We start from the raw sequence: 56,186 nt of genomic DNA on the forward strand, positions 1-56,186 counted from the left end.
CCCTGACGCCCCACCCAAGCCGCCGCTGCCCGCCCGGCGCGCAGCCCGCTGGCGAAGCAGGCAGTCAGCAGGTAACCGCCTGTTGGCGCTTCCCAGTCCAGCATTTCGCCTGCACAGAACACCCCTGGCATGTGCTTTATCATCAGCCCCTCATCCAGGCTTTCGAAGCGGACCCCGCCGGCACTGCTGATCGCTTCGTCCAGGGGGCGAGTGCGCACCAGCGTGATCGGCAGGGCCTTGATCGCCCGAGCAAGGGAGGGCGGGTCGGCGAAGGTTGCCGGGTCGGTCAGCTCACGCAGCAGCGCTGCCTTGACTCCGTCCAGGCCCAATTGCCCTTGCAAGTGCTTGGCCATGGACCGCGAGCCCCTCGGCCGTGCCAGCGCCTGGGCAATTTTGTCCACAGGCTTGTCCGGTAGCAGGTCCAGTACCAGCACACCGCTACCATGCTGCTCGATGGCCGCGCGCACCTGCGCCGACCAGGCGTAGACCAGGCTGCCTTCCACACCCTGGGCGGTCAGGATGAATTCGCCTTTGCGCGGTGTGCTGCCGGGTACGCTCAACGCAATGTTCTTGACCGGCGCCCCTGCGAACTTGTCGATGAGCACTGCGCTCCAGCCCGCCACCTCGAACCCGCAATTGCTCGGTCGTAGGGGTGAGATATCCACAGCCCGGTCAGCCAGGGTTGCTTGCCAGCGCCCATCAGACCCTAATCGCGCCCAACTGCCGCCACCCAGCGCCATTACTACCACCGCAGGCCGCACCAGCCGCTCGCCCTGTGGATAAGCAATCCGCAACGCGCCGTCCTCGTTCCAGCCCAGCCAGCGATGACGGGTGTGGATAACCACGCCGGCTTCACGCAGGCGTTTGAGCCAGGCGCGTAAAAGCGGGGCGGCTTTCATGTCGGTGGGGAACACGCGGCCCGAGCTGCCTATGAACGTGGCAATGCCCAGCGCGTGAATCCACTGGCGCAAGGCGTTGGCATCAAAATCGCGCAGCAGCCCATCAACTTCGCCTTGGCGCTCGGCATACCGCGCCGCAAAGGCAGGGTAGGGCTCGGAATGGGTGATGTTCATGCCACCCACGCCCGCCAGCAGAAACTTGCGACCCACTGAAGGCATGGCGTCGAACACTTCCACCGCAAGCCCGGCCTGTGCCAGGGCTTCGGCCGCCATCAGGCCGGCAGGGCCGCCCCCGATGACAGCGGCGACAGGAAGGGCGGGGTGACTTACTTCGGACATGATCGGCTGCAGGCTGTGGAAAAGACGCGCATTCTAACGCAGCACGCCTCCCACAAGCACTGATCAAAAAATGATCAATAGCGCGCAAGCAGCGCCATCAAAGGGCTACAGCCTGTTTCGCTCAGGTTATCCACAAGCGGTTCCACAGTCATTGTGCACAACGCAAGACTTTGGCTGCCGTGTGATGAAGCACGCCGTGGCGCTTGGCCAGTGCTTTGCGGTCCTTGCTATAGCCGCCCCCGATCACACCCATGACCGGAATATCGCGCCCCAGGCACTGGCCGAGCACGCGCTCGTCACGTGCGGCCAGCCCTGCATCGGTGATTTGCAGATAACCCAGGGCATCGTCCTTGTGAACATCGACTCCGGCGTCGTACAGCACCAGGTCAGGCTGATAGAGCGGCAGCAGGTAATTGAGCGCCTCATCCACCACTTGCAGGTAAGCGTCGTCCCCCATGCCGCGTGGCAGGGGAATGTCCCAATCGCTTTGTGCCTTGCGGGCCGGGAAGTTCTGCTCGCAATGCAGGGAGACGGTAATGGCGTCGGGTGTGTCCTCAAGCATGCGCGCAGTCCCGTCCCCTTGATGGACATCGCAATCGAAGATCAGCACCCGGTGCACGCGACCGGCTTCGAGCAGGTACCGGCTGATCACGGCCAGGTCATTGAAGATGCAGAAGCCGGCCGGGTGGTCGTAGTGGGCATGATGAGTGCCCCCGGCAAGGTGGCAGGCCACCCCGTGTTGCAGGGCCATCTCGGCCGTCAACAGCGACCCCCCGACCGCGCGCACGGTGCGCCGCGCCAGCGCTTCGCTCCACGGCAGGCCCAGGCGCCGCTGGTCCTCGCGCGACAGCTCGCCGTGCATGTAGCGCTCGATGTAATGGCGATCGTGGGCCAGCGCGAGAATGTCATTGGGGCAGATGTCGGGCCGCAGCAACGCCTGGTCAGTGGTCAACCCGCTGTCGATCAGGTGATCGTGCAGCAGACGAAACTTGTCCATCGGAAAACGATGGTCCGGCGGAAACTCTGGGCTGTAGTCTTCGTGGTAGATCAGCGGCAGCGACATGGGTTATCCACAGCAGGGAACAGCCTCGATCTTGCCATGAGTGGCCTACGGCTGTGGAAAACTTTGCTGGCGCCAACTGCAAGCCGGTGGCGGCCCATGCAGTGGGCACTTTCACCGTGCGGCACTGGCCAGCACGCGCTGCCATGCAGGCTCGTTCAAGCGCCCCAGAATGCGTGCCTTGCCGCTGTCGTCCACGGAAACGAACAGGGCGCTGGCATAACCGCTGTCCCGTTCGCCGCCGGCAACGTTCTGCTGACGAGCGAATTGATCGACGCAGCCGCTATGGGTTACCAGCACCAGGTTGTGTTCGGGGCGTTTGGCGGCCAGCGCCTGGGCCGGGAAGCTGCCGTCGCACTGGCCGATCCATTCCCGCGTGGCGACCGGCTGCCCCAGAATGAAATGCGCCGTCTGCTGGGTGCGCACCTTCGGGCTGCTTAACAGGTCGGCATCGGCCAGCCCCAGGTGCTTGAGACCTTCGCCCACGCGCCCGGCAGCCTGGCTGCCGGCCACCGTGATGCCCGCTGGGTCGTCCAGGCAAGGCCCTGGTGCGCTGTCGCAGCGCTCGGCATGGCGGATCATGACGATCACCGCACCGTTGGCCCAGGCCTGGAGCAGGCCGCTTTTGCTGAGTTGTTGCTCGCTACCAAGGTCCACGATGGAGGTTCTCGTCATAAACCAGGAGGTCGATGCCGCCACGGCCAGGCTCAGGCTCAAGGCGACGGTCACGGCGCGGCGCGGCAGCCATCGCTTGCGCGGTGAATGCAAGGCGTAGGGCGGCAGGGTGTTGCTCGACAGCATGGGTGGCTCCGACAAGGAAACCGCGCGCTGGGCGCGGCAGGGATGACGGCATTTTGCTAACCCACGTGTTGCCAGCCGGTGAAGCGCATGTGAAAAATGCATTCGGCTACCCGTCACCCGGTGCCCCGCCGTGCCTGCGCCTACGCTGTACACTGCATCACGCCAAAACGGAGCGAACCCCATGACCCCCATTCTGGAACTGGAAAGCGCGCGGCTGATCCTGCGCCAATGGCAGGACGAGGATCTGCGCGAGTTCGCTGCCCTGTGCGCCGACCCCCAGGTCATGCGGTATTTCCCCGCGCCGCTCACACGTCTGGAAGCGGCTGCCTTGATCGGCCGCATCCGCGGGCATTTTCATGAATACGGGTTTGGCCTGTGGGCGCTGGAGCGCAAGGACAGTGGCGCGTTCATCGGCATGACGGGCCTGCTCAACGTCAATTTCGACGCGCCCTTCGCCCCGGCGGTCGAGATCGGCTGGCGCCTGGCACGCCGGCACTGGGGCCTTGGGTTTGCCAGTGAGGCGGCCTGGACGTGCTTGCGCTGTGCGTTCGCCCAGTTGCAGGTCGAGCAGGTGGTGTCCTTCACCAGTACCCTCAACCTGCCCTCGCAGAAGGTCATGCAAGCCATCGGCATGGAGCAGGACCTGGCAGGCAGCTTCGACCACCCGCGTGTCGCCCTCGGCCATCCGCTGCGCCCGCATGTGCTGTACCGGATCGATCGCTCGCGGTGGGAGCAGACCTTGCGGGCCGAGTGAACCGCCAGGGGGGCCGGCGGTGTCAAACCCTGTATCATTTGCGCTATTGGACGGTGCGGCTCATGCGTGGGCTGCGCCGGTTGAATCGAGCGCCGGCCCACGGCGCCTTGTGAGCACGCCTTGCGTCTACGGAGAACCCCGATGAGTCATGTGTTGGACGACCTGGTCGACCTGTTGAGCCTCGAAGCCATTGAAGAAAACCTGTTCCGCGGCCGCAGCCAGGACCTGGGTTTTCGCCAGCTGTATGGCGGCCAGGTGCTGGGCCAGTCCTTGTCGGCCGCCAGCCAGACGGTAGAGGATGCCCGCCATGTGCACTCGCTGCACGGCTACTTCCTGCGCCCGGGCGATGCCAGCCTGCCGGTGGTGTATTCGGTGGACCGCGTGCGCGACGGTGGCAGTTTCAGTACCCGCCGCGTCACGGCGATTCAGAAGGGCAAGACGATCTTCACCTGCAGCGCGTCGTTCCAGTACGACGAAGAAGGGTTCACCCACCAGGCGCAGATGCCCGATGTAGTCGGCCCTGAAAACCTGCCCACCGAAGTGGAACTGGCCAGCGCCATGGCCGATCAGCTGCCTGAGCGCATCCGCGACAAGGTGCTGTGTGCCAAGCCCATCGAGATTCGCCCGGTGACCGAACGTGACCCGTTCAACCCCAAGCCCGGCGACCCGGTGAAATACGCCTGGTTCCGCGCCGATGGCAACCTGCCAGCCGTCCCTGCGCTGCACAAGTACATCCTGGCCTACGCCTCTGATTTCGGGCTGTTGACCACCTCGATGCTGCCCCATGGCAAGTCGGTCTGGCAGCGCGACATGCAGATCGCAAGCCTGGACCACTCCTTGTGGTTCCACGGCAATCTGCGCGCCGATCAATGGCTGCTGTATGCCACCGACAGCCCTTGGGCAGGCAATGCCCGTGGCTTCTGCCGGGGCAGTATCTTCAACCAGGCCGGCCAGCTGGTTGCCTCGTCCAGCCAGGAAGGCCTGATTCGTCATCGCAAGGACTGGGCATGAACCTCGGCCAGGTGCGCCACTGGGTGTTCGACATGGACGGCACCCTGACCGTGGCCGCGCATGATTTTGCCGCTATCCGTGTGAAGCTGGGCATCCCGCCCAAGGATGACATCCTGGCGCACCTGGCGGCCTTGCCCACCGACGAAGCCGCCGCCAAGCATGCCTGGCTGCTGGAGCACGAGCGTCATCTGGCGTTTGCCTCCAGAGCCGCCCAAGGGGCGGTGGAGTTGGTTCGTGAGCTGGCCAGCCGTGGTTGCCAGCTGGGCATCCTCACCCGCAATGCCCGCGAACTGGCGCACATCACGCTCGAGGCCATTGGCCTTGCCGACTGTTTTCCGGTGGCGCACATTCTTGGGCGTGATGAAGCGCAGCCCAAGCCCAGCCCCGATGGGCTGCTCAAGATCGCCGGTGCCTGGGGCGTCGCGCCGCAGGCGATGGTGATGGTGGGCGACCACCGCTTCGACCTCGACTGCGGGCGAGCCGCCGGTGCAGGCACGGTGCTGGTGAACCAGCCGCACGACGCCTGGCCAGGCCTTGCCGACCGACATGCGCCCGACTGTGATGCCTTGAAGCGTATGCTGGGCTGAACCGACGCTCGCCGGCCACTTTCCTTTTTACAGATGGAGCACCCGACCATGAGCAGCAAGGCGATCTACGTTCAACCCGGCGGCGGCTACGACAAGGTCGAGGTCGGTACCTGTGAAGCCACTGCCCCAGGCGTGGGTGAAATCACCGTGCGCTTGCATGCCAGCTCCCTCAATTACCATGACTTTGCCGTGGTCAGCGGCATGTGGGGCCCGGCCGAACGGCGCATCCCGATGGCCGACGGTGCTGGCGAGGTCGTAGCCGTGGGCAGCGGTGTCAGCGACTTCAAGGTCGGTGACAGCGTGGTCAGCACCTTCTTCCCTGACTGGCTGGATGGGCAGGCCAATGTCGAGGGCTTTGCCCGGGTGCCGGGCGATGGCCTGGACGGTTATGCCCGTGGCCATGTGACCGCGCTGGCCACGGCGTTCACCCGCGCGCCCAAGGGCTTCAGCCACGCCGAGGCGGCGACCTTGACCACTGCCGGGCTGACGGCCTGGCGCGCGCTGATGAGCGACGATCACCTCAAGCCCGGTGACACGGTGCTGGTGCAGGGCACCGGCGGGGTTTCGATCTTCGCCCTGCAGTTCGCCAAGCTGGCCGGCGCGTCGGTGATCGCCACTTCTTCCAGCGATGCCAAGCTCGAGCGGCTCAAAGCCTTGGGCGCCGACCACGTGATCAACTACACGCGCACGCCGGCCTGGGGCGAAAAGGTGCGTGAGCTGACCGACAACCGTGGGGTGGACCATGTGATCGAAGTGGGCGGGCCGGCCACTTTGGAGCAGTCGATGATTGCGGCGCGCATCGGGGGCCATGTGTCGCTGATCGGTATTCTGACCGGTGTAGCGGGGCAACTGCCGCTGGTGCAGGCACTGGTGCGGCAGATCCGCTTGCAGGGTGTCCTGGTGGGCAGCCGTGCCCAGCAACAGGCCATGGTCCGGGCCATCGAGGCCAACGGCCTGCGCCCGGTGGTGGACAAGCACTTCGAACTCGAACAGATCGTCGAGGCGTTTCGCTATCAGGAAAGCAACCGCCATTTCGGCAAGATCTGCCTGACCTGGTAACGCCTTGGGGTAACGGGATGTAATGGCTGGCGAGCAGGCCAATACATTCGCGCACATCGGGCGCACAGGTGGCTGGCTAGAATGCCCGGCTCCGTTGCGACTGATTCTCTCTTCAAGAGGACGCCCCGATGTGCCTGTTCCCCCGTTTGCGGCAGCGCCTGCTGCCGGCCTTGTTGCTGTTGGCGTCCTGCCTCGGCTTTACCCATACCGCCCACGCCCTGCAAGTCACCGATGTGCTGGGGCGTACCGTCGAGCTTGACCACGCCCCGCAGAGGGTCGTGCTGGGCGAGGGGCGTTTGTTCTTCGCCCTGGCGCTGCTCGACCGGGACAACCCGTTCCAGCGCGTGGTGGGCTGGCAGAACGACATGCGCTTGCTGGACCCGCACACCTACGAGGTCTACGCCCAGCACTACCCGCAGATCGCCAAGCTGCCCTTGATCGGGCAGGCATCCGAGCAGAGCGTGAGCGCCGAGCAGATCCTGTCGCTCAAGCCGGACCTGGCTATTTTCAGCATCGCCGGCGAAGGCCCGACCCAGCACAGCCCGGTGGCCGACTTGCTGGCCAAGGCCGGCGTGCCAGTATTGTTCATCGATTTTCGCGTGCACCCCATGCGCAACACCCACGTCAGCATGCAAGCGCTGGGTACGCTGCTGGGCCGTGAACAGCAGGCGCAGCAGTATCTTGACCTGTACGACCGTCACCTGGAGCGGGTGCAAGCGGGCGTGGCCGGCATCAAGGACAGCGAGCGGCCCAAGGTGTTTCTCGAATTGCTGGCCGGGGTGTGGCAAGCGCCCGGCCATACCACTGGCAAAAGCGGTTTGGGCAGTGTGGTCCAGGCGGTGGGTGGCCATAACATTGGCGCCGACGTGGTGCCCGGTGCGCTGGGCGATGTCAGCGTCGAGTACGTGCTGCAAGCCGACCCGGACGTCTACATCGCCACCGGCAACCGCGCCCCCGGCGTGCTGCTGGGTGCCGGGGTGTCCGAAAAAACGGCCCGGGACAGCCTGGCGAAGATCACGGCCCGCCCGGAATTCGCCCCCTTGCGACCCATCCAGGCCGGCCAGGCCCATGGCTTGTGGCATGACTTCTACAACTCGCCGTTCAACATCCTGGCAATTGAAGCGATGGCGCGCTGGGTGCATCCGGAGCGGTTCAAGGCCATTGACCCGCAAGCGACCATGGCCGAGATCAACCGCATGCTCAAGGTAGGGCTGGACGGTCAATACTGGGTCGACGCCCAGTGACCGCACAAGCGCTGCCAGGCGTGCAGCAGGCCGTCTGGCATTACCGTCGGCTGCTGTGGCGGCGTACCGGGCTGGTGGCCGGGCTGGCCGTGCTGTTGCTGGTTTCGGTCTTGAGCGACCTGGCCAGCGGTGCGTCGGGCATGAGCTTGGGGCGACTGGTGCAAGGCCTGTTCGACCCGACCACCCTCAGCGCCACGGAGCGGGTGATTGTCTGGAACGTTCGCCTGCCGTACGCGCTGATGGCCGTGCTGGTGGGCACGGCACTGTCGCTGGCAGGGGCCGAGATGCAGGCGATCCTCGACAACCCGCTGGCCAGCCCCTTTACCCTGGGAGTGTCTTCGTCAGCGGCACTGGGGGCTTCGCTTGCCATCGCCTACCCGCTCAGCATCGCCTGGATGACGGCGGGGGTGCAGGTGACGGTGATGGCCTTCGTCTTCGCCTGCCTGTCGGTGGTGCTGTTGCAGGCCATGTCGCGGCTTCGCGGGGCGGGCGTGGAGAGCCTGGTGCTGTTCGGCATCGCCCTGGTGTTCAGCTGCAATGCCCTGGTGTCGCTGTTGCAACTGCTGGCCACCGAGGACGTGCTGCAGCAACTGGTGTTCTGGACCCTGGGCAGCCTGGCCCGGGCCGATTGGAACAAGCTCGGCATGCTGGCGCTGGTCGTGGCGCTGGTGTTGCCGTTTTCGCTGCGCGCAGCACCTGCGATGACGCTGCTGCGCATGGGCGAGGACCGGGCGCGCAGCTTCGGCGTGGACACCCGGCGGCTGCGCTTTGCCTCGCTGCTGCGCATCAGCCTGTTGTCGGCAACCGCCGTGGCATTCGTCGGCACCATCGGCTTCGTCGGCCTGGTCGGGCCGCACATAGCGCGCCTGCTGGTAGGTGAGGACCAGCGGTTCCTGCTGCCGGCCAGCGCGCTGGTGGGCGCCCTGATGCTGTCGCTGTCCTCCATTGCCAGCAAGCTGATCATGCCAGGCGTGATTGTGCCGGTCGGCATCGTCACCGCCCTGGTGGGGGTGCCGATTTTCGTGACGCTGGTGTTCCGGCGGGGGAGAAAGCTGTGAGCCTGGTGATCGACAAGGTTTCGGTCGCCTACGGTGCGCGGCAGATCCTGCACGAGGTCAGCCTGCCGGCCCTGCCCGAAGGCAGCCTGGTGGCGCTGGTGGGGCCCAATGGAGCAGGCAAGTCCACGCTGCTCAGGGCCCTGGCAGGGCTCGAGCGCATGCGCGGCGGCCTGCGCCTGGATGGCCAGGACGTGACCCGGCTGGCCTTTGCCGACCGTTCACGACGGCTGGCCTACATGCCCCAGCAGTTGCCCCCCGGCATTGCCCTCGGTGTGCTGGAAAGCATCATGGCGGCACTTCGCGTAGGCAGTGCGGACGATCTGCTGGGCCAGGCCTTTGCGGCCCTGCGCCAGCTGGGTATCGAGCATCTGGCCCAGTGCTCGCTGGACAGCTTGTCCGGCGGGCAGCGGCAATTGGTGGCGCTGGCCCAGTTGCTGGCGCGCAACCCGCAGGTGCTACTGCTCGACGAGCCCACCAGCGCGCTGGACCTGCATTATCAATTGCGGGTGATGGATGCCGTGCGTGAGCGGGTGCAGGTGCATCGCCTGTTGGCAGTGGCGGTGCTGCACGACATCAACCTGGCCGCCAGCCATGCCGACTGGCTGGTGGTGCTGCGCGAGGGCAGGGTGGTGGCCAGTGGTACGCCGCAGGATGTGTTGGTGCCTGACCTGCTAGCGCAGGTGTATGGCGTCCAGGCGCGGGTCGAACGCTGTTCTCAGGGGCGGCTGCAGGTGCTGGTCGACCACGCACTGAGCTGATGCCCGCGCTGCCTGCTGCCTGCTGGACAGGCAGCGGGTGCAACACACTCGAATGAAAAACCCAAGCGCCATTGGCGTGCATGGCGCGTTCGGGCATGCCAATCGCGACATTTGTCGCTTGCACAAAAGCGCTGTCGTGATCGAACAGTTCCGGGGCGTTCTCGTGTAATTTCCCTCCTCCCTGCGGGGCTTAAATGAAGCCCGACCCCCACCGGCACGTTGCCTTGTGATGCGCTGCAAAGATCAACAACAGAGCGCAAGCAACCTGTCGACCTGAACCCTTCAAGGAGCTATTTTCGCCTACCCCTGCCCGTCCATCCTTGTGTCAGCAAAAAGAGAACAACATCAATGAACACCGTGGGATCTGATGGCAACCTTGCACAAGGTTTCAAGCCACGTCATGTAACGATGCTGTCCATCGCCGGCATCATCGGCGCCGGACTTTTCGTCGGCTCGGGCCATGCCATTGCGGCAGCCGGCCCGGCTACCATAATCTCCTATTTCGTGGCCGGGACCTTGGTCGTCCTGGTCATGCGCATGCTCGGCGAAATGGCCGTCGCGCACCCCGATACCGGTTCCTTCTCCACCTACGCCGACCAGGCCATCGGCCGCTGGGCCGGCTACACCATCGGCTGGTTGTACTGGTGGTTCTGGGTGCTGGTCATCCCCATCGAAGCCCTCGCGGCAGGGCATGTGCTCAATGCCTGGTTCCCGCAGATAGACAGCTGGATATTCGCCCTGGCGTCGGTGTTGCTGCTGGCAGGTACCAACCTGTTCAGCGTGGCCAAGTACGGTGAGTTCGAGTTCTGGTTCGCCATCCTCAAGGTGACCGCGATTCTTGCCTTCATCAGCCTCGGGTTCGCGGCGCTGATGGGATGGCTACCCAACCGCGAAGTCAGCGGCCTGAGTGGGTTGATGGCCGATCACGGTGGTTTCGCGCCCAAGGGCTGGGCCGCGGTGGTGGGGGCGTTCATCACTGTGATGTTCAGCTTCATCGGCACTGAGGCGGTGACCATCGCAGCGTCCGAGTCCAGCGACCCGTCGCGCAACATCGCCAAGGCCACCCGCTCGGTGATCTGGCGCATCAGCACCTTCTACATCCTCTCCATCTTCGTGATCATTTCCGTGGTGCCGTGGAACGATCCGCAACTGGCTGTGGTGGGCTCCTACCAGCGTGCACTGGAAATCATGAACATCCCCAACGCAGCCTTGCTGGTCGACCTGGTGGTGCTGGTGGCGGTCACCAGCTGCATGAACTCCTCGATCTACATCGCCTCGCGCATGATGTACTCGCTGGCCAAGCGCGGCGATGCGCCGGCAATGCTCAAGCAGACGTCCAAGGTCGGCGTACCACGCGCTGCGGTGTTCGGCAGCACCCTGATCGGTGCGTCCATCGCCGTGCTCAACTACTTCGCACCCAAGGGCGTGTTCGAGTTCCTGCTGGCAAGCTCAGGTGCCATCGCGCTGCTGGTGTACATGGTCATCGCCATCTCCCAGCTGCGCATGCGCCGCCGTCTTGAGCGGGAGAACACCGAGCTCAAGTTCCGCATGTGGCTGTTCCCCTGGTTGACCTGGGCGGTAATCATCTTCATTGCCCTGGCCTTGGCGGTGATGATGTACACGCCCGAGCACCGGGCGGAGGTGAGCGCCACGCTGGGGCTTGCGATCATGATTTCCTTCCTGGGCATCGTGACGACACGCGGTCATGCGCAGCCGGTGGGGGCGCGGTCGTTGGGTTGAGATGAGCTTTGCTGGAGCCTTGAGGCTGCGATGCGGCTTCAGGGTTTTCAGCTTCGCGGCTCATGGTGCTGGGGCCGTACCGCCCGCCTACGCATCCAATGGCCCGGCCAAATCGACCGAGCATACATACTGGCATCCCCCTATCGAATGATGGAAAATCGCGCCTCGCCCGCCTGGGCGTCGCGGTCAACGACACGGATGTGAGGCGCTTTTCTCACTGCGCCTGCTTCGATTTTCCAGAGTAAGGATACGTCCCCCATGCCCCTGTGTAGATTCCTCCTGCCCATGCTGGCCACCATGGCCCTGGCCGGCTGCGTCACGACCGAGCAGATGCCCGACGGTCGCACCAAGATTCGTTTTTCCGACGACACGGTCAGCTCACTGACATCGATGATGCCTGCAGCCATGGCCACCGGAATCGCCGGCGGAGCTGGCAGTGAGGGTGGGCTGGACTTGATTGCCACCCTGCCCTCGAGCAGTGGCGAGTTCCTCTACCTGGGCGGCAGGTTCGATGCCGAATGCACCGCTGCCTTGTTCTACAGCGCCAAGTCTGGCAAACCGCTCGCAACCAAGATCGACCGCAGTTGCAGGATTCGCTACCTGGCCAGGCAGCAGGACCTCAAGGCGATTGGGAAACCCTACGACCGCGCAGCCCCTGTCGGCGAACTGGAGGGCTCCCACCACCCGTACTGGGATTCACTCACCCGCCGGGTCATTGGCCAATTGGCCGCGCAGAAGCAGTTCAAAACGCGGGTGGGCGTCATCCCGCGCTATGACAAGGCAGGCACGCCGTTTGTCACCCTTGGGTTTTTGGGACAGGGTAAAAGTGAGGACTACGCCCTCAGGACAACGCCAGCGCCGGCACCGGTGGTGTTCAGCGACCCGGCCTATGGCGCCCAGATGCGGGCCACTGCCCTCAGACGGCAGACTGACCTTGGTGAGTCCATCAAGTGTGAAGCGTGGCTGGAGCCGCAAGGTGCCGTCGACCTGGGGCGCAAGCCGCCTTCGGTCAACACCAGTGACTTTGCGCGTTACGTGGTGCCAATGAAGATAACGTCCATGGGCTGCACACCTCTGTACTAGGGCAGGCGGGAATGCCAGCCTTTGTTGGCTGGCACCTCGCCATGCGCTGAGTGGCGAGGCGATCAGCCTACTGCGCCGGGCGCTTGTCTTGCGTGCAGGCAATGTAGGTACTGCCCGACTCGCCCCGTAACGACAAATCGTGGTTGCCAACTGCCTGGGTGTAATGCCCCAGGTCATCCTTGCCGATGCCGCTCAGCCTTGCGATGTCCTCGACGCGCTGGCCCTTGAATACCCCCGAAAACTCGTTGAAGTCCCCTTCGCCGTCACTGGCAGCATGTGCCGTCAGCTGCGTGATCGGTTGGCCATAGATCTCCACTGGCTGAGGCAGCGAATACTCAGCGTCCGACAGCTCCGACGCCTGGACGGTGGCCTGGCCCTTGGCCGCCTTGACCAGTGCATCGAACTGCTCGGGTGAGACCGCGCGCTTGCACGTCAGGACCTGACCGATACGCGTGCGGGCCTCGGCTTGATCGAGGTTCTCAGCGTGAGCGTGGGCCGCGCCAGCGAGGCTGGCAAGCAGGGGCAGGATCAGGCGAGTCGTGTTCATGCATCAGTTCCTTCTGTTGGATAGCCCCTATTGAGTGCCGCCGTCAGCAATGGTTTCAAGGCCCGTGGACGCTACTGGAGATCCCGTAATGGGACGGGGGCTACCCACGCTTGGACGGGTGCTCACGGCGAGCCCACCTGCCCTTGATCCAACCTGCCAAATTTCTTTGAGCAATGGGCTACCATCCGATGGCCTAATGCAATTAAATGCGCCGCCCGGACAACTATTCCGGCCAGTAACTGTCACTCACAAAACCCCCGGTCATAGTGTGAAGGTGCCCGCTTTCACCACAGGAGCTCAGATACATGGCAGCACTGCAAAGCAGTACGTTGGACGCGGTAGAAAACAACCAGGACCAATTGCTGACCCAATGGTTGGCAGGCCTGGAAGCCAACGGTGCCACGCGCAATGTCAAGGAGCAGGTGCTGGCCCAGGAAACCCGCGAGTTTCTGCAACTGCTGGTCCAAGGCTTCAAGGGCCAAGGTGGCGCCAACCTGGCAGCCGCCGATTGGGAGGCCGTGCGCCGGTTCCTTGAAAAGCTGTCTTCATCGCGCGCGCAGATGGGCCATGACTCCCACCAGACCGTGTACTTCATCTACGCCCTCAAGCGTCCGTTGTTCGCCTTGCTGCAATCGCTCTACAGCGCCGACCCGGCCACGCTTGCCGAGGAACTCTGGCGCGTATCCGAGCTGCTCGACAGCATGGGCATGCACACCATGCGCACGTACCAGGCGAGCCGTGAAAACGTCATCCGCCGCCAGCAGGAAGAACTGCTGGAGCTGTCCACACCCGTGGTCAAGCTGTGGGACGGTGTGCTGGCATTGCCACTGATCGGCACCCTGGACTCCCAGCGCAGCCAGACCGTCATGGAGTCGCTGCTGCAGCGCATCGTCGACACCGGCTCGGAAATCGCCATCATCGACATCACGGGCGTGCCCACCGTGGACACCCTGGTGGCTCAGCACCTGCTCAAGACCGTGACGGCCATTCGCCTGATGGGCGCCGATTGCATCATCAGCGGCATCCGCCCGCAGATCGCCCAGACCATCGTGCACCTGGGCCTGGACCTTGGCACCCTGACCACCAAGGCCAACCTGGCCGATGCCCTGAAGCTGGCCCTGACCCGCGTGGGCAGCGACCTCGGCCAGCGAGCCTAAGCCATGGAGCGTATCCCGATCCTGCAGATGGGGGAATTTCTGCTGGTGACCATCCAGGTGGACATGCATGACCAACTGGCCCTCACCCTGCAGGAAGACCTGACCGACCGCATCAGCAGCACCTCCGCCCGTGGCGTACTCATCGACATCTCGGCGCTGGACATGGTCGACTCGTTCATTGGACGCATGATCGCCAGCATCTCGGGCCTGTCGCGCATCATGGACGCCGAGACCATGGTGGTCGGCATGCAGCCGGCCGTGGCCATCACCCTGGTGGAGCTGGGCCTGACGTTGCCTGGCGTGAGTACGGCCTTGAATGTGGAACGCGGTATGCAAGTACTGCGTCAGCGTGTGGCCCGCAAATGAATGTGCGCGACAGCGGTAGCCTGCCGGTGCGCATCGAGCAGGATGTGGTCCTTGCCCGCCAATTGGCCCGCAAGCTGGCGGGCGAGTGCGGTATGCGCCTGGTCGACCTGACCAAGCTGGTCACCGCCGTCAGCGAGCTGGCCCGCAACACCGTGGTCTATGGCCGTGGCGGCGATATGGACTGGCAGGTGCTGGAGGACTTCGGTCGGGTGGGCCTGCGCCTGCATTTTCGTGACGAAGGCCCTGGCATTCCTGACATCGGCCTGGCGTTGACCGACGGCTGGACCTCGGGCGGTGGCATGGGCCTGGGCCTGACCGGGGCACGGCGCCTGGTGGATGAGTTCGAGTTGGACACCGCGCCTGGCCAGGGCACCCGCGTGACGATCACTCGATGGGCGTGAGCATCGCTGCGAGCCAGACCTGCGTCGTACCGTTGGCTGATGCCAGTGACGTTGGCCACGCTCGACGGATCGCGCAAAAGCTCGCACAGGCCCACGGGCATGACGAGACGGACGCCGGACGTGTCGCGCTGGTGGTGACCGAACTGTGCACCAACGTGCTCAAGCATGCCGGGCATGGCGAGCTGCATCTGCGGGCGCTGCCGCGCGGTGACGGCAGGTTTGGCATCGAGGTGCTCACCCTCGATCGCGCCCAAGGGTTCGATGCCCAAGCCTGCCTGGCCGACGGCTATTCGTCAGCAGGCACCCAAGGCATTGGCATGGGTGCCATTGCCCGCCAGGCTCAAGTCTTCGACGTTTATGCCGATACCCGGGGAGCTGTGGTCCTGGCGCGGTTGTATGCCCAGGGTGACCCAGGCACTGACCTGCGCTTCGGCGTCAGCCAGCATGCCCTCAATGGCGACCCGGCCTGCGGCGACACCTGGCACCTGGCCTTCGACGGGCAGCACGTGAGCGCCCTGGTGATCGACGGGCTGGGGCATGGCAGCGAAGCCGAAGCGGCAGCCCAGGCGGGTGCGGCAGTGTTTGCACAGGCACCGTTCGCCAAGGCGCAGCAGCAAATTTTGGCCATGGATCAGGCGATGACGGGCACGCGCGGTGGCGCCGTGGCCCTGGCGCACTACGATGGCTGCAATGCACGGCTGAGCTTCACCGGCATTGGCAACATCGGCGCGAGCCTGGTCAATGGCAGCCAATCGCGAGGCCTGGCGTCGATGCCCGGCATCGTCGGCGGGCAATTCAGAAAAACCCAAGTGTTCGACTACGCTGATCTGAACGGAAATGTGTTGATCATGTACAGCGATGGCCTGCAGTCCCGGTGGAACCTCAAGGATTACCCTGGCCTGGTGCACCGCCATCCGGCCGTGATCGCTGCCGTGCTGCATCGCGACTTTTGCCGAGGCCGGGACGATGTCACCGTACTTGTCATCGACCTGGAGCTGCCCAATGTCTGATGCTGCCATGATTGCCCGCCTGCAAGCCGAGAACGACGCCTTGCGCGCCGAGCTGGATGAAACCAACCAGGGCGTGCTGGCGCTGTATGCCGAGCTCGATACCCAGGCCGAGCACCTGCGCCAGGCCTCGGACCTCAAGAGCCGCTTCCTGTCGTACATGAGCCATGAATTTCGCACGCCGCTGGGCTCGATCTTGAGCATCACCGGCCTGCTGACCGACGAGCTCGACGGGCCGTTGTCGGCCGAACAGCACCGTCAGGTCACGTTCATCAGCACCGCTACCCGCGAGCTGTCCGACATGGTCGACGACCTGCTGGACCTTGCCAAGATCGAAGCCGGCCGCATCACCATTTCGCCGGCCTGGTTCGACATGTTCGACCTGTTCGCCGCCCTGCGGGGCATGTTCAGGCCCATCGTCGATGCCTCGGCCGTGGATCTCATCTTCGAAGAGCATGCGAACCTGCCGCGGCTGTACACCGATGACAAGAAGCTGGCGCAGATTTTGCGCAACTTCATTTCCAATGCCCTGAAGTTCACCTCCCAGGGCGAAGTGCGTATTTCCGCCTGCCTGGAAGGCGACGACGGTATCCGTTTTGCCGTGAGCGATACGGGTATCGGCATCGCACCGGAACTGCTTGGCACCCTGTTCGAAGACTTTGCCCAGGTGGACTCGCCGCTGCAAAAGCGCCTGCGCGGTACGGGCCTGGGCCTGTCGCTGTGCAAACGCTTTGCCGAGCTGCTGGGTGGTCATGTGGGTGTGGAGAGCGAGCCGGGCGTCGGCTCCTGCTTCTTCGTGGTAATCCCGCTTGCCCTCGCTCCGGAGAGCGCTGAATGAATGCCGATGTGCGCTTGCTGATCGTCGATGACAACGTTGCCACCCGCTATGCCATGCGCAGACGGTTGGCGGTGCACGGGTACCAGGTACTGGAGGCCGGCACGGGCGGCGAGGGCCTGGCGCTGATCCGCGACAGCCAGGTCGACGCCTTGATCCTGGACGTGAACCTGCCGGACATGAGCGGCTTCGACATTGTCCGCCTGCTGCGTCAGGACCCACGTACGGCCCTGCTGCCGGTGATTCATGTGTCGGCCGCGTCGATCCAGAGTGGCGACATCATCACCGGGCTGAACGCCGGTGCCGACGCCTACCTGATTCACCCCGTCGACCCGGACGTGCTGCTGGCTACCCTGCGCACCTTGCTGCGCGTGCGCGACACCGAGCGCGCATTGCGCCAGAGCGAGGCGCGCTTTCGCGAAATCTTCACCAGCGTGTCGGCGCCGATTGCCGTGATGGACGCCCAGCTGAAGGTGCATGAATGCAACCAGGCCTTCAGCTATCTGATCCAGGACAATCGCCACCCTGAGCAGCTGCATGAATGCTTTGCCGAGGGGCAGGAGGCGGCGCTGGCCAGCCTGCGCGAGCACCTGATGGCCGGCGAGCGCTGGCAGGGCACCTTGAGCATGCAGGTGCATGGCCATGTACGCGAGACCGAGTGGCAGCTTTCGCCGTATCAGGCGCCGGGTTTGTGCCTGGTGTTCGTCGAGGACATCACCGAGCACCGTCACCGCGAACGTTCGCACCTGGCCCGGCTGGATGACGCCACCAGCCAGCTGGCCCACGAAGTGGCCGTGCGCGAACGCACCGAGGCGCAGCTGGTGCAACTGCAAAAAATGGAGGCACTGGGCAGCTTGACCGGCGGCATCGCCCACGACTTCAACAACCTGCTGACCGGCATCATCACCAGCCTTGAGCTGATCTGCAAACGGGTGTCCGAGCAACGCATCGACAAAGTGCCGCGTTATGCCGAAGCTGCGCTCAGCTCGGCCAATAGCGCGGCATCGCTGACCCATCGGTTGCTGGCCTTCGCTCGCCAGCAACCACTGGATACCCGGCCGGTGGACGTCAACCGCCACGTGCGCTCGCTGGAAGAACTGCTGACCCGCACCATTGGCGAGCGCATCACGCTGACCCTGAACCTCTCCACCCAACCGGTCATCGCCCTGGTCGACCCGGTGCAGCTGGAAAGCGCGGTGCTCAACCTGGTGATCAACGCCCGCGACGCACTGCCCAAGGGCGGGCGGATCTGGCTCGACACGGCCGCCACCTGGTCCCAGGAAAACCCCAACCTGGCCGACGGCCCCTATGTGATGGTCAGCGTGCGCGACAACGGCACCGGCATCGAACCTGAGTTGCTGGACAAGGTGTTCGACCCGTTCTTCACCACCAAACCCGTCGGTCAGGGCACCGGCCTTGGGCTGTCGACCATCTACGGCTTCGCCCGCCAGTCCAGCGGCCACGTGATGCTCAGCAGCGTGATGGGGCAGGGCACTGAAGTGGCGCTGATGCTGCCGGCCAGCGCACAGGCAGCCGTGCCCGTGGTGAGCGAGCGTGGGCTCGACCTGCAAGGAAACGGCGAGCATGTGCTGATCGTCGAGGACATGGCGTCGGTGCGGCTGTCGGTGGCCGAAGCGCTGGCCGATGCCGGCTACCGCTGCACACTGGCCTCGACCACCGACCAGGCGCTGGAATACCTGCGCGACGACCCGAGCCTGGACCTGATGCTGACCGACGTTGGCCTGCCCACGCTCAGCGGCCGGGAGCTGGCTGACCTTGCCCGTGGCTACCGGCCCGACCTGCCCGTGCTGTTCATGACCGGCTATGCCGACGCCGCGCTGGACCGGCAGGCGTTTCTCGGCGATGGCATGGACATGCTGATCAAGCCCTTCCGCATGGGTGAGCTGCTCGGCAAAGTGAGGCAGGCCATCGGCAAGGTGTAGGACGCAACCTACAACCGAAGTTAATTAATCTGAAAATAAATGAGGTGTTTTCTCATTCTCGTTCGGCAGGTAGGGAAGGCCGGAATACAGGCCGCCCGCCGATACGCTACGGAGCGAGAGAATGAGTTCTACCCCGGTTTCACCGCGCCACCCCTTGAACCGAGCCCTGCGTGGCGCCTTGCTCGGGCTGGTGGTAGGCAGCCATGTCCTGCCAGCCCTGGCCCAGCCTGCGGCCACTGACAGCAGCAGCCCGCTCAAGCAGTGGAACATTCCGGCAGGCCCGCTGGCGCCAGCGCTCGATCGTTTTGCCCGGGAAGCCGGCATCAGCCTGTCGTACGACGCGCAAAGCGTGGCCAACCAGACGACGCCGGGCGTCCAGGGCTCGCTGGGTACCGCGGCGGCCCTGTCTTCACTGTTGCAGGGCAGTGACCTGCAATCGGAACAGCAAGGCCCCAACGCCTACCTGCTGCTGCCCCAGCCCAAGCCCACCGGCCCCCTAGAGCTGGGTGCCACCGAGGACTATCGCCTGGCCCCGGTGATCGTCAATGCCAAGGTCAAGGCCAGCGCCGACGACGACATCAACTCGGTCGTGGCCAAGGAGCTGTGGGTAGGGGGCAAGGTCGCCACCAGCATCCTCAATACCCCGGCTTCGGTGTCGGTGGTGACCCGCAAGGAGATGGAACAGCGCAGCGTCAGCACCACCGAAGAGGCGCTGCAGTACACCCCTGGGGTGATCAGCGACTTCTATGGGTCGGACGACCGTAACGACTACTTCCAGATTCGCGGCTTTCAGGCCACCACCTACCGCGACGGCCTGACGCTCAGCTCCATGCGTGGCGTGCGCGAAGACCCTTACGCCTACGAGCGTATCGAGATCATTCGCGGCGCCAACTCCACTCTGTTCGGTCCTGCCGACCCGGGCGGCTCGGTCAACTTCGTGACCAAGCAGCCGCGGTTCGAACGTTTCGGCCAGGGCTATGTGACCTACGGTTCGTACGACCATGCCGAGACTGGCATCGACGTGGGCGATGTGCTCAACGAAGGCGGTACAGTGGCAGGGCGCTTCACGGCCAAGCTGCAGGACAGCGACCGTGAGTACGACCACTCCCGCGACGACAGCCGCCTGGTGATGGGCGGGCTGACCTGGGCACCAAGCGACTTCACCTCGGCCACCGTGGTGCTGGACTACCTGAAGACCAACAGCTCGCCCAACAGCGGTGGCTACCCGCTGGACAAGGAGTACGACCGCAGCAAGTTCTTCGGCGAGCCCGGCTACAACTTCCACGATGTGGAGCGCACAAGCTTGTCCGGCAATATCACCCACGACTTCGACAACGGCTTCGTATTGCGCGGCAACCTGCGCTACAGCGAACTGACCGACGATTTCGGCTACGCCTACTTGAGCGACAGCCCTTCGCGCGTTGGCACGACCATCCCGCGCTATGTGTTCGGCACCGACAGCGACGCCGACCAGCTCAACGGCAACCTGATGCTGCAATACGATGCGCAGTTCGAGCACATCGACAGCAGCACCCTGGTGGGGGTGGAGTACCTCGACTCCTCGACCAAGCAGCGCTCGGTCTACAGCCTGGCCACCCCGATCGACATCGCCAACCCGGTGTTCACCGGCGTGCCGCGTGGCATCGAGCCCTACAGCCGCAAGAAGCAGGACGTGACCACCAAGGCCGTGTTCATGCAGCAGAACCTGTCGTTCTACGACCGCGTCATCGCCACCGCTGGCGTGCGCAACGACTCCATGGACTTGTCCAGCACCGAGTACGTGGGCGGGGCGGCCAAGCAGAGCGACGATTTGTCGGAGACCTCGTATCGCGCTGCGCTCACCTACATTGTCAATGACGAAGTGTCGACGTACGTGAGCATGGTGGAGTCGGTGTCCCCACCCCAGGTGGGCGTGACCCCGCAAACCGGCAAGCAGTACGAAGTGGGCGTCAAGTACTCGCCCATCGGCATGGACGCGATGTTCTCCGCTGCGGTGTACGACCTGACCCAGGAAAACGTCACTATTGCTGTAGTCCTACCCAGCGGCATCATCGAACAGCAAACCGTCGGTGAGTCTCACGCACGCGGCCTGGACCTGGAAGCCAAAGCTCAGGTGACGGCTGATATCAGCGTGATTGGCGCTTATTCGTACATGGACACCGACGTGAAGCGCGGGTCGCTGTATGACGGCTCTTCGCTCAAGGGCAACGCCTTCGCCACCGCGCCCAAGCATTCGGCTTCGCTGTGGACGTACTACGATATTCCGGCGACCGACGTGAGTGTCGGGCTGGGTGCCCGGTACGTGGGGGCTTACTACATGGATGCGGCCAACACCAAGAAGACCGATGGCACCACGTTGTTCGACGCGGCCTTCAAGTACAAGATTGCCAAGGGCACTGACCTTGCGGTGAACGTGAGCAACCTGTTCGATGAACAGCACGTGGTGGGCTCGGGGACGGCCGATTATTACAACCCTGGGCGTGAGGTGACGGCGCGGGTGAGTTATAGCTGGTAAGCGATTATTGGGGGGAGTTGCGGTGGCTTTGTGGCTGCAATGGATAGCCTGTGCGCGTTGGCCGTTATGGGCAGCGCGGTAGGCCTTGGGATCTGATACTGGGCTGCAATCCTAGGGCCGCTGCGCGGCCCATCGCGGCACGAGGCCGCTCCAACAGGGGGCGACACTGTGCGGGATGGCTTGCCTACTTCCCAGGCATCAACGTCTTGATCAATGCGCGCACCGTTCCCGGCAGGGCTTCCAGTTCCCGGACCAGGATGCTGCGTTCGCGCTCGGCCCAGGGTTCGTCCAGGGCGATGGTCACCAGGTTCATGGTGTGGCTGTGACGCGATGCGGACGACTCGGGAATGATGCCGATGCCCACACCGGCCTCGACCATGCGACAGATGGCCTCGAAGCCCGAAAGCTGGATACGCAGGGCCAGGGTTTCACCCATGCGCTCGACCTGGTCGCGCAGAAAGGTCAGCAGGGTGCTGCCGTCGTGCAGCCCGATGTGCTGGTAGGCCAAGGTCTGTTTCAACGTCACCTGGCGGCGGCTGGCCAGTTCGTGGCCGGCGGGCACGATCAGCACCAGCCGGTCGGTGCTGAAGTGCATCACCTGCAGGCCGCTGGCCTCCACAGGGCCGGCGATGATGCCCATGTCGGTGCTGCCATCGAGCACGCCTCGCACGATGTCGCGGGACAGGCGTTCCTGCAGGTCGACCGTGACCCCCGGCCGTTGCGCCAGAAAGCCTGCCAGTACCTCGGGCAGGAACTCGGTCACCGCCGTGGTGTTGGCAAAGATGCGGATATGCCCCGCCGAATCGCCGCCGAACTGGGTGAATTCCGCCTTCAGGTAATCGACCTGGCGCATCACCAGGCGTGCGTGGGTCAACAGCGTGTGCCCGGCCGGGGTCAGTTCGACGCCGCGGCTGTCGCGGTACAGCAGGCGGGTGTCGAGCTGCGCTTCGAGTGCCTTGATGCGCGCACTGGCGGCGGCCGGGGACAGGTGCGCGCGGCGGGCGCCCTGGGTCAGGCTGGGGGATTCGCCGATGTGGATGAACAGGCGCAAATCAGCCAGATCGAAGTGCATGGGCAAGTCCTGGAGTCGGGAAGGCGTTCGGTATTTATGAACGCCGGGTTATGGAAATGCAAATTCACAGAATGCGCGACAGGGTCGCATGATCGTCCCTGTCGCCTGCGCAGCGTCGATGACGCGCCCGCAAGTGGCCTGCCATAACAACAATTCCAGAGGCCCACCCATGCCCACTCCGCCCTTTGATTACAGCCCGTGGCTCGGCCGCACCGAGCAAGCCTGGGATGTGCTCAGCCGCAACCTGGTGCAGCGCATCGCGGCGACGTTCGGCGAGACCGCCCCGGCCCACGGCGAGGCATTGCCGCCGCTGTGGACCTGGTGCTTCTTTCAAGACCCTGTGCCCGAAGCGCAACTGGGCACCGACGGGCACCCGGCACGCGGGGGCTTTTTGCCGCCGGCCGATGGGCGCAACCGCATGTGGGCCGGTGGCCGGGTCGAGTTCATCGCCCCGCTGGTGGTCGGCGGCGAGGCGCAGCGTACCTCGACCATCCTGCACATCGAGGAGAAACACGGCCGCAGCGGCGCCTTGCTGTTCGTGACCGTGCGCCATGACTACACCCAGCACGACCAGCTGTGCATCCGTGAAGAGCAGGACATCGTCTACCGCGAGCCGACCCCGCCCAAGGCGAGCACGGGCGAGCCTTGTGAAACCGGCACCTGGGGCGAAACCGTCACGCCCACCGCGACCTTGCTGTTTCGCTATTCGGCGGTCACCTTCAACGGCCACCGCATCCATTACGACTACCCCTATGTCACCGCCACCGAAGGCTACCCGGACCTGGTGGTGCACGGCCCGCTGATCGCCACGCTCAACCTGCGGGCTTTTCTGCGCGCCAACCCCGGTGCCCGCCTGCGCCGCTACAGCTACCGCAGCCTGCGCCCGCTGACCCTGCCCACGCCCTTCGAACTCAGCGGCTGCCTCGACGGCCCAGGCCAGGCGCGCCTGTGGGCTGGCAATGCCGCCGGCGTGGCGCAAAGCGCCGACGTCACCTTCGACTGACCCCTTTTCAGCACCGTAGAGAAGCCTGCCATGCACAGCTACGACAGCGATGACCTCAACGCCATCCGCGAAGGCGTGCGCGCCTTGTGCGCCGAATTTCCGGCCGAATACTGGCGCACCCTGGACGAGCAGAAGGCCTTCCCCGAAGACTTCGTCAAGGCCATGACCGACGCCGGCTGGCTGTCGGCGATGATCCCCGAGGCCTATGGCGGTTCAGGGCTGGGCCTGGCCGAGGCGTCGGTGATACTCGAGGAAGTGAACCACTGCGGTGGCAACTCCGGCACCATCCACGGGCAGATGTACAACATGTTCACCTTGCTGCGCCACGGCAGCGAGGAGCAGAAAAGTCATTACCTGCCCAAGCTGGCCAGCGGCGAGCTGCGCCTGCAATCGATGGGCGTGACCGAGCCGACCACCGGCACCGACACTACGCAGCTCAAGACCACGGCCGTGCGCGAGGGCGACGATTACGTGATCAACGGGCAGAAAGTGTGGATCTCGCGCATCCAGCATTCGGACCTGATGATCCTGCTGGCACGTACCACGCCGCTGGCGCAGGTCACGCGCAAGTCTGAAGGCATGTCCATCTTCCTGGTGGACCTGCGCACGGCCATTGGCAACGGCCTGACCGTGCAGCCGATCGCCAACATGGTCAACCACGAAACCAACGAGCTGTTCTTCGACAACCTGCGCATTCCGGCCAGCAGCCTGATCGGCGAGGAGGGCAAGGGGTTTCGCTACATCCTCGACGGCTTGAACGCCGAGCGTACGCTGATCGCTGCCGAGTGCATCGGGGACGGGCGCTGGTTCGTCGAAAAGGCCAGCCAGTACGCCCGCGACCGCGTAGTGTTCGGCCGCCCGATCGGCCAGAACCAGGGTGTGCAATTTCCCATCGCCGAAGCCCACATCGAGCTGGAGGCGGCCGACCTGATGCGCTGGCGGGCCTGCGCCGAGTACGACAGCGGCGCCAACGCCGGTGCTGCCGCAAACATGGCCAAGTACCTGGCCGCCAAGGCCTCGTGGGAGGCGGCCAACGCCTGTCTGCAAACCCACGGCGGCTTCGGCTTTGCCAACGAGTACGACGTGGAGCGCAAATTCCGCGAGACCCGCCTGTACCAGGTGGCGCCGATTTCCACCAACCTGATCCTGTCGTACGTGGCCGAGCACCTGCTCGAGCTGCCGCGCAGCTTCTGAAGGAGGCCATGCCCATGCGTGATACCCAAGCACTGGCCACCTTCCTGGCCGACCTGCGCTACCAGGACATCCCGCCCGCCGTGCTGGCGCGTACCGAAGACCTGTTCCTCGACTGGCTCGGCTCGGCCCTGGCCAGCCAGGGCGCGCACCCGGTGCCGCTGTTCGAGCGTTACGCCGAGCGCATGGGGCCCCCTGCCGGTAAAGCCCGATTGATGAGCACCGGCCGTGGCACCTCGCCGTATTTCGCCGCGCTGGTCAATGGCGCAGCGTCCCACCTGGTGGAGCAGGACGATTTGCACAACAGCTCGGTGCTGCACCCGGCCACGGTGGTGTTCTCCGCTGCCCTGGCCGCCGCGCAGGACCTGGACAAGTCAGGGCCGGACCTGCTGCTGGCCGCCGTGGCCGGCTATGAGGCCGGCATTCGCATCGGCGAATTCATGGGCCGCTCGCACTACCGCATCTTCCACACCACCGCCACCGTCGGCACCCTGGCGGCCGCCGTGGCGGTGGGCAAGCTGATGGACTTCGACCAGGCCCAGTTCATCCATGTGCTGGGCAGTGCCGGCACGCAGGCAGCCGGGCTGTGGGAGTTCTTGCGCGATGCGGCCGATTCGAAACAGCTGCACACCGCCAAGGCCGCTGCCGACGGGCTGCTGGCGGCCTACCTGACCGCCGATGGCCTGAGCGGGGCGCGCAATATTCTGGAAGGCGACCAGGGCCTGGCTGCCGGCATGTCCAGCGACGCCGACCCGGCGCGCCTGTCGGACCGCCTGGGCAGCCGCTGGGCATTGGCCGAAACCTCGTTCAAGTTCCACGCCTCGTGCCGCCACACCCACCCGGCGGCCGATGCCTTGCTCGAACTGATGCAGCGCGAAGGGCTGCGCCACGGCGACATCGCCGACGTGATCGCCCACGTGCACCAAGGCGCTATCGATGTGCTGGGCCGGGTGAAAGTACCCACCAGCGTGCACCAGGCCAAGTTCTCCATGGGCACGGTGCTCGGCCTGATTGCCGTGCATGGCAGCGCGCAGTTGCTGACATTCCGGGACCTGGCCCTGAGCGACCCGGACGTGGCCGCGTTCCGCGACAAGGTGCGCATGCAGCTGGACCCGGAAGTGGATGCGGCCTACCCGGCGCGCTGGCTGGGCCGGGTGGAGGTGCGCTGCACGGACGGGCGCCACTTCACCGCCGCCATCGACGAACCCAAGGGCGACCCCGGCAACACCTTGTCCCGCGCGGAACTGGAGGACAAGTTCCAGCGCCTGCTGGCCTACGCCGGGCAGCGCAGTGCGGCCGACGGCCGTGCCTTGATTCAACGTGTCTGGCAGCTGCGCGATACCCGCTCGCTGGCCGACCTGCCATAACTTGCGCACAGGACCTTGCCATGAGTGCATCTGCCCCCCGCCCCCTGGACGGCATCACTGTCGTCAGCCTGGAACACGCCATTGCCGCGCCGTTCTGCACCCGCCAACTGGCCGACCTGGGCGCCCGCGTGATCAAGGTCGAACGCCCCGGCAGCGGTGATTTCGCCCGTGGCTACGACCAGCGCGTCGATGGCCTGGCGTCCCATTTCGTGTGGACCAACCGCTCGAAGGAAAGCCTGACCCTGGACCTGAAACAACCCCAGGCCGACGCCATTCTCGAAGCACTGTTGGCCAAGGCCGACGTGCTGGTACAGAACCTCGCACCCGGCGCCGCCGCGCGCATGGGCCTGGGATTCGACGCACTGCACGCGCGCTTTCCACGGCTGATCGTGTGCGATATTTCCGGCTACGGCGAAGGTGGCCCGTACGAGAAGAAGAAAGCCTACGACCTGCTGATTCAGAGCGAGGGCGGCTTCTTGTCGGTCACTGGCAGCCCAGGGGAGGAGGGGATGGCCAAGGCCGGGTGTTCGGTGGCCGACATCGCCGCTGGCATGTACGCCTACACCGGCGTGCTCTCGGCCCTGTTGCTGCGCGACCGCACGGGGGTGGGCAGTCGCATCGACGTGTCCATGCTCGAAAGCCTGGTGGAATGGATGGGCTACCCCATGTACTACGCCTACAACGGCGCACCGCCGCCACCGCGGGCCGGTGCCTCCCACTCGACCATCTACCCCTACGGCCCTTTCCCCACGGGCGACGGCGGCACGGTCATGCTGGGCCTGCAGAACGAGCGTGAATGGCAGGTGTTCTGCGAGAAGGTCTTGCTCGACCCGGCGTTGGCCACCGACGAGCGCTTCTGCGCCAACTACCGGCGCTCGGAGAACCGCGATGCGCTGCGCCAGATCATCGTCGAGGGCTTTGCCGCGCTGAGCCTGGAAGACGTGGTGTCACGCCTGGAAAGCGCGCAGATCGCCAACGCCCGGGTCAACGACATGCAAGGGGTGTGGCAGCACCCTCAGTTGCAGGCCCGTGACCGTTGGCGCGAGGTGGACAGCCCGGCGGGCAAGCTGCCGTCGCTGCTGCCGCCGGGGCGCAACGCGGCCTTCAGCCCGCGCATGGACCCGGTGCCTGCACTGGGCCAACACACTGCCGCGATCCTGGCCGAGCTGGGGTATGGCGACGATCAGCAGGCGCAATTGAACAGCGCAGGCGTGGTTTAGTAGAGGAGCAGAAGCATGCCATACCCCATCGTTCGCTCCGCCCTGTTCGTGCCCGGTAGCCGCCCGGAGCGCTTTGCCAAGGCCCTGGCTGCCGGCGCCGATGCCGTGATCGTGGACTTCGAAGACGCGGTCGAAGAGCCGCTCAAGGCCCAGGCCCGCGAGCACCTGGCGCGCTTTCTGGCCGAACACTTGGATGCCCGGGTGTGGGTGAGGGTCAATGCCCCCAGCCACGCAAACCACGCCGAGGACCTGCAGTTTTGCGCGCAGCATCTGGGCGTGACCACGGTGCTGCTGCCCAAGGTCGAGAGCGCCGCTCAAGTGGCGGTCGCCGCCCGCACGGGCAAGGCCGTGGTGCCGATCATCGAGTCCGCCAAGGGGCTGTTGGCCCTTGAGCGTATCGCGGGCGCCGAGGGTGTCGAACGCCTTTCGTTCGGCAGCCTGGACCTGGCGCTGGACCTTTGCCTTAACACCGACAGCCCGGCAGGCCAACGCTTCATCGACCAGGCCCGCATGGCCGTGCAGTTGCAATCCCGAGGGGCCGACCTGGCGCCACCGCTGGACGGCGTGTTTCCAGCGATCCGCGACCCGCAGGGGCAGCGCGAGGCTATGCGCCATGCCTACGACATGGGCTACGGCGGGGCGCTGTGCATTCACCCAAGCCAGGTGCCGGTGATTCATGAGGCCTTGCAACCCAGTGAGCACGAACTGGCCTGGGCGCACCGCGTGATCGAGGGCAGCGCAGCGGCGGGCGGGGCAGGGGCTTTCCAGCTGGATGGGCAGATGGTCGATGCGCCGGTGGTGTTGCGTGCGCAGCGCCTGTTGGCACTGGCCCCTACGGGCTAGGTTATGGCTGGGGTTATGACGTGATGGGTTGCGTTCACCTTTGCCGAACGCAGCCTTACACAAAAGCAGATTCCCCAAACACCTGCACTTGCGCCACCGTAACCTTGGCTACGCTTCCCTGCTGACCTTTCCAACAACAATAACAGGTGAAACCCATGTTGAAGCTGACCCAGGCGCTGTTCTGCGCCGCCGCCGTCTCCCTGACCTCGTTCGCCTACGCCGCGGACCCGGTCATCATCAAGTTCGCCCACGTGGTGGCCGACAGCACGCCCAAAGGCCAGGGCGCGCTCATGTTCCAGAAACTCGTGGAGGCCGATGACAAGCTCAAGGGCAAGGTCAAGGTCGAGGTCTACCCCAACTCGTCGCTGTTCGGCGACGGCAAGGAAATGGAAGCGCTGCTGCTGGGCGACGTGCAGATGCTGGCCCCCTCGCTGGCCAAGTTCGAGCATTACAACAAGCAGGTGCAAATCTTCGACCTGCCGTTTCTGTTCGACAACCTGGCGGCGGTCGACCGCTTCCAGCAAGGCCCCAAAGGCAAGGCACTGCTCACCTCCATGGAAGACAAGGGCATTCGCGGCCTGGCCTACTGGCACAACGGCCTGAAGCAACTGTCGGCCAACAAGAAGATCTTGCTGCCCAAGGACGCCCGCGGCCTGAAGTTCCGGGTGCAGGCCTCCAGCGTGCTGGAAGAGCAGTTCAAGGCCGTGCGCGCCAACCCGCGCAAGATGAGCTTTGCCGAGGTATACCAAGGCTTGCAGACCGGTACCGTCAACGGCACCGAGAACACCTGGTCGAACTACGAAAGCCAGAAGGTCAACGAAGTGCAGCCGTTCTTCACCGAGACCGACCATGGCCTGATCGACTACATGGTGATCACCAACGCCAAGTTCTGGAACGGCCTGCCTGAAGACGTGCGCACCGAACTGCAGGGCATCATGGACAAGGTCACCGTCGAGGTGAACAAGCAGGCCGAGGCGCTGAACCAGGCCTCGCGGCAGAAGATCATCGACGCCAAGACCAGCGAGGTCGATGCGCTCACCCCCGAGCAGCGTGATGAATGGCGCAAAGCCATGCGTCCGGTGTGGGACAAGTTCGAAGGCCAGATCGGCGCTGACCTGATCAAGGCCGCCCAGGACGCTAACACCGCTTCCTGATCCGTCCTGCTTGCAGCCGCCCCTGTGTCGGCGGCTCAGCCTCATTGTGCGCGGAGAATGCCCATGCAAACGTTACGGCGCGTCTGGGAGCGCTTCGAGGAAGGCATGATCGCCTTTCTCCTGGCGGCCATGACCCTCATCACCTTCATCTATGTGGCGCTGAACAACCTCTACACGATGTTCTACAGCTTGAGCGACCGCTGGACCTTTGCCAGCGAGCCGCTGCTGAACATCGGCGATCACCTGATGGGCTACGCCCAGGAAATGACCTGGAGCATCGCCCTGACCAAGGCGTTGTTCGGCTGGCTGATCTTCTTCGGCATCGCCTATGGCGTGCGCACCGCCGGGCACCTTGGGGTCGATGTGCTGGTCAGGCGCACCCGCAAACCGGTGCAGCGCGTGCTGGCCATGCTCGCCTGCGCCTGCTGCCTGGCCTATGCCGGGCTGTTTCTGGTCGCCAGCATCAAGTGGGTCAGCGCCGTGCTGGCTGCCGGCATCGGCGCCGAAGACCTGGACCGCTACGGCATCAAAATCGGCCACATCGCGATGATCGTGCCCTTTGGCTTCGCGCTGATCATCGTGCGCTACCTGGAAATCCTCTACCGCATCTACACCCACCGCCAGACCAACCTGGGCCTGGCCGACGAAGCGGCCGAGGCGAGCAAGCTGGCCAACCCCGGTGAGGAGTCGCCGCGATGACCGTTATCTGCCTGTTCCTGCTGCTGTTCATCTTCATGTTCCTGGGCGTGCCCATCGCCATTTCCCTGGGCCTGTCCGGGGCGGTGTCGATTCTGCTGTTCAGCCAGGATTCGCTCAGTTCGCTGGCGATCAAGCTGTTCGAGACCTCCGACAGCTACACCTTTTTGGCCATTCCGTTCTTCCTGCTGTCCGGCGCCTTCATGACAACTGGCGGCGTGGCGCAGCGGCTGATCGACTTCGCCAACGCCTGCGTGGGGCACATTCGCGGTGGCCTGGCCATTGCCGCCGTGCTGGCGTGCATGCTGTTCGCTGCGCTGTCCGGCTCCTCGCCGGCCACGGTGGCGGCGGTGGGCTCGATTGCCGTGGCCGGCATGGTGCGCTCGGGCTACCCGAAGGAATTTGGCGCCGGGATTATCTGCAACGCCGGTACCCTGGGCATCCTGATCCCGCCGTCGATCGTGATGGTGGTGTATTCGGCCGCAACCGAGACCTCCGTGGGCAAGCTGTTCATGGCCGGTGTGATTCCTGGGATTCTGCTGGGCGTGTTCCTGATGATCGCCATCTACATCGTGGCGCGGGTCAAGAAACTGCCTGCCCAGCCACGTGCTAGCTTTCGCGAGTGGCTGACCGCAGCACGCCGGGCCTTCTGGGGCCTGTTGCTGCTGGTGATCATTCTGGGCGGCATCTACAGCGGCATGTTCACCCCCACCGAAGCGGCAGCCGTGGCGGCGGTGTATTCGGCGTTCATCGCCCTGTTCGTGTACAAGGACATGACCTGGCGCGAGTGCCCCAAGGTGCTGCTGGAGTCTGGGCGGCTGACCATCATGCTGCTGTTCATCATCGCCAACGCCATGCTGTTTGCTCATGTGCTGACCACTGAGCAGATCCCGCAGCAGATCACCCAGTGGGTGCTCTCCGAAGGCCTGACGCCCCTCGGTTTCCTGATCATGGTGAACGTGGTGCTGCTGATTGCCGGCAGCTTCATGGAGCCGTCGGCGATCATCCTGATTCTGGCGCCGATCTTCTTCCCCATCGCCATGGAACTGGGCATCGACCCGATCCACCTGGGCATCGTGATGGTGGTGAACATGGAGATCGGACTGGTTCACCCGCCGGTGGGGCTGAACCTGTTCGTGACCAGTGCCGTGACAGGCCTGACACTGGGCCAGACCATACGCGCAGCGCTGCCGTGGCTGTCGATTCTGTTGCTGTTCCTGATTCTGGTCACCTACGTGCCGTACATCTCCCTGGCGCTGCCGGAGTTTCTCGGCATGCCCTGACCGGCGGCTCGATCAACCCGCCAGTGCACCGACGCCACCGCCTACCCGGCGGTGGTTTCACTTTCGGCCAGGGGGGCAGGGGTGTAGGTTGACCCTCCAAGGGTGCCACCAGCCCGCCAGCCCTCCACAAGCCCCGAGCGGACCCACCATGACAACAACAAGATCACTGCTTTGCCTTGCCATCGCCTGCGCCTGGCTCACCAGCCCCGCAGCCCACGCCGCCAACACCGCCGACAACCCGTGCAAGACCACCGCCGAGTGCGCCGAACAGGCCCGCAAGATCGGCGCCTTCGTGGAAAAGACCCCCGATGGCCAGCGCCACGGCGAAACCCAGTTCGACTACCTCAACCGCATCAACAAAGCCTCGCTGGTGATGCTCAAGGAAGCCGGCATCGTCACCGCCGAACAGGCCGCGACCATTGCAGGCGGCGTACGCCACGCCATCGACCAGGCCACCCAGCCAGACGGCAAGCGCCCCAGCGATGTGCTGCAACTGGAGCAGATCATCACCGACAAGGTCGGCCCCGAGGCCTCGCTGATTCACTCGGGCCGCAGCCGCCAGGACATGTACGCCACCTACCGCCTGGCCTCGCTGCGCAGCCACGTGCTGGCCTATGGCGACGCCCTGGACGCCACCCGCCAGCGCTTGCTCACGCTGGCCGCCCAGCACGTCGACACCCTGGTGCCGGCCTACACCAACGGCGTGCAAGCCATGCCCATCAGCTACGCCCATTATCTGCTGGCCTACGAGGCCTCGTTCGAGCGCGACGCCCAGCGCCTGCACGAGCTGTACGCCCGCCTGAATCTCAGCCCCATGGGCACCGCCGTGCTGGCCAACTCCGGCTACCCCATCAACCGCGAGCGCCTGGCCCAGCTGCTGGGCTTCGACGGCGTGCGCGAGAACTCGCTGGACGCCAGCCAGGTCTCGACCTACGACATCCCGCTGGAGGCTGCCGGCCTGGTCTCGTCCTCGGCCATCCGCATTGGCGCCTTCATCGGCGATATCCACACCCAGTACCACCAGACCCGCCCCTGGCTGCTGCTCGACGAAGGCGCCACCTACACCAGCAGCGCCATGCCGCAAAAGCGCAACCCCGGCCTCTTGATGCGCACCCGCGAAGCCGCCTCCGACGTGGTCGGCCTGGCCAATGCCACCACCTTGCGCGCCCACAACGTCACCACCGGCATGACCGACTACAAGGCCGCCTTCGACGACCTGGGCCTGTTCCGCTCCACCGGCGACATGTTCAAGCGCCTGGACCAGGTGCTCGACGCCCTGAAGATCAACGCCGCACGCGCCGAAGAAGAACTGGACGCCGACTGGACCACTTCCATGGAACTGGCCGACACCCTGGAGCGCAAGCACCACGTACCTTTCCGCATCGGCCACAGCTTCGCCTCGCTGATCGTCGAAAAAGCCCGCGCCGACGGCACCTTGCCCAAGGACTTCGCCTACGCCGATGCGCAGGCGTTGTTCACCCAGGCGGCGGACAAATACAAATGGAAGGACAATACCTTGCCCCTGAGCGAAGCAGATTTCCGCGCCAGCCTATCCCCCCGCGCGATGGTGCAAAGCCGCAAGGGCACCGGTGGGCCACAGCCTGAAGAAGTGCGGCGCATGTTGGCTGAGGCGCAGGCGCGGTTGAAGGAGGATCAAGCGTGGATGCAGCAGCGGCGGCAGAAGCTGGTGGATGCGGATGTGGGGTTGGATAAGGCGTTTGATGGGTTGATGGGGCGGTGATCTGGCAGGGGCGCGCTTGCCGACAATTCGGTGATTTGGCGGGAGCACGCGATCCGTGTGGGAGCGGCCTCGTGCCGCGATGGGCCGCATAGCGGCCCCGGCGATTTGAGGTGCTGGCTTAAATCCTGGGGCTGCTGCGCAGCCCATCGCGGCACAAGGCCGCTTCCCACAGTGGGTCGGGTGACCTTGAAAAGATCGCACCCGACCCCCGAAACATTTTGAACCAAAAATCTCACCCCGCTCTCCATCCGTAAACGAAGCGGCTAAAAAAAACCGCGGCGAACCCCGGCACCCCCTTGCATGCACCCCGGGCCTTTTACTGCTGGTAGCGGAGCCTCAAATGATTCAAATCCCCTTGCTGATCGGTTTCATCGTCATGGCCCTGGCATCACTGGCCATCTACATCAAAGGCGCACACTACGGCCCGCTGCTCGGCCACACCCTCATCCACGCCGCCGTCCCCTTCATCGCCGCCACCGCCTACCTGTGCATGTACCTGGGCGTCGGCAACCTGATCAAAGTCGACGGCAGCGTCACCTACCTGGCCCGCTACGTAGACTGGGCCTTCACCACCCCACTGCTATTGGCAGGCGTCGTCAGCTCCGCCTACTACGGCACCCGAGACCTGTACGGCAAAAGCGGCTACATCACCGCCATCGTCACCCTCGACGTCATCATGATCGTCACCGGCCTGATCGCCTCCCTGGCCCCTTATGGCGTGATCAAGTGGGTGTTCTTCGCCTGGTCCTGCGCCGCCTTCGCCGGCGTGCTGTACCTGCTGTGGAAACCCGTCGCCAGCATCGCCAGCCAACAACCCGGCGTCAGCCCTGCCTACCGCCGCAATGTAGGCTTTCTCACCGTGCTGTGGCTGATCTACCCCGTGGTCTTCGCCGTCGGCCCCGAAGGCTTCTGGGCCGTGAGCGATGCCACCACCGTATGGGTATTCCTGGTGCTCGACGTGCTGGCCAAGGTCGTCTACGCCTTTACCTCCGAACGTAACCTGCGCGCCGTGCCGGTAGGCCGAGGCTACTGAGCATGACCTGCACAGGGCGCAGCTGGCGCGCCCTTGTGGGGCTGGCGATAGCAGCCAGCCTTGCAGGCGGGCTGGCACCGCTGGCTTACGTGCTGCTGGTCGGGCTCGGGCTTGGCCTGCTGCATGGGGCCAGCGACCTGTACCTGATCGAGCACGGGCAGCGCACGCGCTTTGTGCTCAGTTACCTGGGCGTGGCCGTGGTGTGCGCCCTGGTCTGGCAAGTGGCGGGAGCGCTGGCGCTTACCGCCTTTTTATTGCTGTCGGTTTGGCACTTCGCCCATGAGGACGAGGTGTTTCAGCGGCGGCATGAGCAGATTGCGCTGGGGCTGTTCATCCTGGGCGGGCCTGCAGTGTTGCACCCTGATGCGGTAGCCGAGTTGCTCAACCTGGCGATGGCGGCCGGTGCCTCTTCTGCCTTGGGCGAATGGCTGGCGATGACGCTGGCGTGTGCCGGGCTGATTGCTTTCGGTGTGCTGCTGATGAGTGCCTGGCAACGGCGTGACCTGCGGCTGGCCGTGACCTTGCTGTTGGTGGTGGTGACACCGCCGCTGATTGGGTTTGCGCTCGGGTTCTACCTGCTGCATGCCGAACCCCAGACCCGTGTGCGCGAGCGAATGGTAGGTGCCTTGTCGATAGGCGACTACCTGCATCGCACCTGGCCAGTGCTCGCTGGGGCAGGGGTATTTGCCCTGGTGGGTGGAGCTGTGTTCTGGCAGCAGGAACAGACCGGCATTCGGGCCCTGTTCGTGGTGCTGGCAGCGTTTGCACTGCCGCATATGGTGGTGTTGCCGCGTTTTCTCTCGGGGCGCGCAGTGCCTCAGGTGTCGGGCCCGGTTTGACATCCCCGGCGCGTAGGTGCGCCGGGGGCAGCCCCCCTAAGGCGCTCCGGTGTTCAATCAACAATGAAACGAAGGGTGCCGGATCAATTCGGCTTGGCCTCTGTCGCGGCATCGTCGCTTAATACAGGGGCGGCGACATGCACCTTGGCCTCGGACAACGCAATACAGCGATGGACGTAGCTATCGATCTTTTTCAATCCGACATCTCGGTAGCTCGCGGGACAGATCAATAACGTATCGCCGAAGCGGAACAGACGGAACCCTCTAACACTGTACAAACCATTGGGCCCCTCATAGCTTTCCAGTTGCCACGTGGCGCTACTGAATACCTCTTTCGGGTAGTCCTTTTCGCTCAACACATAGCTAAGCTCGGTATTGTCTCTGATCTTGATCAGATTGGCGGCGGAGTAAACCCACAAGTCCACGAAGGCCGGCAACAGCATTGCATTGACGAAAACGCACCCAAGTAATGTCAATGCGGCTCGACCGATGCGGCCCATCGCATCGCCCTCTGCCCGGTAAAAGACGATGACCGGCGCCAGGTACAGCGTCATGATCAGCAAGCAGAGCACGATAGCCCAAATGGCTTCCTCATCGCTCTCTCCGCCTCGCCAGGTCATGATAGCTAGCTGGGCGGGCATGACGCCGCTCATCGAAGTGAATGCCAGCAGTACACCGAGCCAGCCAACGACGGCTGTGTAAAAGATTTTGCGATGAGCAGGTTTGCGGGGGCCAGGTGGCAGTTCCAGTACTTTCTCGTGCAGGGGCGAATTGCGGCGAAGCACAATCAGCAGCGCACAAATGGCAGCGGCTACGACGATAGGGAAGAAGTAGGCTGGGGCCATGGTGAAACCAAAGATTGCCCCCAGCAGGTTGAGCGATAGCAGTAAATAGCCCCCGACTACGATCAGGCCAAGGCGTAAGGCGAGCTTCTTTTCCAGCTCTCTGTCAACGTTGCATACAGACATGCTCATCGTGAAGACCCAAGAGGGCACCGATACGACGATTAGCAGTGAGGCAAATACCAGCAGGCTGAAGAATAACCAGGCAACCAAGTTTGAGGGGTTACCTAACGAGCTCAAAATCAACTCCGGGTGATGGATTACCCAGAGGTACTTGGTGAGGAGCAAGATTGAGATAAGCGTTGAAACTACTGGCAGCCACCATTTGATATCGGCAAGCAGTTTGAATACTGCTTGCCGGGTGGAGTTGGGGGTAGAGGGTTCGGGCGGTGGGTTGGAGGACTGGTTTTGCTGGACGGTTGTGGACGTAGATTCGGCTGTCATGGGTATGTGTTTCTTCCTTGAGTACAGTTTTGTGCTTAGGGAATGCAAAGACACGTTTAGGTGCTTTACACGTAGCCGCCCTTGATATTCCGCATGTTGGGTAGGCATTAGCGTTTCAGGGCAAGCATGGCGATAGGCAACGACACGCGAGGCTAAGGGTAGGGGCAAGGCACCGCAATAGGTACGGCGGATTTCGTGGGTCTTTGAGAAGCGGACTACGAGGAAAGAAAATAATCTGAAAGATGCAGCTTGCTTTTGAGGTGGGGGCTGTAGGAACGCTAAACTTTCAGTGCTGAGACTACTGGTATGTTGATGCATCGCAATATCTGCGACGTAGCAGAAGGGCGCCCGCGGTGTCTGGATAGTTGTCGCTTCGCCAGAGTAGAAGGCGATAAGAAACGATAACGGCTTGGGCTTGGGTCGTTGGACTTCACGGCTCTTTTATGAGCTCCCGCAAGCTTCACCCACGAGCCATGTCCCGGCGCCATGAGCAGCCTCACTCCGCCGGGGATCTGTAGGCTTAGCGCATCATGCCTAGTTCAGCGTCGTCCAGCAGGGCTTTGCCGAGTGCGCAGAGGTAGTGGGCGGCCCAGATCAGTTTGGGTTTGTCTTCCATCAAGCCTTCGAGCGTGAGGTCGCGGGCGTAACCCATCAATTCCGAAGCCTGTTCGCGTGCGTGTTGGCAGGGGATGCCGGGTTCGATGCGGAACAGTGCGTGGGTGTGGTTTTCGCCTTGGTAGAAGACGGTTTGGCCTGGGGTGCAGGGGATGTCTGGGGTGGACATGGGTGTGGCTCCCTGAAGTTTTTTGGGCTGGCTGTGTGGCGGGGCGGCTGGGTTGCTGCCGAGTTGCTTGAACCAGGGGCTTGAGGGTTAGTGCGTGGGGTGTCGCGAGGGAGGGTGGTGGATTTGCAGGAGGGCGGATTCCAGCAGGCGGCGCAGGGATTCCAGCTCGTGCATGGAGGCCATGATCAGTGGGGCTGCCGGAGAGCGGGGCTGCATGAGGAGGGCTTGTTGGGCCACGGCTTCGGCGCAGAGGGCGTAGTCGGCGGCTAGGGTTAGGGTGTCTTCCAAGGTGGCGGGTGTGGGTGGTGGGTCGGGGACGATTTTTAACATGAGTTGCTTCCGTTGCTGGGCCGACATCCGCCGCTGTCAAACGGTGGGTGGCAGCTGTACGTGGGTTGACAGACCGGCGGAAACAACAAGATCCGGCGCACGCAAGCGTGCCCGCACGTACAGCCGCCATAACGGGCGACCGCTTAGTTGTTTACCGCTGCGACCTGTCAAAGTCGTGTCGTTGGGTTGGCAACGACGGGGTGAGACTAGGACGCTGGGACGGCTGGCGCAACGGGAAACAGGGGAGGGGAGTATCTTTGGGAAATGGACTACAGGGAAGGGGGGGATTCTGAGATTTTGGGTCGGGAGAGCTACTCGTGAACGTGGTTTCAGAGATGTCCGGCCGTTGGCGGTGCTTCACGGAACACGACATCGGGGCTCGTTTCAAGCGATATTGACCTAGCGGTTTCCAGATCCCAGGCACCAACATGCGCACAAAAGTGATCTGAAACTTCGGTGTGCCGGGGTCATCTGAATTAAGTCAGTAACATATTGATTAATAGTGGGAGTATCGGTTTGTAATTTCGGCTGGAATACCGATTGGAATACTGCGAGAAGTATTCCTGGTTTGCCGATGACCGGCTCGGGCGACCCAGGTCCAAGCGCGGTCACTGAGCTAAACAACCACGGGATAACATGCATCACCCCACAATGTATCCGGGTTATCCAACATCAGCAGAATGATGACCGGAACCAGCTTGCCGAGCAGGTTGGCACAGTCGCGCAGTTGATCTCGATTGACGCTGCTGTTCCAAGTGGCACCGCCATGCATGATCTGGTTGCGCAGGGTGTAGATCCGGTTGAACAGCACCCCTAGCACGGCCGCGGTGTTGCGATTGGCCAGTGCTTGCTGCGCGGTTTTACGACCGTTGGCAAAATCAGTCTGCTCGGCTCGGCTCGGTTCAGCCAGCTCAGTGCTCGATGAACACGCAAGGTGAGGTTGGGGTGATGGCCCTCACGTTCTTGGCGGTGTCGGGTCTTGAGTGCTTGATGGTCGATGAGGTGATGATCCTTGAGGGGGCGCGCGGTCCGTAAAGAGCTGATGTGTGTCTGAAAACTTTACAGTTAAATGAGCGACTCGCCGCTGGCGCTGGAAACTATCTGGCCAGGGCACTCGAACCTACTCCAATTGTTGACCTGTATGAACAGACAACGTGGACGCAGCCTGTCATTTTGCTTAGGGTATGGCCATTCGACACTACCTGTAAGGCGGCTGGCATGAAGCGTGATGAGTTCCTGGCACAACCCGAAGTCGAGGCTTTCATTGAATGGCTGGCAGTCAACTTGCCGGTACTCACCTTCAAGCTGCGATTCAAGTCCAGCAAGTTTGTGCCCGGCGGTTTGACGGTCGATGTACAAGGGATTGAGCAGGTCCTTGAGCATTACCGCTGGAAGGCAAGCTGGCGCGACAGCCACCAGAGCGCGGTCGACTCTGAAACCTGGATGCAGACCCAGGGCTCGCTTAGGCAATTGCGTGAGTGGCTGTCGGCTGGTGTCCGCGCCGGTGATGAGCAACAAGCGCTTCAGGCCTGTTTGCAGATTCTGCGCTGGGGCGGCGTGCGGGGCGCCATTCCATTCTTGCATCGGCTGGCGGCCAGCGGCGAGTTGTCGAGCTACCTGAAGAAGATGGCTGGGCTCATGGCGCTCGATGCCGACAATGACCTGGATGACCTCAGCAGTGTCGAGCGTTTCGATTCGGGCCTGACCAAGATTCACGCCTTGCTCGACTTGTCCGGTTCGCCGATCTATGACAGCCGTGTGGGCGCCGCGATTGCCATGTTGTATGCGCTGTTCCGCCAGCAGTGGGCAGGGCGTGGCAAACCTCTGCTGAGGTTTCCGTCCGGCGGCGCGCGTGGCGATCAAATCCGCAACCCCGGGGCGTTTGCCAATTGTTTGGCAGCGCCGCAGTTCTCGGCGATAGAATACGCTGAGTGGGCGCGCTGGCAGGTCCGCTTGGGCTGGATTGTCCGCGCGTTGCTCGGGCGCACAGGCTGGTTTGCCGACCAAGGGGCAATGCCCGCGCGATGCCATGCATTCGAGGCGAGCCTTTTCATGCTCGGCTATGACCTTCGCTGCTTTGGCCTGACACCAGTACCTGAGGCCCAAGCTGTTGGCGAGCAGTGCGAAGTATCGCTGCGCGAGTCTGGCAATAGCGGCTGGGTGCCCACGGGTCATCCTTTTGGCCAGGTGCTCAGTGACTACTTGGCCTTCCGTCACAGCGGTGCGCCAGACAATAAAGACGCGTTCGTTGACTGGCTGGTGGCTGAGCCGCGCAATGGGAAAACGCTCTCACGCGCTACTGCACAGGGCTATTGCTTCCCGTTTTCCATTGACGAGTTTGACTTGTTCGGCCGCTCGCTTGCTGCCCTTGAACGCATAGTTGAAGGTGGTGAGGACGGACTGCGGGCAGCCTTGTCTGGTGAAACGCTCGAGCCGTTCACGGTGGGGGACGAGCGCGTCAGTGTCTGCCTGGTTGATGTATTTATCACTGGCAATGCCTATGCCCGCGCAGAGAGCGACAAGGAACGTGTCGACTACGTCGTAAACGCTGGCTATGCCGGTACCGATAACTCCGCGAGAACACTCATGGCCGTAGGGCGCAGCGTAGGCAAGCACTTCGGCCTGCTCGATGTGCAGCACTTGCCAACGCCCTTGTTCGAGCAGTTCTACCAAGGTTGCTCGCTCGACGCCTGAGCCACGCCGGAGGCAATACAACCATGCAAACTCGAAATGGGACTCGGCTGTATTCCGCCTCGGACATCTGCGGCTTCCTGGAATGCCAGCATCTGACAGCGCTGGACCTGCAACACCTGGTCGCGCCGATGGAGAAAGCCCCGGCAAGCGAGCAGAACCGCTTGATCCAGGACAAAGGGCTGGCCCACGAAGCAGCATTTCTTGAACGGCTCAAGAGCAACCATGCCCACGTAGTCGACATCGCTGAGGGTAATCCGAGCTTCCCTCGGCGGGTGGAGCTGACCATCGAAGCCATGCAGGCTGGTGCGGACATCATCTTTCAGGCCTCGCTTCAGGAAGGCGCCTTTATCGGGCATGCCGACTTCCTGCGCAAAGTGCCTCGGCCGTCGGCGTTGGGTGGCCACAGCTATGAAGTGATCGACACCAAGTTGGCCAAGAATACAAAGGCCAAGTTTCTGGTGCAGGTTGCGCTTTATTCGCGGATGCTGATAGCGATTCAGGGCGTACAGCCACAGTTCATGTACATCGTGCTGGGTGATGTTGCGCGTACCGAACAGGCCTACCGGGTTGCTGACTACGCGGATTACCTAGAGCAGGTGCTGCAGCGTTTCACTGCGTTCGTGAACATTGACGGACCTCGGGTCACCTACCCGGACCCGTGTGGGCATTGTGGTTTTTGTGGGTGGCGTGATCGTTGCACTGAACAACGTCTACAGGATGACCATCTGTCGGCAGTCGCTGGTATCAGCCGCTCGCAAATCAAGAAATTACAGGTTGGCGGTGTGACCACCTTGCAACAGTTGGCGGCCAGTGGCGATGACTTGCGTATACCCAAGCTGCAAGTGGAGTCACTGAACAAGTTACGCCATCAGGCGCGCCTGCAGTTTCAGGGGCGCTCCAGCGATACCCCGTTGTACGAGCTGTTGCCGGTCATGGGGCAGCGGCGTGGCTTTGGCCGTATGCCTTCTGCAGTCGAGGGTGATCTGTTCTTCGATATGGAAGGTAATCCTCTGGAGGAGGGTGGCCTGGAGTACCTCTTCGGCCTGTATATAGACGAAGGCGGTGAACAAACCTTCAAAGCTTTTTGGGCGCACAGCCGGGACGAAGAAAAGATCGCGTTCGAGCAGTTCATCGACTGGGTCATCGCGCACCTTGAGCGTTACCCGAATGCGCATGTCTACCACTATGCCAGCTATGAAGAAACGGCCATCAAGCGCCTGATGAGCCAGCACGGTACGCGAGAGGCGCAAGTGGACTGGCTGCTGCGCAATGGCAAATTGATTGATCTTTACAAGGTGGTGCGTGAAGCGATCCGGGTGTCGGAACCCAGCTACTCGATCAAGAACATCGAACACTTCTATATGGCAAAGCGCGACGGTGATGTTACCAATGCCGGTGCGAGTATCGTGTTCTATGAGCGCTGGAAAGAGACTGGTGAGCCAGCATTGCTTGAGCAGATCGAGCGGTACAACGAAGACGATGTGCTCTCTACGTATCTGTTACGCAACTGGCTTGCAAGCATAAGTCCGTTGGGCGTCGAGGCTCTTGTCGTACCGCATGCTGAGGGCGAGAAAGCCGTAGCAGAGCAGAAGGAGATCGAAGTCCTGCTGGCAAATTATCGTGATCGACTGCTTGCTGGCTTGCCGTCCGAGGAATGCGCACTGAGCGACGAGGACCAGGTCAGGGTACTGACCTTCCAACTGCTCGACTTCTACCGTAGGGCAGAAAAGCCGGTGTGGTGGCAGCTGTTCAGCCGCCAGGACATGACGACCGAGGAGTTGCTGGAGGATATCGAGAGCCTCGCCGGTTTGCAGCGTACAAAAACACCGCCGGAACCGATCAATAAATCGTTCCTGTTCGAATACAGTTTCGAGCCGCAGGAAAGCAAAATGCGTTCGGGATCCAAAGGTGTCATCCCAGAATCGTTGGCCAGTGTGCAACTGGTCAGTCTGGACCATGACGCGTGCCTGGCGACATTCAAGGCCACCGCAAAAAAGGCGCCACCGGAAGTCTTTGACATGATTCCCGGTAGGCCAATACCGTCCACGCCGCTGCGCAAGGCACTGTTTCGTTATGCCGATAGCGTCTTGGCTGGTGAGCAACGCTTCCAGGCGGTGGCGGATTTCCTCCATCGACGCGCACCACGGGTTAAAGGCATCGAGCCGGGTGCGCCTTTGCTTGATCCGGACCTGGCAACGACCGATGCCATCAAGCAGGTGGTACGCAACCTCGAGGACAGTGTGCTGTTCATTCAGGGGCCGCCAGGTGCCGGCAAGACCTACACCGGCTCGCATGTGATCGTTGACCTGCTCAAAGCCGGCAAGCGCATCGGGGTAACCTCCAATTCGCACTCCGCCATCAACAACCTCTTGGCTGCTGTCGAGGCGCGTGCACAAGTGGAGGGTGTTAGATTCAAGGGGCTGAAAAAGTCATCGGAAGGCGAGGGCACGGAATTCATCGGCCGTTGCATCCGCTCCATTGAGGACAAAACGGAATTTCTCGACAACTGGGGGCCGGATATCAACCTGACCGCCGGTACTGCCTGGCTGTTCGCCGATGCGAGCTTCACCGAGCAGTTGGATTACCTGTTCATCGATGAAGCAGGCCAGGTGAGTGTGGCGAGCCTGGTCACCATGGGCATGGCGGCCCGTAACATCGTCTTGATGGGTGACCAGATGCAATTGTCGCAACCTGTGCAGGGCGTGCACCCGGGCCGCTCCGGTGACTCCATCCTCGACTATCTGCTGGCCGGCACGCCTGCCATCGCACCTGACCTAGGGGTGTTCCTGGCACAGACCTGGCGGATGCATCCGCAGGTTTGCTCTTTCATCTCCCAGGCGGTGTACGAAGGTCAGCTTTCATCGGCGCCAGGGACCGAGCGGCAGTTGTTGCTGCTCGATGGGGAGCGACCGGAAGTACCGGCCAGCGGGCTGATGTTCTGCCCTGTCGAACATGACGGCAACAGCCAGAGCTCCGATGAAGAAGCCGCCTGCGTCAAAGCGCTGTACATGTATTTCCTACGCCAGGGCTATGTGGATAAAACCGGCGTGGAGCATGCGCTGTGCCTTGAAAATATCCTGGTCGTGGCGCCTTACAATCTGCAGGTACAACTGTTGAAGCAAGTGCTCCCGGCGGGCGCGCGCGTCGGCACTGTGGATAAGTTTCAGGGGCAAGAGGCGGAAATTGTCATCGTATCGATGGCGACGTCGAATGAAGACTACCTGCCAAGGGACATTGGCTTCCTGTACTCGAAAAACCGTTTGAATGTGGCGGTCAGCCGAGCCAAGACGCTGGCGTGCATCGTTGCCAGCCCGGACCTGACGGCCATTCGCTGCCAGACGCCGCAAGACATGAACCTGGTCAACGGCTTGTGCATGGCGACCCGTCATGGGCGACAGGAAAACCGGTCGTCCCGGTGTGAATAGTGGCCTTGGCCTTTCTGTGTATCCGGGAAAACGTGTCATGAACTATCCGCCCGCTTTCCTTGCTGTGATGGAAAAGACGCTCAGGACTACGCGCTTCGGCATCGACGACCTGCTGGCGCTGGAAATAGGCACCTGGCATGCCGCCGTGCTTTTTGACGATGCCGAGCACCTGATGGCGTTTGCTCCCGCGGCGATGAACGACCGTGACCGCGCCGAAAACACGCCACTGGATATGGCCTACCGGCTTAACCGAACGGCATGGATCGACACGCTGGAGGCGCTCGGGGCTGAGGGGGAAAAAGAACTTCTGGATTGGAAAGGCCTCGGTAGCTTTCTGACCCCTGTCAACCATGATCGTTTGCCCAGCAAACGCGGCATCATCAAGGCACTCGCCAATCGATACCGGCAGGGCCGCAGTCTGAATGACCGTGATGCGGCAGGTAATACTCCACTCCATTGGCTGGCCGCGCAGGGCCAAAGCAAGGCTGCGAACTATTTCGCCAACCACTACCGGACGTTCTGCCTGGACCTGAGCGCGAGGAACAACGTGGGCCACACCGCCCGAGACGTTGCCAAGCTGGCGGGCCATCACGACATAGCGGCGCAGCTGTTAATCCGGGAAATCGACAACTACCTGGGCGCGGCGTATATCTGGCAGCAGATGTGTGCCGACCGCAGTAGTTACAGCCGTAGCTGAACCTCTGTGAGCGGGCCATCGACCATGGGAATCGAGCCCCTCGTCTGAGAGACTCGCGATTTCAATCATGCAACAACCACGGCTTTAGCTCTTTGAGGTTGCTCACGACAATCTGCTGGGCCTCGGGGCTCATGGCCAGGCTGCGCCGGTCAATCTGATAGCGCTGCAGCACATACTTCACCAGCGCCCTGCGACTGGGCACAATCAACTGCCCCTGGGTCATACCGAAGTCCGTCTCGATGATTGCCTTCTGCGCCTCGTTCAAGCGTCCGTCGGGCTCGATGATGACCGGAATCTCGGTGTTCCAGTCTTCATCCAGCTCGCGCGTGTTCGGTGAGGCGTCGAGCAAATCCGGCTGCCCGCGCAAGCGGCTCAGCACGAAGTCGCGGTATTGGCCATTCTTTTCGCAGTAAGCCCGCACATGCCAGCGCATGCCGGTGTAGACCAGCGTGTGAGGGGCGATCAGGCGAACCTCGACGTTGGGGGTGTTGAACGACACGTACTCGGTTTCCAGGCGCAGGCCCTCACGGCAGGCCTTGAGCAAAGGGCGCAGGACCTCCGGGCGAATCGGTCGATCCGGCACCTCCAGCACCTTGGTGTGCGCATAGGCCAGTGCGAGGCCGTCGATGTGCGGGGCCCGCTCATTGTTCTGGTAGAGCAGATGAAGATAGGCGCTGGCGCTGTCGTCGATGAACAGCGGCTTGAACTGCTTGCTCGGTACATACCCCTTGAGCTGCTTGTCATATGTCAAGTTTTTGGGCGCATGCTCGGTGATGTAGGTGTTGATGTCCTTGGACGCCTGCTGACGGCTGATGCCAAAGCTCTGCATCAAGTGCCCCGTGGTCAGCCGGCCTTCCCACCAGGCAACGGTCTCAATCAAACGATAGCGAAGTGCCAGGTCCCAGCGTACCTGCTCGACGGATTGCTTGCGTTTCATACCCTCTCCTTGTGCGCGATTACTTTACCTGTATAAGTCTACATTCTAGACGTGTAGTTTTGCATTACATATCTTCGATTTGTCTTCGGAATACATCGGGGGCAGAAAAGGATATGAGCATGACTATGCCGGAAGTGGTTGCGACAGGGGCCTTGGTGGCGATGGGGATCATCCTGCTGGTGCTGATTCAGCAGGCTTTGAAGCTCGGTGAGCTTGGGAAAAAGGTCGAGCACTGTCAGAGGGACCTGCGCTGGCTACAGATTTGGGAAATGGAAAACCGCGAGCTGCGGTCGGCGTTGCGCGCAGAGCGGGAGCATGTTGCGCAGTTGCAGCGCAAGCTGGTGATTTTGCAGGACCTAGCTTCTGGTGAAGGGTGTTAAGGGACGATATGAACAGAATTGAACGGATCAGCGGCTGCCTGCTGGGGGGAGCCGTCGGAGATGCGCTGGGCTCTCCCGTGGAGTTGCTTGAGTGGCCTGTGATCGAGGCCAAGTTCGGTGCGCAGGGCATCAGTGATTTTGCCCAGGCTTACGGCATCACCGGTGCCATCAGCGACGCTACGCAGATGATGCTGTTTACCGCTGAAGGCTTGCTGCGGGCTTTTGTGCTTGGCAGTTCGCGGCAGCCATGCCATGTGCCCAGCGTAATTCACCACGCGTTGCTACGCTGGCTGACGACCCAGGATCATCCCTCGGTGATACCGGTCGTAACGGATGGCTGGCTGATCGAGCATATGGCGCTCTGGTCGCGTCGTGCCCCGGACACCACCAGCCTGAATGCCCTCAAGGCCAGCGGCCGGTTGGGTGCGGTCGCCAAAAACTACAGCAAAGGCTGCGGTGCTTTGGTGCGCGTTGCACCATGCGCATTCTTCGCCAACGCATTCGACTACGCAGCGCAGTCCGGGCGCCTGACGCACGGGCACCCGACGGCCTACTTGGCGGCAGGGCTGTTCGCCGATCTGCTTCAGCGTGTTGTAGATCGGCAAGCCAGCTTGGAGCACGCTGTGACGCAAACTTTGGCCCGGTACGGGAAAATCCCTGGGATGAAAGATATCTGTGGCCTTGTCGAGCGTGTGCTGTTCTTCTTTTACGAGGGCTATGCACCGACCCCGCATCGCATTGGTAATTTTGTCGATGGCTGGGCTGCCGAGCAGGTGCTGGCGATTGGGCTGTGGTGCGCGCTGACGGCGCCCTCGTTCGAAGAAGGGGTGATCATGGCGGTGAATCACAGTGGTGACAGCGCCAGCACGGGGCTTGTAGTCGGGCACTTGCTGGGGGCGCTGCATGGTGCTGGCGGCATTCCGGCCCGCTGGCTCGAACGCCTGGAACTGCGCCAGGTGATTGCGCAGGTTGCCGAAGACATTGAGCGCGTTCCGCTTGACTACTGTGGGATTGGCGGCGCGTTCGATCAGCAGATCGAGCTGGCTTATCCCGGTAGTTGAATGTGGTTGGTGCAACGAGTTTGTACAGGGACCAAGGAGCTTAAACATGCCCATCAAACCCAGGCCCTTCACTGTTGAATGTGAAGGTTGCGGTTGGACGAAAACAGTGGCGCCGCGAAGTGATGCGTTGGCGCCGGGGGAGGGGGGCGACCATTGCCCGAAGTGTAGGGGCAAGGAATTGAAGGTGCGCGCTGCTGGGTGGTTGGCCGGAACGGTGGCGGAGTTGCTGACGCGGCGGCGGTTTTAGAGCATCGGCGGGCAAATCAATCAATAAGGAGAATGCAGCCATGAAGAATATCTTTGCCGTTGTTGGGTTTATCGTGATCGTTACCAAGGGGTACGAGTTGTATCGCGAATATAGTGAGATGAAGCGTGAGAAGGCGGCGCGGGAGGCGGGGGGAGGGGCGGTTTGACGCGTGCCGAGTGTGGCATCGACGACTCGTTCGAGGGTATCGGGAAGCTTGTGGTTGTTTGTACCTGTGTACCGGCACTCCATAGGGAGACGGGTTAAGATTGCGGCAATTTGCCAGTACTGGCATGGGAGATGAATACGCGCCCCACGGAACATGGCAAGCAATCAGAAACCAAGGAGGAATAAATGCGAACGCAGGTCATCGTTGAGGATCATGTTCTGCCACAACTGCTCACTTCGGCCATTGAAGCTTACGAAGTGTCACACAGAGCTCATGCTCGAGGGCGAAGCAACAAGAAGCTCGAGACGTTCGGATTGCTGTGGGGATATGCGTTGCCGGTACGTGAGGGTGTGCCGGCGCGCCTGGTCGCGGTGGTCGCCACTGTCGAGACCTCGGCACTGCGGCATACTGACTGGGTGCGACCTGATTTCGAGTCCATCGCGATGAAGCGGGATTTCTTCGGCGAGTATTGGCCGCAGTTGGAGCTGATCGGCACGTTCCACTCGCACCCCTACGAAGATCTGAGCGAGGTCAACGACACCAAAGGGTGGCGCGCTTCGGAGGGGGACAGGGCGTTCTGGCCGGACTTTCATGCATTTGTATGCCCGGACATGGATGAGCTGGCGCATCTGGTGATCGCAATCACTGGGTTGTCTCGCAAGGGTACCGCCGAACCGGATCGCCTGGCAGGTAATGAGTACACTTCGGGTTATGTCGTCAGCGCCGACAAGCGCAAGCTGTGGATCAAGGGCTACACATCTGCGCTTTACGAAGAGATCGACGAGGATGCTCCCTTCGATGAGGCATTCATGGCGGGAGACATCGAGATGGAGCGCTCCTACGATGTTTATGAGGATGAAGATGTACTGCTGGAAATACCCTCGCTGGAGGCGCGCTTCCGACATGAGTTACTGCGCAAGTGAACGCAAGCTGTTCATGCTGGGAAAACACCAGCGGATGACTGGTGAGCGAGCCGCGTTTGATTCAGCCGGGCTGGGGCTCGTGTTCGAGCCCCTTTCTCGACTGTACTGGCTAGTGAACCTACGCAGCCTCGAGCGTTGCCATAGGGCCATAGGGCAAGGTGAGCAGTAGCTGGTTCTCTTGCGACTGAATCAGGTGCCTTGCCTTGTCTTCGATGCGCTGCAGGACCACGGTTTTGTCACCCATGTTACCCCGTACCAGTTCGCGATGTTGAGCATTGAGGAATGCTTTATATTGTTGCATTGCGGCCTGGTAACGCTCTGCGCCATCTTCAAGTATCAGTTGCGCGAACATCGGTTTGCCTACCCGGGCCGCCAGCAAATATTCAGTATGGATGCCGAGCGGCATGACCTCCAGCATCATGTGCGCGAAGTTGACTACCAGCTCGTAGTGTTTGCTGCCCAACTCGTTGCTGTTTTGCGCTAACGCCAGAATGTTGTCGATGAACGACATCGCATGGTTGCGCTTGGCTGCGGCTGACGCCAGCAAAGGGAAGGCCACCTCCTTAATTTCGCTAGCCAGGCTGCGGTCCTTGAGTAAGGTGCGGGCGACTTCGATACTGCCGATGTAGTCGGTGACCTTGTCCATGTAATAGACGATGTTCTGGGTATGCAGTTCTTTGGCGATTTCGTCGACGGTGTTCTGGATCTTGTCGAGTTTTGCCGCCAGGTATTTGGTCTGGATGATCAGCGCACCGAGAATCACGCAGGTGGACGCGGCGGTAGCCATCACGGTGGTCATCTGTGCGGCCTTGAGTGCTTCTTCGGCGGACTTGAACACGGTTTCCTTGAATGGTAGGTGCTGGATGACACCCGTCTTGCCACTGCCCGCCGCGTAATAGGCCACGCCGTCATGAATGACTGCCTTGCCTGCTGCCAGCGCATCGATGAGGGCGTCTGAAAAGGCCGTCTCGTCGAGCACCCAGATTTTTTCCAGAAGTTCTGCTGCTGCCTGCATTAGAAGTGATCCTCTTTTTCATACTGTCGCCGCATGAACGCGATTTGAATGACAGCCGGGATAGTGACCCGGTACGCCGTACCGCTGAGCAGAGGAACGGTGACGGCGATCGCTGCCAAAGGCCCGGCGATGGCCGCTACCGCGCGCCCACCTACCAGAGCCGCCGCACCACCCAGGGTTACCCCGACTGCATTGCTGAATGAAGCAGTGGCGCCCTTGGCAAGCCAGGATGACCACTGCAACGAGCCCAGGCCACCTGAACGAATGGCATTGACGATCGCGACCAGCGGCACCGCCCCGAGCGAGCCGTTCAGGTTCATGTCTTCGGCTGTGCTCCGCTGCTGTTCCGGCGACATTTGCTCCCAGCTCTTTGCCACCAGCTTTTCGATAAGCTGGTTTTCGATGGCGTAGGCGCTGGCTTTGCTGTCGTACTTCACATCGGTCTTGTCGCAGACGTCGCAAAGCATTTCCTTGTAAAGCACACCCTGACGGCGGAACAGGTTGACGATTGAGTCTCCAGCGAAATGTTGTAGCTCACCAGCAACCAGTTGCCAGCAGCGCCGCCATTGATCTGGCTGGCCCTGCAGCTTCTTGAATTGCGGATCGTCGGCGATTTCGCTTGCTCTTCGCTTTTCTCCGTCCTTGTCGAACATGAGATAGGCCGCCAGGTTGCGGATATCGTCTTCCCGGCAATATTGCAGAAAGGCCAGGTCATCATCCGCGCGATAGCTAATACCCATTCTGAAGTCTCTATGGTTGTGTGTTGCAGTTGTCTGTAGAAGCCACGATTGCTCCGGCGTCCTCGCCAACGCCAAGAGCCTGCAATTGCCTGCACCCGGCTTCATTGATTTTTACGAACGTTTCCCAACTCATTGCCTGGCGATAGTGCAGTTCGTACTGCCGATCAATGCGGCAGGCGTCCGGCCGCTGGTCATAGATGCGGCAACCGGCGTTGATTTCATCCAGGTGCCGGCAGACACCGTCGCCGCGGTCCATTGCGGCGGTATCAGCAAGCAGATGCACGCGTCGGCAGCATTCCATGCAGCGGCTGCAGGCAAAGGGCAGTGGAATGTCAGGCATACTCACCCATTGCGGCCTGGCACTGGACCAGGCGTTCGCGGTCTTCACTAAGGCGGCGCTGGTCCTGGCCGAGGCTGCCACGCAGGCTCTGCAATTTGTCCTTGATCTCGGCGAAGTTGGTCTTCAGGTGGGTATCGACCATGGTGTTCAGCGACCGCGAGAATTCCCAGGCAGTCTCATCGGCGAATGCCTGGATCGCCTGGTCGCGACGCTCGCGCTCCTGGGCCTCGCGTTTGGCCTGTTGCTCCAGGCGCTGCTGGTCAGGGTCGCCAGCGAAGGCGGAGTACAGCGTGCTGCCTACTTGGAAAGCAATACCGATGACCGGGATGACCTTGCCGACGATCTGCTCGGCAACCTTGCCCATGGTGACCGGGCCGACGCCTTTGAACAGTGTCGGCAGCCACTGCTTGCCGACTTTCAGCACGCTGACGACATGCTCGGCCTTGAGCATGCTGCTGGCCTGGCGGACGCCGGATTCGAGTAGGCTCAGGTCGATGCCTTGCGATACGGGCGCCTGGTCGGCGGGAGCTTCAGGCGTATCGAGGTCCGGTGCAGCCTGGGTATTGTAGGCCTGTGGCTGTACCTGCACCTCACGAATGACTTCGTCGAGCATCTCGGAAGCGTCTAGGCCCAGGCGAGTGAGTGCGTCTTCAAGCTCGCTGCAGATCTGTTCGTTGGCTTGCCCGATAAGCTGCTCGATCTTGCCCTGAGCGCCATCGATGTTCTGGTTCAGCGCAGTGATCGTGCTCTTGCCGACGTAGGCGGCCTTGGCTTCGATCAACGATTTCAAACCGTGGCGAATATCGATCTCGCGACGCGCGATTTCGCCATAGAAAGCGTCCAGGCGTTTGATCGAGGCTTGGTCCTGGAGTTTGTCCAGCTCGGCTACCGTCGCATCGAGGAAGCTGCGCAGTTCGGTGGCGACACGTGCGACGATGGCCTTCTGCTCTACGGATGCAAAGAACCCGGCCAGATCGCTTTCGAACTTCGGAAAGCCCGAGCTGTTCAGCAGGTTCTGCTTGTTCTCCAGTTTCGCCTTGAGCGCGGAGCGGGCGTTGACCTCGAGGATCGGGATATGCCCAAGCACTTTCTGGTTACCGGCCTTCTGCTGAATGCGTTCGCTGAGTTCGTCTTTGATGCGGGCCAGGTCGATCGGGTCGAAACGGCTCTTGCAGTTGAGTACCAGGAAGATCATCTTGCCGGCAAGTACCAGTTCAAGCAGCACATCGAGGGTTTTTTCTTCCTCGACGACGCCCAGCGGATTGACTACGAAGATCACCACATCCGACTGCACCAGCTGCTCTCGGGTGATGGCTTCATGCTCGAGCGGCGCGTCGATGCCGGGCGTATCGAGCACTTCGAAATCGCCCCAGCGATAGCCTTGCACACGGGCGGTTTCCGGCACATCGGCTACCGCGGCCAGCTCTTGGCCGAGCAAGGCGTTGATCAGCGTGCTTTTACCGGCGTTGTAGACGCCGTACACCATGATGCTCGCGCCGGCCTGGGCCTTCTTCGCCCGGCTCAGTTCGCGAATGCTGGCGACAGACTGCGGGTTGTAGGTTTCACACAGTCCATCCACTTCCTCATAGAGGGCTAGCAGTTGGGTCATCGGGCCTGGTTGGGTCATTGTGCAGTGCTCGTTTCGAGGGTGATGAGTGCCTGACGCAGGCGCTCCATTTCGATGGTCAGGATTTGGCAGTACTCGAGCATGGAGTCCCTCAGCGGCTCGTAGATGCCCCGTACCTGCTCGGTCAGATAGTCTGGTAGGGCATTAGCGTACTGCTCGATGGCCACCTGGCGTTGTTCTTCCAGGTTGTCGCCGACGACCACGTTGTGTTTGACGCGGATGGCCTCGGCGCCGCGGCCGATCATGCTCGCGGCACTCCCCAGCGAGGCCCCCGCAGCTGCGCCCGCGGGGCCGCCAACGAAGAAGCCAATGACGCCACCGAGAACCGCCCCGCCAGCGCCCCAGGCAGTTTTGGTGCTGCTGCGGGTGCCGCTGGTGTATTCCTTCTCGACCGTAACTTCCCGGTAAGCAGGGATGGCGCCGAGACGGCTGGTGTCGAACGCACGCTGCAGCGCATTTTGCTGACTTTCACCGATGCCTTTTATGGCCTCACCAGTCAGCTTGCCTAGCACCGTGGCCAGGCGCTTGCGCAGCTGAAACTGCGCGTCGTCGGTGCGGGGCCCGTTGAACAGCTGGTTGATGAAACTGCGCATTTCGGTGACGCCCTTCTGGCTCAGAGTTCGCAGCTCGCGCTCTACCGCCTGCTCCTGCTTCTGGATCTGCTGGTCGAGCGTCTCGGTCAGCTCCTTGATCAGGCTCAGGTCGTCGCAGGTTTCAGCTATAGCCTTGCGCAGGTTGTTCAGAGGGGTGGTCAGCTTGAGATCGACACCTGGGCCTTGCGCCAATGCCTTGAGAGTTTGGTACAGGGTACCCAGGCCACTTTCTTGCAAGTTCGAGGGGTGGCGCTCGGCAAAACGGGTCGAGATAGGCAGGATGGTGACATGGTTGGCAGCGTCATGTTGCATCTCCACCAAGTTGCTGGTGACCTCCAGGATTTGCCGCTGCTGGGTTTCCTTTGACTTCATCAATACTTCGGTGACGAGTTGCCCATCGTCGTCCTCGTCTTCATCGGTGATGTCGCTGCCGGTCAGCAGAATCATCAACGTGCGCTTACCATCGAGCAGGCTGCTGACCTCGCTCATGTCGGATTGGCGGCCCGGAGCTTGCGAGTTCATGGTGTAGAGAATCAGGTCCGCCTGGTCGACATACTTGCGCGCCAAGTCGCCATTGGCCGAATTGGTCGAATGCAACCCTGGAGAGTCGACCCAGGTGAACCCAGGCAGCTTGAAGCCTTGAATAGAACTGGTGGCCTCGGTGGCGCCGACCCTGAATTGCTTGGAACTGTACGCCTCGCCTTCTTTGTCGCCGCTGGCGACGTCGGTTCGGTCATGGGAGAAATACGTGGGTTTCAGAGTAGCATGGTCTTTGAGTTGCGCAGTGGGCTCACTGTGCCCCCAGGCCACGTAGTTGCCCAGCGAGCTCTTGCCCGACTTGACCTTGCCGTACACGAACACCAGCAGGGAATCGTTGTAGTTTTCACGAAACTCCGCGCCTCTCGCACGTATCTCGGCGCGCTCTTCCCAAACACTGAATTGATCCTTCAGGCGTCGCGCCATCTGGGACGCGCCTTCCTTGAGCGGGTTATTTTCGCTGACCGCGCTGGCCATGGTTTCGGTTTGCTGTCGCAACAGCGTGACAAAGCCCGTGCGCAGCGTATCAAAGCGTTGTTGGGCCTGCGCTAAGTCTTGCTTCTTACTGGAAAACTGACCCTGCAGTTGTTGAAAGACCTGCATCAACTCATCGCGAGTAACAGTGCTCATGGATCAATTACGCCTGAGGGAGAAGTTGACGTTTCAGCTGCTGCAGCCGCTCGATACGTGCCAGGGTCGCTTGCGCCTGGGCGAGCGCTGCTTGGTCGGAGGCAGACGCCTCTGCAGGCGCGGTCACGGATTCGAGCAGATTCACGCCTTGCATGAAATGAGCGATGTGGCCGCCTTCCATGGCGGGCGACGCCTGAAGAATGGCTTTGACCGTCTTGCCGTAACTCGATGTCGACGATGCGGTGCTACGGATGCGTTGTTCGAGCTGATCCCCTGGCACCCCTTCGAGCGTCAAGCGGGTCATCTTGTTGACACTTTCAGTGACCGGATTGTGTTTGTCTGACGAGGCGGCCAGCGTAGATGCCGCTCCCCTGAGCTGGGCCTTGAGTTGTTCCCGTCGGTCGCCTGCAAGTGACTGCACGCGGGCTTTCAGGTTTTCGCGTTCCCGCTGGCGCTTGGCTTCCTGCTCCTGCGGACGCCGTTCGCTATCGTCGTGGTGCGTGGTACTGCTCGAAGATGGCGGGCTGTCGTCACTGACCGCTTTGGCAATGGCGGCGGCAGCAGCGACTGCTGCAACGCCGATCAACCAGGGTAGAGGCATTGCAAGTCTCCTTACTTGAGGCTGTCGAGTTTGGTGCGTGCTTTTTGCATTTCGGACGTATGAGCTTTGAAGGTGCGCCGAGCGCCGTCGATGTGCTCTACGAAGGCTTTGGCCTTGACCACATATGGCTCGGTGATCTGCTCGATCAGCTTGAGGTCCCGTTCGATCTCAGCGTCGATCCGCTCGCCCAGCTCCAAAGCACGCCGTGCCAGGCGCCTATGCCGGGCCTCTGCCAGAGACTGAGCGAGGCTTTTCGAAAGTGTTTGCAGATGCTGCGCCAACTGTGGGATGCCGCTTTTCTCGCAGAGCCCTTGCTTGTTCTTCTCTACACCGCTTTTGAAGCGCGTGTTGGAGATGACGAAGCATTCAGGCGCCGTACCCAGATGAATCAAGGCCTGGCGTTCGATGGTGTCCTTGACTGCGGCGAGGTCGGCGTCCTGCAGCTTGTCCAGCTGGCTGATCACTAGCACCACCCGCTCGCCAACATCCTGGCCATAAGCGCTGCGCAGCTGGTCGAGTAGGGCCACTTCTTCCTGGTCCAGTTCACCAGGCGGGGCATGAACGAACAGCACAACATCAGCAGCATCGAGGCCCTGGTTCGCTTGTTGAGTGTCATCCTGGTCATAGCCCAGACCTGGGGTATCCACCAGTACGTAGTTGTCGAGTTCCAGCGCTTGGTTGGTACGGGTGGTACGCACATCACCGGTTTGGAAATGCTCGTCGCTGGCGTGGCCGCTGAGCATATTGAGCAGGGAGCTTTTCCCTGCCTTGACCAGGCCCCAGGCGGCAATGCGGGGCTTGCTCGGGGGGGCATTGTCGCGCTGGTTAACAAACAGCTGGTACTCCGCCTCCAGCGCCTCAAGTCGTTTGGTCCGGTCCATCAGTCAGCGTCTCCTGTCGCATCACTGTTGTTTGCTGTCCATCAGCCCACTGCCAGGCTCAGGGTGCAGAGCATGATGTCATACGGCTATTAAATATGCATTTTGACTTTATTGCCGAGCGCGATCGGTAGGCATTGGCAGGAGAGTTACGGCTTTAGCCTTGAGATGTTAAGCCTTGGGCAAGCTCACAATGGGTTCGGGCTATCCAGCATCATCGGATTAAATGACCAGAATCCGCTTGCCTAGCAGGTTGGCGCTGTCACCCAGTTGATCTGGCATGACGCTGCTGTACCAGGTGGCGACCCCCATGACACCAGGTTCGAGGAGGGATGGTAGAGTTTTAACATGCCATGGTGGCATTATGCCCTCTCAATCATACGGTTTTTTGCAGGGGAAGGCTGTGGTCGCACTGTGAGCTCATCTCCAACGTTTGCAATCGTGGCAAACCAGCTCGTTACACCCACCCAATGTCCCGCTCAAGGAATGAAGGCAATGATCAAGAAATCGGTGACGGAGCTCGCATTCGTCAACAGTAAATCGCCCTTACCCACCGTCGAGGTCGATTCGCAGTCCATCGAGGACGCAGGTTTCAGCATCTACCGCACGGTGATGCAGGTACTCACCCAATTGGCTGAGCAGGACGCTTCAGTGCGGGCGACTCTCTATATGTACGGTACTGTCAGCGTCAATTTCCGCGAGCCTTGCTGGTCTGAATTTTTGCTAGTTGCAGGCCCAGAAAAAGTGCTGCGTGCCTTGGGGGCTGGCTTTGAACGTTTGCCGGCCGTGAAGTCGCGATTCAGTGATTACGTTCCGTCTTCCGCAGCCCTGCGCACCTTCCATGTCCAGGATGGCTTAGTGTGGGAACAAGAGGATGCCAGCACATGGTACTCCCATGCCCAGACGTTGGCTGACCTAACCGCTGAAGTAGACGAGGCTGAAGAGGCCGACGACGATGGCGAGCTGGTCGAGGGGGATGACGCGGAAGAGGCCTGGGATACCGAGGACCTGGAGGCTTCGGATGACCTGGAAGAAGACTCAACGGTCGTTATCGGAAACCGGAAGGCGGCTCGCTATCGGGCCGCGCGCTCGGATGCGAAAGTGAGCACCATCCGGGCAAGGATCGAAGAAGTCTTCGGGTTGCCGGAAGGTTCTGTCGCACTCTGTGGGCCAGACGGCCGCGCGTTGCGAGGAAACGCGCTGATCAGGACGCTGCGTAAACGTTGGGACGAAAATTGATCCCGGAATTCTTACCCGCCAAGCCGAATTCGCTTGTACGGGTCAGTACTCTGTCTTTCGCAGAATTACTCAATGCAAGCGATTGGCCGTTGGCATTGGACAGCTATCAGCGTGGTTTCGTCTGGGGGCCAGACAAGCTGACGCAACTGGTCAATGACCTAGCAACATATGCAGCACAGGCGGATACCACCCTGCCTTACTACATGGGTGGTGTACTACTGCATCGCGACGCAAGCCAGTCGAAGCGGTTCATCATCGATGGTCAGCAGCGCATCACCGCGCTGTCGCTGTTGTATCACCGCTCTACCGGCAAGCTGCCAGTGGGACAGGCACTCAGCTATTCGGGACAATCCGCGCGACATATTGCTGAGGGGTTGCAGGCATTGAGGCAAATGGAGGCGATTGCGCCGCAGATCATCGAAAGGCTGCGACTGACAGTGATCGAAGTGG

General features: G+C 62.2%; 52 protein-coding genes and 1 pseudogene (1 of these 53 running past the window's edge). 36 read left to right on the forward strand and 17 right to left on the reverse strand.

Annotation, left to right across the window (positions count from 1 at the left end; all coding sequences use genetic code 11):
* The 3 genes from ACK59L_RS08435 to ACK59L_RS08445 all read right to left on the reverse strand — a co-directional run.
* A partial coding sequence (locus ACK59L_RS08435) for a TIGR03862 family flavoprotein (RefSeq protein WP_409272969.1) occupies positions 1 to 1,238 on the reverse strand: 1,238 nt, incomplete at its 3' end.
* A 148-nt stretch (positions 1,239 to 1,386) separates the two neighbouring features.
* On the reverse strand, positions 1,387 to 2,301 hold the full coding sequence (locus tag ACK59L_RS08440) for a histone deacetylase (protein WP_058638431.1): 915 nt from the start codon (positions 2,299 to 2,301) through the stop codon (positions 1,387 to 1,389).
* 111 nt (positions 2,302 to 2,412) lie between these two features.
* Positions 2,413 to 3,099, reverse strand: coding sequence for a histidine phosphatase family protein (locus tag ACK59L_RS08445; protein ID WP_196136106.1), 687 nt, complete (start codon positions 3,097 to 3,099; stop codon positions 2,413 to 2,415).
* 181 nt (positions 3,100 to 3,280) lie between these two features.
* Between ACK59L_RS08445 and ACK59L_RS08450 the strand changes: the two genes are divergently transcribed.
* From ACK59L_RS08450 to ACK59L_RS08490, 9 genes are all read left to right on the forward strand, one after another.
* Positions 3,281 to 3,853, forward strand: coding sequence for a GNAT family N-acetyltransferase (locus ACK59L_RS08450; RefSeq protein ID WP_100850759.1), 573 nt, complete (start codon positions 3,281 to 3,283; stop codon positions 3,851 to 3,853).
* A 141-nt stretch (positions 3,854 to 3,994) separates the two neighbouring features.
* Entirely contained in the window at positions 3,995 to 4,864 is an 870-nt protein-coding gene (tesB, locus tag ACK59L_RS08455; RefSeq protein WP_100850760.1) for an acyl-CoA thioesterase II, read from the forward strand.
* Entirely contained in the window at positions 4,861 to 5,451 is a 591-nt protein-coding gene (locus ACK59L_RS08460) for an HAD family hydrolase (RefSeq protein WP_409272971.1), read from the forward strand. Before tesB ends, ACK59L_RS08460 begins: the two co-directional genes overlap by 4 nt.
* A gap of 48 nt (positions 5,452 to 5,499) precedes the next feature.
* Positions 5,500 to 6,510, forward strand: a complete 1,011-nt coding sequence (locus ACK59L_RS08465; protein ID WP_196136108.1) for an NAD(P)-dependent alcohol dehydrogenase — start codon at positions 5,500 to 5,502, stop codon at positions 6,508 to 6,510.
* Positions 6,511 to 6,638: 128 nt separating this feature from the next.
* Complete coding sequence (locus ACK59L_RS08470) at positions 6,639 to 7,754, forward strand: ABC transporter substrate-binding protein (RefSeq protein WP_409272973.1); 1,116 nt, start codon at positions 6,639 to 6,641, stop codon at positions 7,752 to 7,754.
* Positions 7,751 to 8,812, forward strand: coding sequence for a FecCD family ABC transporter permease (locus tag ACK59L_RS08475; RefSeq protein ID WP_409272975.1), 1,062 nt, complete (start codon positions 7,751 to 7,753; stop codon positions 8,810 to 8,812). Before ACK59L_RS08470 ends, ACK59L_RS08475 begins: the two co-directional genes overlap by 4 nt.
* Positions 8,809 to 9,570, forward strand: a complete 762-nt coding sequence (locus ACK59L_RS08480; RefSeq protein WP_409272977.1) for an ABC transporter ATP-binding protein — start codon at positions 8,809 to 8,811, stop codon at positions 9,568 to 9,570. Before ACK59L_RS08475 ends, ACK59L_RS08480 begins: the two co-directional genes overlap by 4 nt.
* A 348-nt stretch (positions 9,571 to 9,918) precedes the next feature.
* Complete coding sequence (gabP, locus tag ACK59L_RS08485; RefSeq protein WP_182140117.1) at positions 9,919 to 11,310, forward strand: GABA permease; 1,392 nt, start codon at positions 9,919 to 9,921, stop codon at positions 11,308 to 11,310.
* A gap of 258 nt (positions 11,311 to 11,568) precedes the next feature.
* On the forward strand, positions 11,569 to 12,393 hold the full coding sequence (locus tag ACK59L_RS08490; RefSeq protein ID WP_409272979.1) for a hypothetical protein: 825 nt from the start codon (positions 11,569 to 11,571) through the stop codon (positions 12,391 to 12,393).
* Between the two features lie 67 nt (positions 12,394 to 12,460).
* Here the strand turns inward: ACK59L_RS08490 and ACK59L_RS08495 are convergent, their stop codons facing one another.
* Positions 12,461 to 12,940 (reverse strand): hypothetical protein, encoded by a 480-nt coding sequence (locus ACK59L_RS08495; RefSeq protein ID WP_409272981.1) that lies wholly within the window; start codon positions 12,938 to 12,940, stop codon positions 12,461 to 12,463.
* 305 nt (positions 12,941 to 13,245) lie between these two features.
* Between ACK59L_RS08495 and ACK59L_RS08500 the strand changes: the two genes are divergently transcribed.
* The 7 genes from ACK59L_RS08500 (at position 13,246) to ACK59L_RS08530 (ending at position 21,164) form a co-directional block, all read left to right on the forward strand.
* A complete protein-coding gene (locus ACK59L_RS08500; RefSeq protein ID WP_196136115.1) occupies positions 13,246 to 14,097 on the forward strand; it encodes an STAS domain-containing protein in 852 nt (283 codons plus the stop codon).
* A gap of 3 nt (positions 14,098 to 14,100) precedes the next feature.
* The gene (locus tag ACK59L_RS08505) at positions 14,101 to 14,463 is read left to right on the forward strand and encodes an STAS domain-containing protein (protein WP_023534539.1); all 363 of its coding nucleotides are present in this window, start codon (positions 14,101 to 14,103) and stop codon (positions 14,461 to 14,463) included.
* Positions 14,460 to 14,864 carry an anti-sigma regulatory factor gene (locus ACK59L_RS08510; protein WP_058603627.1) on the forward strand — a complete coding sequence of 135 codons (405 nt, stop codon included), beginning with the start codon at positions 14,460 to 14,462 and terminating at the stop codon, positions 14,862 to 14,864. The genes ACK59L_RS08505 and ACK59L_RS08510 overlap by 4 nt, the downstream gene beginning before the upstream one ends.
* Positions 14,861 to 15,874, forward strand: a complete 1,014-nt coding sequence (locus ACK59L_RS08515; protein WP_409273040.1) for an ATP-binding protein — start codon at positions 14,861 to 14,863, stop codon at positions 15,872 to 15,874. Before ACK59L_RS08510 ends, ACK59L_RS08515 begins: the two co-directional genes overlap by 4 nt.
* Positions 15,867 to 16,709, forward strand: a complete 843-nt coding sequence (locus ACK59L_RS08520) for a sensor histidine kinase (protein ID WP_409272984.1) — start codon at positions 15,867 to 15,869, stop codon at positions 16,707 to 16,709. The genes ACK59L_RS08515 and ACK59L_RS08520 overlap by 8 nt, the downstream gene beginning before the upstream one ends.
* Complete coding sequence (locus ACK59L_RS08525) at positions 16,706 to 18,649, forward strand: response regulator (protein WP_409272986.1); 1,944 nt, start codon at positions 16,706 to 16,708, stop codon at positions 18,647 to 18,649. The genes ACK59L_RS08520 and ACK59L_RS08525 overlap by 4 nt, the downstream gene beginning before the upstream one ends.
* A 121-nt stretch (positions 18,650 to 18,770) precedes the next feature.
* Positions 18,771 to 21,164 carry a TonB-dependent siderophore receptor gene (locus ACK59L_RS08530; protein ID WP_409272988.1) on the forward strand — a complete coding sequence of 798 codons (2,394 nt, stop codon included), beginning with the start codon at positions 18,771 to 18,773 and terminating at the stop codon, positions 21,162 to 21,164.
* Between the two features lie 184 nt (positions 21,165 to 21,348).
* Here ACK59L_RS08530 and ACK59L_RS08535 read toward each other — a convergent pair whose 3' ends face one another.
* On the reverse strand, positions 21,349 to 22,236 hold the full coding sequence (locus ACK59L_RS08535; protein ID WP_078477960.1) for a LysR substrate-binding domain-containing protein: 888 nt from the start codon (positions 22,234 to 22,236) through the stop codon (positions 21,349 to 21,351).
* 169 nt (positions 22,237 to 22,405) lie between these two features.
* On the opposite strand from ACK59L_RS08535, the gene ACK59L_RS08540 reads away from it, so the two are divergent.
* The 11 genes from ACK59L_RS08540 to ACK59L_RS08590 all read left to right on the forward strand — a co-directional run bounded on the left by ACK59L_RS08540 (position 22,406) and on the right by ACK59L_RS08590 (position 34,606).
* Entirely contained in the window at positions 22,406 to 23,239 is an 834-nt protein-coding gene (locus ACK59L_RS08540; protein WP_144967773.1) for a MaoC family dehydratase N-terminal domain-containing protein, read from the forward strand.
* Between the two features lie 30 nt (positions 23,240 to 23,269).
* Entirely contained in the window at positions 23,270 to 24,433 is a 1,164-nt protein-coding gene (locus ACK59L_RS08545; RefSeq protein WP_409272991.1) for an acyl-CoA dehydrogenase family protein, read from the forward strand.
* Positions 24,434 to 24,447: 14 nt separating this feature from the next.
* Entirely contained in the window at positions 24,448 to 25,797 is a 1,350-nt protein-coding gene (locus ACK59L_RS08550) for an MmgE/PrpD family protein (protein WP_100850770.1), read from the forward strand.
* Between the two features lie 20 nt (positions 25,798 to 25,817).
* Positions 25,818 to 27,017: a CaiB/BaiF CoA-transferase family protein gene (locus tag ACK59L_RS08555; protein WP_058638412.1), complete on the forward strand. Its 1,200-nt coding sequence runs from the start codon at positions 25,818 to 25,820 to the stop codon at positions 27,015 to 27,017.
* A gap of 15 nt (positions 27,018 to 27,032) precedes the next feature.
* Positions 27,033 to 27,860 carry an HpcH/HpaI aldolase/citrate lyase family protein gene (locus tag ACK59L_RS08560; protein ID WP_409272994.1) on the forward strand — a complete coding sequence of 276 codons (828 nt, stop codon included), beginning with the start codon at positions 27,033 to 27,035 and terminating at the stop codon, positions 27,858 to 27,860.
* 155 nt (positions 27,861 to 28,015) lie between these two features.
* Positions 28,016 to 29,014 carry a TRAP transporter substrate-binding protein gene (locus ACK59L_RS08565; RefSeq protein WP_058638410.1) on the forward strand — a complete coding sequence of 333 codons (999 nt, stop codon included), beginning with the start codon at positions 28,016 to 28,018 and terminating at the stop codon, positions 29,012 to 29,014.
* Between the two features lie 63 nt (positions 29,015 to 29,077).
* Positions 29,078 to 29,713 (forward strand): TRAP transporter small permease, encoded by a 636-nt coding sequence (locus ACK59L_RS08570; RefSeq protein WP_078477963.1) that lies wholly within the window; start codon positions 29,078 to 29,080, stop codon positions 29,711 to 29,713.
* Positions 29,710 to 30,993 carry a C4-dicarboxylate TRAP transporter large permease protein DctM gene (dctM, locus tag ACK59L_RS08575; RefSeq protein ID WP_058605875.1) on the forward strand — a complete coding sequence of 428 codons (1,284 nt, stop codon included), beginning with the start codon at positions 29,710 to 29,712 and terminating at the stop codon, positions 30,991 to 30,993. Before ACK59L_RS08570 ends, dctM begins: the two co-directional genes overlap by 4 nt.
* 148 nt (positions 30,994 to 31,141) lie before the next feature.
* The gene (locus ACK59L_RS08580; protein ID WP_144967758.1) at positions 31,142 to 32,734 is read left to right on the forward strand and encodes an argininosuccinate lyase; all 1,593 of its coding nucleotides are present in this window, start codon (positions 31,142 to 31,144) and stop codon (positions 32,732 to 32,734) included.
* 340 nt (positions 32,735 to 33,074) lie between these two features.
* Positions 33,075 to 33,767, forward strand: a complete 693-nt coding sequence (locus ACK59L_RS08585) for a bacteriorhodopsin (RefSeq protein WP_409272997.1) — start codon at positions 33,075 to 33,077, stop codon at positions 33,765 to 33,767.
* 2 nt (positions 33,768 to 33,769) lie between these two features.
* Positions 33,770 to 34,606, forward strand: a complete 837-nt coding sequence (locus tag ACK59L_RS08590) for a beta-carotene 15,15'-dioxygenase, Brp/Blh family (RefSeq protein ID WP_409272999.1) — start codon at positions 33,770 to 33,772, stop codon at positions 34,604 to 34,606.
* A gap of 83 nt (positions 34,607 to 34,689) precedes the next feature.
* Here ACK59L_RS08590 and ACK59L_RS08595 read toward each other — a convergent pair whose 3' ends face one another.
* From ACK59L_RS08595 to ACK59L_RS08610, 4 genes and pseudogenes are all read right to left on the reverse strand, one after another.
* Positions 34,690 to 35,892: a hypothetical protein gene (locus ACK59L_RS08595; RefSeq protein WP_409273001.1), complete on the reverse strand. Its 1,203-nt coding sequence runs from the start codon at positions 35,890 to 35,892 to the stop codon at positions 34,690 to 34,692.
* 520 nt (positions 35,893 to 36,412) lie between these two features.
* Complete coding sequence (locus ACK59L_RS08600; RefSeq protein ID WP_145128937.1) at positions 36,413 to 36,676, reverse strand: DUF3077 domain-containing protein; 264 nt, start codon at positions 36,674 to 36,676, stop codon at positions 36,413 to 36,415.
* A gap of 87 nt (positions 36,677 to 36,763) precedes the next feature.
* A complete protein-coding gene (locus tag ACK59L_RS08605) occupies positions 36,764 to 37,006 on the reverse strand; it encodes a hypothetical protein (protein WP_028687111.1) in 243 nt (80 codons plus the stop codon).
* Positions 37,007 to 37,622: 616 nt separating this feature from the next.
* Positions 37,623 to 38,005: pseudogene (locus tag ACK59L_RS08610) on the reverse strand (hypothetical protein).
* A 219-nt stretch (positions 38,006 to 38,224) separates the two neighbouring features.
* Here ACK59L_RS08610 and ACK59L_RS08615 point away from each other — a divergent pair.
* Genes ACK59L_RS08615 through ACK59L_RS08625 form a run of 3 tightly spaced genes read left to right on the forward strand, consistent with a single transcriptional unit; the run spans position 38,225 to position 43,822 of the window.
* Positions 38,225 to 39,700, forward strand: coding sequence for a hypothetical protein (locus tag ACK59L_RS08615; protein ID WP_409273004.1), 1,476 nt, complete (start codon positions 38,225 to 38,227; stop codon positions 39,698 to 39,700).
* Positions 39,701 to 39,723: 23 nt separating this feature from the next.
* Complete coding sequence (locus ACK59L_RS08620) at positions 39,724 to 43,125, forward strand: TM0106 family RecB-like putative nuclease (protein WP_409273006.1); 3,402 nt, start codon at positions 39,724 to 39,726, stop codon at positions 43,123 to 43,125.
* A gap of 37 nt (positions 43,126 to 43,162) precedes the next feature.
* Positions 43,163 to 43,822, forward strand: a complete 660-nt coding sequence (locus ACK59L_RS08625) for an ankyrin repeat domain-containing protein (RefSeq protein ID WP_409273008.1) — start codon at positions 43,163 to 43,165, stop codon at positions 43,820 to 43,822.
* A gap of 61 nt (positions 43,823 to 43,883) precedes the next feature.
* Here the strand turns inward: ACK59L_RS08625 and ACK59L_RS08630 are convergent, their stop codons facing one another.
* Positions 43,884 to 44,759, reverse strand: a complete 876-nt coding sequence (locus tag ACK59L_RS08630; protein WP_100850779.1) for a WYL domain-containing protein — start codon at positions 44,757 to 44,759, stop codon at positions 43,884 to 43,886.
* A 119-nt stretch (positions 44,760 to 44,878) separates the two neighbouring features.
* On the opposite strand from ACK59L_RS08630, the gene ACK59L_RS08635 reads away from it, so the two are divergent.
* From ACK59L_RS08635 to ACK59L_RS08650, 4 genes are all read left to right on the forward strand, one after another.
* Positions 44,879 to 45,139 carry a hypothetical protein gene (locus ACK59L_RS08635; protein ID WP_144968035.1) on the forward strand — a complete coding sequence of 87 codons (261 nt, stop codon included), beginning with the start codon at positions 44,879 to 44,881 and terminating at the stop codon, positions 45,137 to 45,139.
* A gap of 8 nt (positions 45,140 to 45,147) precedes the next feature.
* Complete coding sequence (locus tag ACK59L_RS08640) at positions 45,148 to 46,200, forward strand: ADP-ribosylglycohydrolase family protein (protein ID WP_409273011.1); 1,053 nt, start codon at positions 45,148 to 45,150, stop codon at positions 46,198 to 46,200.
* A 287-nt stretch (positions 46,201 to 46,487) separates the two neighbouring features.
* Complete coding sequence (locus ACK59L_RS08645; RefSeq protein ID WP_409273012.1) at positions 46,488 to 46,613, forward strand: hypothetical protein; 126 nt, start codon at positions 46,488 to 46,490, stop codon at positions 46,611 to 46,613.
* 185 nt (positions 46,614 to 46,798) lie between these two features.
* Entirely contained in the window at positions 46,799 to 47,536 is a 738-nt protein-coding gene (locus ACK59L_RS08650; protein WP_392475131.1) for a hypothetical protein, read from the forward strand.
* 118 nt (positions 47,537 to 47,654) lie between these two features.
* On the opposite strand, the gene ACK59L_RS08655 is transcribed toward ACK59L_RS08650, so the two are convergent.
* The 7 genes from ACK59L_RS08655 to ACK59L_RS08685 are packed head-to-tail and all read right to left on the reverse strand — an operon-like array spanning position 47,655 to position 54,500.
* On the reverse strand, positions 47,655 to 48,551 hold the full coding sequence (locus ACK59L_RS08655) for a hypothetical protein (protein ID WP_409273015.1): 897 nt from the start codon (positions 48,549 to 48,551) through the stop codon (positions 47,655 to 47,657).
* Positions 48,551 to 49,291 (reverse strand): DUF3944 domain-containing protein, encoded by a 741-nt coding sequence (locus tag ACK59L_RS08660; protein ID WP_392475129.1) that lies wholly within the window; start codon positions 49,289 to 49,291, stop codon positions 48,551 to 48,553. The genes ACK59L_RS08655 and ACK59L_RS08660 overlap by 1 nt, the downstream gene beginning before the upstream one ends.
* A gap of 10 nt (positions 49,292 to 49,301) precedes the next feature.
* Positions 49,302 to 49,574, reverse strand: a complete 273-nt coding sequence (locus ACK59L_RS08665) for a YkgJ family cysteine cluster protein (protein WP_392475127.1) — start codon at positions 49,572 to 49,574, stop codon at positions 49,302 to 49,304.
* 49 nt (positions 49,575 to 49,623) lie between these two features.
* On the reverse strand, positions 49,624 to 51,258 hold the full coding sequence (locus ACK59L_RS08670) for a GTPase (protein WP_409273017.1): 1,635 nt from the start codon (positions 51,256 to 51,258) through the stop codon (positions 49,624 to 49,626).
* Positions 51,255 to 53,018, reverse strand: coding sequence for a dynamin family protein (locus ACK59L_RS08675; protein ID WP_409273019.1), 1,764 nt, complete (start codon positions 53,016 to 53,018; stop codon positions 51,255 to 51,257). Before ACK59L_RS08675 ends, ACK59L_RS08670 begins: the two co-directional genes overlap by 4 nt.
* Before the next feature lie 7 nt (positions 53,019 to 53,025).
* Complete coding sequence (locus tag ACK59L_RS08680; RefSeq protein ID WP_409273021.1) at positions 53,026 to 53,619, reverse strand: hypothetical protein; 594 nt, start codon at positions 53,617 to 53,619, stop codon at positions 53,026 to 53,028.
* 11 nt (positions 53,620 to 53,630) lie between these two features.
* Positions 53,631 to 54,500 (reverse strand): GTPase, encoded by an 870-nt coding sequence (locus tag ACK59L_RS08685; protein WP_409273023.1) that lies wholly within the window; start codon positions 54,498 to 54,500, stop codon positions 53,631 to 53,633.
* Positions 54,501 to 54,992: 492 nt separating this feature from the next.
* Between ACK59L_RS08685 and ACK59L_RS08690 the strand changes: the two genes are divergently transcribed.
* Together ACK59L_RS08690 and ACK59L_RS08695 are read left to right on the forward strand one after the other, a co-directional pair.
* Positions 54,993 to 55,736: a hypothetical protein gene (locus ACK59L_RS08690; protein WP_409273025.1), complete on the forward strand. Its 744-nt coding sequence runs from the start codon at positions 54,993 to 54,995 to the stop codon at positions 55,734 to 55,736.
* Positions 55,733 to 56,186: the 5' end (the start) of a DUF262 domain-containing protein gene (locus ACK59L_RS08695; protein ID WP_409273027.1), read on the forward strand. It continues 1,067 nt past the right edge of the window; the window shows 454 of its 1,521 coding nt (coding positions 1–454); the start codon lies at positions 55,733 to 55,735; its stop codon lies beyond the right edge, outside the window. Before ACK59L_RS08690 ends, ACK59L_RS08695 begins: the two co-directional genes overlap by 4 nt.

The organism is Pseudomonas sp. KCJK9111 (genome assembly GCF_046231935.1).
GTDB lineage: Bacteria > Pseudomonadota > Gammaproteobacteria > Pseudomonadales > Pseudomonadaceae > Aquipseudomonas > Aquipseudomonas parafulva_B.

Bases quoted from the DNA above. Each gene is read 5' to 3' on its own strand.
- ACK59L_RS08440 (WP_058638431.1), bottom strand. From the start codon at position 2,301: ATGTCGCTGCCGCTGATCTACCACGAAGACTACAGCCCAGAGTTTCCG.
- ACK59L_RS08445 (WP_196136106.1), bottom strand. From the start codon at position 3,099: ATGCTGTCGAGCAACACCCTGCCGCCCTACGCCTTGCATTCACCGCGC.
- ACK59L_RS08450 (WP_100850759.1), top strand. From the start codon at position 3,281: ATGACCCCCATTCTGGAACTGGAAAGCGCGCGGCTGATCCTGCGCCAA.
- tesB (WP_100850760.1), top strand. From the start codon at position 3,995: ATGAGTCATGTGTTGGACGACCTGGTCGACCTGTTGAGCCTCGAAGCC.
- ACK59L_RS08460 (WP_409272971.1), top strand. From the start codon at position 4,861: ATGAACCTCGGCCAGGTGCGCCACTGGGTGTTCGACATGGACGGCACC.
- ACK59L_RS08465 (WP_196136108.1), top strand. From the start codon at position 5,500: ATGAGCAGCAAGGCGATCTACGTTCAACCCGGCGGCGGCTACGACAAG.
- ACK59L_RS08470 (WP_409272973.1), top strand. From the start codon at position 6,639: ATGTGCCTGTTCCCCCGTTTGCGGCAGCGCCTGCTGCCGGCCTTGTTG.
- gabP (WP_182140117.1), top strand. From the start codon at position 9,919: ATGAACACCGTGGGATCTGATGGCAACCTTGCACAAGGTTTCAAGCCA.
- ACK59L_RS08490 (WP_409272979.1), top strand. From the start codon at position 11,569: ATGCCCCTGTGTAGATTCCTCCTGCCCATGCTGGCCACCATGGCCCTG.
- ACK59L_RS08495 (WP_409272981.1), bottom strand. From the start codon at position 12,940: ATGAACACGACTCGCCTGATCCTGCCCCTGCTTGCCAGCCTCGCTGGC.
- ACK59L_RS08500 (WP_196136115.1), top strand. From the start codon at position 13,246: ATGGCAGCACTGCAAAGCAGTACGTTGGACGCGGTAGAAAACAACCAG.
- ACK59L_RS08505 (WP_023534539.1), top strand. From the start codon at position 14,101: ATGGAGCGTATCCCGATCCTGCAGATGGGGGAATTTCTGCTGGTGACC.
- ACK59L_RS08510 (WP_058603627.1), top strand. From the start codon at position 14,460: ATGAATGTGCGCGACAGCGGTAGCCTGCCGGTGCGCATCGAGCAGGAT.
- ACK59L_RS08520 (WP_409272984.1), top strand. From the start codon at position 15,867: ATGTCTGATGCTGCCATGATTGCCCGCCTGCAAGCCGAGAACGACGCC.
- ACK59L_RS08525 (WP_409272986.1), top strand. From the start codon at position 16,706: ATGAATGCCGATGTGCGCTTGCTGATCGTCGATGACAACGTTGCCACC.
- ACK59L_RS08530 (WP_409272988.1), top strand. From the start codon at position 18,771: ATGAGTTCTACCCCGGTTTCACCGCGCCACCCCTTGAACCGAGCCCTG.
- ACK59L_RS08535 (WP_078477960.1), bottom strand. From the start codon at position 22,236: ATGCACTTCGATCTGGCTGATTTGCGCCTGTTCATCCACATCGGCGAA.
- ACK59L_RS08540 (WP_144967773.1), top strand. From the start codon at position 22,406: ATGCCCACTCCGCCCTTTGATTACAGCCCGTGGCTCGGCCGCACCGAG.
- ACK59L_RS08545 (WP_409272991.1), top strand. From the start codon at position 23,270: ATGCACAGCTACGACAGCGATGACCTCAACGCCATCCGCGAAGGCGTG.
- ACK59L_RS08550 (WP_100850770.1), top strand. From the start codon at position 24,448: ATGCGTGATACCCAAGCACTGGCCACCTTCCTGGCCGACCTGCGCTAC.
- ACK59L_RS08555 (WP_058638412.1), top strand. From the start codon at position 25,818: ATGAGTGCATCTGCCCCCCGCCCCCTGGACGGCATCACTGTCGTCAGC.
- ACK59L_RS08560 (WP_409272994.1), top strand. From the start codon at position 27,033: ATGCCATACCCCATCGTTCGCTCCGCCCTGTTCGTGCCCGGTAGCCGC.
- ACK59L_RS08565 (WP_058638410.1), top strand. From the start codon at position 28,016: ATGTTGAAGCTGACCCAGGCGCTGTTCTGCGCCGCCGCCGTCTCCCTG.
- ACK59L_RS08570 (WP_078477963.1), top strand. From the start codon at position 29,078: ATGCAAACGTTACGGCGCGTCTGGGAGCGCTTCGAGGAAGGCATGATC.
- dctM (WP_058605875.1), top strand. From the start codon at position 29,710: ATGACCGTTATCTGCCTGTTCCTGCTGCTGTTCATCTTCATGTTCCTG.
- ACK59L_RS08580 (WP_144967758.1), top strand. From the start codon at position 31,142: ATGACAACAACAAGATCACTGCTTTGCCTTGCCATCGCCTGCGCCTGG.
- ACK59L_RS08585 (WP_409272997.1), top strand. From the start codon at position 33,075: ATGATTCAAATCCCCTTGCTGATCGGTTTCATCGTCATGGCCCTGGCA.
- ACK59L_RS08590 (WP_409272999.1), top strand. From the start codon at position 33,770: ATGACCTGCACAGGGCGCAGCTGGCGCGCCCTTGTGGGGCTGGCGATA.
- ACK59L_RS08595 (WP_409273001.1), bottom strand. From the start codon at position 35,892: ATGACAGCCGAATCTACGTCCACAACCGTCCAGCAAAACCAGTCCTCC.
- ACK59L_RS08600 (WP_145128937.1), bottom strand. From the start codon at position 36,676: ATGTCCACCCCAGACATCCCCTGCACCCCAGGCCAAACCGTCTTCTAC.
- ACK59L_RS08605 (WP_028687111.1), bottom strand. From the start codon at position 37,006: ATGTTAAAAATCGTCCCCGACCCACCACCCACACCCGCCACCTTGGAA.
- ACK59L_RS08615 (WP_409273004.1), top strand. From the start codon at position 38,225: ATGAAGCGTGATGAGTTCCTGGCACAACCCGAAGTCGAGGCTTTCATT.
- ACK59L_RS08620 (WP_409273006.1), top strand. From the start codon at position 39,724: ATGCAAACTCGAAATGGGACTCGGCTGTATTCCGCCTCGGACATCTGC.
- ACK59L_RS08625 (WP_409273008.1), top strand. From the start codon at position 43,163: ATGAACTATCCGCCCGCTTTCCTTGCTGTGATGGAAAAGACGCTCAGG.
- ACK59L_RS08630 (WP_100850779.1), bottom strand. From the start codon at position 44,759: ATGAAACGCAAGCAATCCGTCGAGCAGGTACGCTGGGACCTGGCACTT.
- ACK59L_RS08635 (WP_144968035.1), top strand. From the start codon at position 44,879: ATGACTATGCCGGAAGTGGTTGCGACAGGGGCCTTGGTGGCGATGGGG.
- ACK59L_RS08640 (WP_409273011.1), top strand. From the start codon at position 45,148: ATGAACAGAATTGAACGGATCAGCGGCTGCCTGCTGGGGGGAGCCGTC.
- ACK59L_RS08645 (WP_409273012.1), top strand. From the start codon at position 46,488: ATGAAGAATATCTTTGCCGTTGTTGGGTTTATCGTGATCGTTACCAAG.
- ACK59L_RS08650 (WP_392475131.1), top strand. From the start codon at position 46,799: ATGCGAACGCAGGTCATCGTTGAGGATCATGTTCTGCCACAACTGCTC.
- ACK59L_RS08655 (WP_409273015.1), bottom strand. From the start codon at position 48,551: ATGCAGGCAGCAGCAGAACTTCTGGAAAAAATCTGGGTGCTCGACGAG.
- ACK59L_RS08660 (WP_392475129.1), bottom strand. From the start codon at position 49,291: ATGGGTATTAGCTATCGCGCGGATGATGACCTGGCCTTTCTGCAATAT.
- ACK59L_RS08670 (WP_409273017.1), bottom strand. From the start codon at position 51,258: ATGACCCAACCAGGCCCGATGACCCAACTGCTAGCCCTCTATGAGGAA.
- ACK59L_RS08675 (WP_409273019.1), bottom strand. From the start codon at position 53,018: ATGAGCACTGTTACTCGCGATGAGTTGATGCAGGTCTTTCAACAACTG.
- ACK59L_RS08680 (WP_409273021.1), bottom strand. From the start codon at position 53,619: ATGCCTCTACCCTGGTTGATCGGCGTTGCAGCAGTCGCTGCTGCCGCC.
- ACK59L_RS08685 (WP_409273023.1), bottom strand. From the start codon at position 54,500: ATGGACCGGACCAAACGACTTGAGGCGCTGGAGGCGGAGTACCAGCTG.
- ACK59L_RS08690 (WP_409273025.1), top strand. From the start codon at position 54,993: ATGATCAAGAAATCGGTGACGGAGCTCGCATTCGTCAACAGTAAATCG.